Origin of the sequence: Sediminimonas sp. (genome assembly GCF_024637375.1) — a bacterium.
Lineage (GTDB): Bacteria > Pseudomonadota > Alphaproteobacteria > Rhodobacterales > Rhodobacteraceae > Sediminimonas.
The window spans coordinates 1-50,537 of sequence record NZ_JAGXFK010000009.1 but is presented as its reverse complement, the minus strand read 5'-3'; the positions used below and the strand labels follow the sequence as shown (position 1 = coordinate 50,537).

At 68.2% G+C, this 50,537-nt stretch carries 54 protein-coding genes and 1 pseudogene; 20 read left to right on the top strand and 35 right to left on the bottom strand.

From position 1 onward, the window contains the following. From Q0L89_RS01295 to Q0L89_RS01265, 7 genes are all read right to left on the bottom strand, one after another. Positions 1-598: squalene/phytoene synthase family protein (locus Q0L89_RS01295; protein WP_296761894.1), on the bottom strand; the 598-nt coding region annotated here is incomplete at its 3' end. Then, positions 588-1,568, bottom strand: a complete 981-nt coding sequence (locus Q0L89_RS01290; protein ID WP_296761891.1) for an alpha/beta fold hydrolase — start codon at positions 1,566-1,568, stop codon at positions 588-590. The genes Q0L89_RS01295 and Q0L89_RS01290, both read right to left, overlap by 11 nt. A 67-nt stretch (positions 1,569-1,635) precedes the next feature. Beyond that, positions 1,636-3,279 carry a citramalate synthase gene (gene cimA / locus Q0L89_RS01285; RefSeq protein WP_296761889.1) on the bottom strand — a complete coding sequence of 548 codons (1,644 nt, stop codon included), beginning with the start codon at positions 3,277-3,279 and terminating at the stop codon, positions 1,636-1,638. A gap of 222 nt (positions 3,280-3,501) precedes the next feature. Continuing rightward, positions 3,502-4,998, bottom strand: coding sequence for a cysteine--tRNA ligase (cysS, locus tag Q0L89_RS01280; protein ID WP_296761898.1), 1,497 nt, complete (start codon positions 4,996-4,998; stop codon positions 3,502-3,504). A 252-nt stretch (positions 4,999-5,250) separates the two neighbouring features. Next, positions 5,251-6,264: a DUF3179 domain-containing protein gene (locus Q0L89_RS01275; RefSeq protein WP_296761888.1), complete on the bottom strand. Its 1,014-nt coding sequence runs from the start codon at positions 6,262-6,264 to the stop codon at positions 5,251-5,253. Positions 6,265-6,370: 106 nt separating this feature from the next. After that, on the bottom strand, positions 6,371-6,934 hold the full coding sequence (locus Q0L89_RS01270; protein WP_296761887.1) for a peptidylprolyl isomerase: 564 nt from the start codon (positions 6,932-6,934) through the stop codon (positions 6,371-6,373). Further along, on the bottom strand, positions 6,927-7,433 hold the full coding sequence (locus Q0L89_RS01265) for a peptidylprolyl isomerase (protein WP_296761885.1): 507 nt from the start codon (positions 7,431-7,433) through the stop codon (positions 6,927-6,929). Before Q0L89_RS01265 ends, Q0L89_RS01270 begins: the two co-directional genes overlap by 8 nt. Positions 7,434-7,598: 165 nt before the next feature. On the opposite strand from Q0L89_RS01265, the gene Q0L89_RS01260 reads away from it, so the two are divergent. Further along, positions 7,599-8,783, top strand: coding sequence for a phosphoglycerate kinase (locus Q0L89_RS01260; RefSeq protein WP_296761883.1), 1,185 nt, complete (start codon positions 7,599-7,601; stop codon positions 8,781-8,783). Positions 8,784-9,003: 220 nt separating this feature from the next. Continuing rightward, the gene (locus Q0L89_RS01255) at positions 9,004-9,933 is read left to right on the top strand and encodes a class I fructose-bisphosphate aldolase (protein WP_296761881.1); all 930 of its coding nucleotides are present in this window, start codon (positions 9,004-9,006) and stop codon (positions 9,931-9,933) included. A gap of 6 nt (positions 9,934-9,939) precedes the next feature. Here Q0L89_RS01255 and Q0L89_RS01250 read toward each other — a convergent pair whose 3' ends face one another. Both Q0L89_RS01250 and Q0L89_RS01245 read right to left on the bottom strand, forming a co-directional pair. Continuing rightward, the gene (locus Q0L89_RS01250; RefSeq protein WP_296761880.1) at positions 9,940-10,431 is read right to left on the bottom strand and encodes a bacterioferritin; all 492 of its coding nucleotides are present in this window, start codon (positions 10,429-10,431) and stop codon (positions 9,940-9,942) included. A gap of 56 nt (positions 10,432-10,487) precedes the next feature. Beyond that, positions 10,488-12,134 carry an acyl-CoA dehydrogenase family protein gene (locus tag Q0L89_RS01245; protein WP_296761878.1) on the bottom strand — a complete coding sequence of 549 codons (1,647 nt, stop codon included), beginning with the start codon at positions 12,132-12,134 and terminating at the stop codon, positions 10,488-10,490. A 172-nt stretch (positions 12,135-12,306) separates the two neighbouring features. On the opposite strand from Q0L89_RS01245, the gene Q0L89_RS01240 reads away from it, so the two are divergent. The 5 genes from Q0L89_RS01240 to Q0L89_RS01220 all read left to right on the top strand — a co-directional run bounded on the left by Q0L89_RS01240 (position 12,307) and on the right by Q0L89_RS01220 (position 17,094). Beyond that, entirely contained in the window at positions 12,307-12,606 is a 300-nt protein-coding gene (locus Q0L89_RS01240) for a septum formation initiator family protein (protein ID WP_296761876.1), read from the top strand. A 138-nt stretch (positions 12,607-12,744) separates the two neighbouring features. Continuing rightward, a complete protein-coding gene (gene pdhA / locus Q0L89_RS01235) occupies positions 12,745-13,755 on the top strand; it encodes a pyruvate dehydrogenase (acetyl-transferring) E1 component subunit alpha (RefSeq protein ID WP_296761874.1) in 1,011 nt (336 codons plus the stop codon). A 15-nt stretch (positions 13,756-13,770) separates the two neighbouring features. Next, a complete protein-coding gene (locus Q0L89_RS01230) occupies positions 13,771-15,216 on the top strand; it encodes a pyruvate dehydrogenase complex E1 component subunit beta (RefSeq protein ID WP_296761872.1) in 1,446 nt (481 codons plus the stop codon). 13 nt (positions 15,217-15,229) lie between these two features. Beyond that, positions 15,230-16,591: a pyruvate dehydrogenase complex dihydrolipoamide acetyltransferase gene (locus Q0L89_RS01225; RefSeq protein ID WP_296761870.1), complete on the top strand. Its 1,362-nt coding sequence runs from the start codon at positions 15,230-15,232 to the stop codon at positions 16,589-16,591. A 26-nt stretch (positions 16,592-16,617) separates the two neighbouring features. Continuing rightward, positions 16,618-17,094 carry a hypothetical protein gene (locus Q0L89_RS01220; protein WP_296761868.1) on the top strand — a complete coding sequence of 159 codons (477 nt, stop codon included), beginning with the start codon at positions 16,618-16,620 and terminating at the stop codon, positions 17,092-17,094. Between the two features lie 17 nt (positions 17,095-17,111). Here Q0L89_RS01220 and cysE read toward each other — a convergent pair whose 3' ends face one another. Beyond that, complete coding sequence (cysE, locus tag Q0L89_RS01215; protein ID WP_296761866.1) at positions 17,112-17,921, bottom strand: serine O-acetyltransferase; 810 nt, start codon at positions 17,919-17,921, stop codon at positions 17,112-17,114. Between the two features lie 93 nt (positions 17,922-18,014). Between cysE and Q0L89_RS01210 the strand changes: the two genes are divergently transcribed. Further along, the gene (locus tag Q0L89_RS01210) at positions 18,015-18,353 is read left to right on the top strand and encodes a TraR/DksA C4-type zinc finger protein (protein WP_296761864.1); all 339 of its coding nucleotides are present in this window, start codon (positions 18,015-18,017) and stop codon (positions 18,351-18,353) included. Positions 18,354-18,492: 139 nt separating this feature from the next. Here Q0L89_RS01210 and Q0L89_RS01205 read toward each other — a convergent pair whose 3' ends face one another. The 22 genes and pseudogenes from Q0L89_RS01205 to argS all read right to left on the bottom strand — a co-directional run bounded on the left by Q0L89_RS01205 (position 18,493) and on the right by argS (position 38,101). After that, entirely contained in the window at positions 18,493-22,416 is a 3,924-nt protein-coding gene (locus tag Q0L89_RS01205; protein ID WP_296761861.1) for a glycoside hydrolase/phage tail family protein, read from the bottom strand. After that, positions 22,416-22,916, bottom strand: coding sequence for a peptidase (locus Q0L89_RS01200; protein ID WP_296761859.1), 501 nt, complete (start codon positions 22,914-22,916; stop codon positions 22,416-22,418). The genes Q0L89_RS01205 and Q0L89_RS01200 overlap by 1 nt, the downstream gene beginning before the upstream one ends. Further along, positions 22,913-23,800, bottom strand: a complete 888-nt coding sequence (locus Q0L89_RS01195; RefSeq protein ID WP_296761857.1) for a DUF2163 domain-containing protein — start codon at positions 23,798-23,800, stop codon at positions 22,913-22,915. The genes Q0L89_RS01200 and Q0L89_RS01195 overlap by 4 nt, the downstream gene beginning before the upstream one ends. After that, positions 23,797-24,429: a DUF2460 domain-containing protein gene (locus tag Q0L89_RS01190; protein ID WP_296761855.1), complete on the bottom strand. Its 633-nt coding sequence runs from the start codon at positions 24,427-24,429 to the stop codon at positions 23,797-23,799. The genes Q0L89_RS01195 and Q0L89_RS01190 overlap by 4 nt, the downstream gene beginning before the upstream one ends. Positions 24,430-24,444: 15 nt before the next feature. Next, complete coding sequence (locus Q0L89_RS01185; RefSeq protein WP_296761854.1) at positions 24,445-25,113, bottom strand: phage tail tape measure protein; 669 nt, start codon at positions 25,111-25,113, stop codon at positions 24,445-24,447. After that, positions 25,100-25,333 carry a rcc01693 family protein gene (locus Q0L89_RS01180; protein ID WP_296761852.1) on the bottom strand — a complete coding sequence of 78 codons (234 nt, stop codon included), beginning with the start codon at positions 25,331-25,333 and terminating at the stop codon, positions 25,100-25,102. The genes Q0L89_RS01185 and Q0L89_RS01180 overlap by 14 nt, the downstream gene beginning before the upstream one ends. After that, positions 25,330-25,656, bottom strand: coding sequence for a gene transfer agent family protein (locus Q0L89_RS01175; RefSeq protein WP_296761851.1), 327 nt, complete (start codon positions 25,654-25,656; stop codon positions 25,330-25,332). The genes Q0L89_RS01180 and Q0L89_RS01175 overlap by 4 nt, the downstream gene beginning before the upstream one ends. A 2-nt stretch (positions 25,657-25,658) precedes the next feature. Beyond that, a complete protein-coding gene (locus tag Q0L89_RS01170; protein ID WP_296761850.1) occupies positions 25,659-26,072 on the bottom strand; it encodes a phage major tail protein, TP901-1 family in 414 nt (137 codons plus the stop codon). Positions 26,073-26,089: 17 nt separating this feature from the next. Then, entirely contained in the window at positions 26,090-26,389 is a 300-nt protein-coding gene (locus Q0L89_RS01165; RefSeq protein WP_366937887.1) for a DUF3168 domain-containing protein, read from the bottom strand. 114 nt (positions 26,390-26,503) lie between these two features. Next, a complete protein-coding gene (locus Q0L89_RS01160; RefSeq protein ID WP_296761848.1) occupies positions 26,504-26,842 on the bottom strand; it encodes a head-tail adaptor protein in 339 nt (112 codons plus the stop codon). Beyond that, positions 26,839-27,438, bottom strand: a complete 600-nt coding sequence (locus Q0L89_RS01155) for a head-tail connector protein (protein ID WP_296761847.1) — start codon at positions 27,436-27,438, stop codon at positions 26,839-26,841. Before Q0L89_RS01155 ends, Q0L89_RS01160 begins: the two co-directional genes overlap by 4 nt. Positions 27,439-27,557: 119 nt before the next feature. Continuing rightward, the gene (locus Q0L89_RS01150; protein ID WP_296761845.1) at positions 27,558-28,748 is read right to left on the bottom strand and encodes a phage major capsid protein; all 1,191 of its coding nucleotides are present in this window, start codon (positions 28,746-28,748) and stop codon (positions 27,558-27,560) included. A gap of 40 nt (positions 28,749-28,788) precedes the next feature. Then, positions 28,789-29,343: an HK97 family phage prohead protease gene (locus tag Q0L89_RS01145; protein WP_296761844.1), complete on the bottom strand. Its 555-nt coding sequence runs from the start codon at positions 29,341-29,343 to the stop codon at positions 28,789-28,791. 21 nt (positions 29,344-29,364) lie between these two features. Further along, positions 29,365-29,604, bottom strand: a complete 240-nt coding sequence (locus Q0L89_RS01140) for a hypothetical protein (RefSeq protein ID WP_296761843.1) — start codon at positions 29,602-29,604, stop codon at positions 29,365-29,367. Continuing rightward, positions 29,597-30,848: pseudogene (locus Q0L89_RS01135) on the bottom strand (phage portal protein). The gene Q0L89_RS01140 and the pseudogene Q0L89_RS01135 overlap by 8 nt, the downstream one beginning before the upstream one ends. Before the next feature lie 99 nt (positions 30,849-30,947). After that, positions 30,948-32,222: a terminase family protein gene (locus Q0L89_RS01130; protein ID WP_296761896.1), complete on the bottom strand. Its 1,275-nt coding sequence runs from the start codon at positions 32,220-32,222 to the stop codon at positions 30,948-30,950. Positions 32,223-32,232: 10 nt separating this feature from the next. Then, entirely contained in the window at positions 32,233-32,583 is a 351-nt protein-coding gene (locus Q0L89_RS01125) for a hypothetical protein (RefSeq protein ID WP_296761841.1), read from the bottom strand. A gap of 280 nt (positions 32,584-32,863) precedes the next feature. After that, the gene (gene scpB, locus Q0L89_RS01120; RefSeq protein ID WP_296761839.1) at positions 32,864-33,535 is read right to left on the bottom strand and encodes an SMC-Scp complex subunit ScpB; all 672 of its coding nucleotides are present in this window, start codon (positions 33,533-33,535) and stop codon (positions 32,864-32,866) included. After that, a complete protein-coding gene (locus Q0L89_RS01115; protein ID WP_296761837.1) occupies positions 33,528-34,346 on the bottom strand; it encodes a ScpA family protein in 819 nt (272 codons plus the stop codon). Before Q0L89_RS01115 ends, scpB begins: the two co-directional genes overlap by 8 nt. Next, positions 34,336-35,346: a glycoside hydrolase family 3 N-terminal domain-containing protein gene (locus Q0L89_RS01110; RefSeq protein WP_296761836.1), complete on the bottom strand. Its 1,011-nt coding sequence runs from the start codon at positions 35,344-35,346 to the stop codon at positions 34,336-34,338. Before Q0L89_RS01110 ends, Q0L89_RS01115 begins: the two co-directional genes overlap by 11 nt. Further along, positions 35,343-36,278, bottom strand: a complete 936-nt coding sequence (locus Q0L89_RS01105) for an SPOR domain-containing protein (protein ID WP_296761834.1) — start codon at positions 36,276-36,278, stop codon at positions 35,343-35,345. The genes Q0L89_RS01110 and Q0L89_RS01105 overlap by 4 nt, the downstream gene beginning before the upstream one ends. A gap of 77 nt (positions 36,279-36,355) precedes the next feature. Further along, positions 36,356-38,101 carry an arginine--tRNA ligase gene (gene argS, locus Q0L89_RS01100; protein ID WP_296761832.1) on the bottom strand — a complete coding sequence of 582 codons (1,746 nt, stop codon included), beginning with the start codon at positions 38,099-38,101 and terminating at the stop codon, positions 36,356-36,358. Positions 38,102-38,246: 145 nt separating this feature from the next. Here argS and Q0L89_RS01095 point away from each other — a divergent pair, with 145 nt between their 5' ends. After that, a complete protein-coding gene (locus Q0L89_RS01095) occupies positions 38,247-38,678 on the top strand; it encodes a hypothetical protein (RefSeq protein ID WP_296761831.1) in 432 nt (143 codons plus the stop codon). A gap of 16 nt (positions 38,679-38,694) precedes the next feature. Here Q0L89_RS01095 and Q0L89_RS01090 read toward each other — a convergent pair whose 3' ends face one another. Beyond that, entirely contained in the window at positions 38,695-39,861 is a 1,167-nt protein-coding gene (locus Q0L89_RS01090) for a deoxyguanosinetriphosphate triphosphohydrolase (protein WP_296761829.1), read from the bottom strand. A gap of 79 nt (positions 39,862-39,940) precedes the next feature. On the opposite strand from Q0L89_RS01090, the gene Q0L89_RS01085 reads away from it, so the two are divergent. The 3 genes from Q0L89_RS01085 to Q0L89_RS01075 are packed head-to-tail and all read left to right on the top strand — an operon-like array spanning position 39,941 to position 41,634. Then, on the top strand, positions 39,941-40,264 hold the full coding sequence (locus Q0L89_RS01085) for an iron-sulfur cluster assembly accessory protein (protein ID WP_296761827.1): 324 nt from the start codon (positions 39,941-39,943) through the stop codon (positions 40,262-40,264). A 46-nt stretch (positions 40,265-40,310) separates the two neighbouring features. Then, positions 40,311-41,093: an exodeoxyribonuclease III gene (gene xth, locus Q0L89_RS01080; protein WP_296761825.1), complete on the top strand. Its 783-nt coding sequence runs from the start codon at positions 40,311-40,313 to the stop codon at positions 41,091-41,093. Positions 41,094-41,139: 46 nt separating this feature from the next. Continuing rightward, positions 41,140-41,634: a DUF2244 domain-containing protein gene (locus Q0L89_RS01075; protein ID WP_296761823.1), complete on the top strand. Its 495-nt coding sequence runs from the start codon at positions 41,140-41,142 to the stop codon at positions 41,632-41,634. A gap of 201 nt (positions 41,635-41,835) precedes the next feature. Here the strand turns inward: Q0L89_RS01075 and Q0L89_RS01070 are convergent, their stop codons facing one another. Continuing rightward, positions 41,836-42,300, bottom strand: coding sequence for a GatB/YqeY domain-containing protein (locus Q0L89_RS01070; protein WP_296761821.1), 465 nt, complete (start codon positions 42,298-42,300; stop codon positions 41,836-41,838). A gap of 166 nt (positions 42,301-42,466) precedes the next feature. On the opposite strand from Q0L89_RS01070, the gene carA reads away from it, so the two are divergent. The 3 genes from carA to Q0L89_RS01055 all read left to right on the top strand — a co-directional run bounded on the left by carA (position 42,467) and on the right by Q0L89_RS01055 (position 45,723). After that, positions 42,467-43,627 carry a glutamine-hydrolyzing carbamoyl-phosphate synthase small subunit gene (gene carA / locus Q0L89_RS01065; RefSeq protein WP_296761820.1) on the top strand — a complete coding sequence of 387 codons (1,161 nt, stop codon included), beginning with the start codon at positions 42,467-42,469 and terminating at the stop codon, positions 43,625-43,627. An 87-nt stretch (positions 43,628-43,714) separates the two neighbouring features. Beyond that, complete coding sequence (locus tag Q0L89_RS01060; RefSeq protein ID WP_296761818.1) at positions 43,715-44,320, top strand: hypothetical protein; 606 nt, start codon at positions 43,715-43,717, stop codon at positions 44,318-44,320. Further along, on the top strand, positions 44,284-45,723 hold the full coding sequence (locus tag Q0L89_RS01055) for a glycosyltransferase (protein ID WP_296761816.1): 1,440 nt from the start codon (positions 44,284-44,286) through the stop codon (positions 45,721-45,723). The genes Q0L89_RS01060 and Q0L89_RS01055 overlap by 37 nt, the downstream gene beginning before the upstream one ends. Here the strand turns inward: Q0L89_RS01055 and Q0L89_RS01050 are convergent. Then, entirely contained in the window at positions 45,697-46,350 is a 654-nt protein-coding gene (locus Q0L89_RS01050) for a GntR family transcriptional regulator (protein ID WP_296761815.1), read from the bottom strand. The genes Q0L89_RS01055 and Q0L89_RS01050 overlap by 27 nt on opposite strands. 101 nt (positions 46,351-46,451) lie before the next feature. Here Q0L89_RS01050 and Q0L89_RS01045 point away from each other — a divergent pair, with 101 nt between their 5' ends. From Q0L89_RS01045 to Q0L89_RS01025, 5 genes are all read left to right on the top strand, one after another. Next, entirely contained in the window at positions 46,452-47,096 is a 645-nt protein-coding gene (locus Q0L89_RS01045) for a pyrimidine 5'-nucleotidase (RefSeq protein ID WP_296761813.1), read from the top strand. A 121-nt stretch (positions 47,097-47,217) separates the two neighbouring features. Next, a complete protein-coding gene (locus Q0L89_RS01040; protein ID WP_296761812.1) occupies positions 47,218-47,463 on the top strand; it encodes a hypothetical protein in 246 nt (81 codons plus the stop codon). Positions 47,464-47,521: 58 nt separating this feature from the next. After that, positions 47,522-48,724: a UbiH/UbiF family hydroxylase gene (locus tag Q0L89_RS01035; RefSeq protein WP_296761811.1), complete on the top strand. Its 1,203-nt coding sequence runs from the start codon at positions 47,522-47,524 to the stop codon at positions 48,722-48,724. A gap of 194 nt (positions 48,725-48,918) precedes the next feature. Next, a complete protein-coding gene (gene ilvC, locus Q0L89_RS01030; RefSeq protein WP_296761810.1) occupies positions 48,919-49,938 on the top strand; it encodes a ketol-acid reductoisomerase in 1,020 nt (339 codons plus the stop codon). 156 nt (positions 49,939-50,094) lie between these two features. Next, complete coding sequence (locus Q0L89_RS01025) at positions 50,095-50,364, top strand: aspartate-semialdehyde dehydrogenase (protein WP_296761808.1); 270 nt, start codon at positions 50,095-50,097, stop codon at positions 50,362-50,364. The last annotated feature ends 173 nt before the right edge of the window (positions 50,365-50,537 follow it).

Sequence of the window (50,537 nt, the reverse complement as noted above, 5' to 3'; positions counted from 1 at the left end):
TAAGAGACAGCCGCAGCCCGTCGCGGGCCAGCTCGCGTACCGCCTCCGCGCGCCCGTCGGGCAGCGGCCTGCGCCCCGCGGCCTCCAGCGCCGGGATCGCCCGAAACCAGTTGGCCAGCCCCATGGCATGACCCGTCTCGCGCACCACCTGGGTTGCGTCCGCGTCCAGCGGCGCCACCGCCCGCGCCGCGACCAGCAACAGGTTGCCGGATGTGCGCGCGATGTACTCCTCGAACGCCGCCAAATCCGCGAACGGGTCGCGGTAGATATCCCAGCGACGCGCTGCGACCAGATCGTCCAGCAGCGCCGCGCCCTCGGCATCCAGCACGGCCGAAAGCGGCGTCGCCACCACGTGCCGGCGCACGGCACCGCCGGCGGCGATTTCGTCCAGCGCGTCGCGCCACCATTGCAGGCGCATCTCCGCGATCATCGGCTCGGACGTGACCCAGGGCGCGCGCGCCACCTCGATATTGAACCCATAGATCGCAAACAGCCGCCCGCGCAGCGCCGGCGGCGTCGCCATCACCGCCAGCAGGCGATCCGGGTCGCCGCGCGCCACCAGATCGGCGCAGGCGGTCAGGTCGTCGTCACAGGGCACCAAGGAACTCCCGTATCAACGCCTCGGTGCGGGGCGCATCGACCACATCGAGGTGCCCGACGCCCGGCAGCACATGGTAGCGCCCCTTGTCCGTGGCGCCGGACATCAGCGGCGCGTACCTTTCGGCGACGAAGCTCTCGTCCTGCGCCCCCGCGATCAGCACGAAGGGCGGCAGCGCCGCGACGTCGGCCAGGTAGTCGCGCCGCGGCGCGTAGGACAGGTTGAGCCGCCAGCTATAGCGAGTCGTCGCCGTGTGCCCAAGCGGGCCGTTCAGCACCGCCCGGGGCATGGCGAACCGTATCGCGGTCAGGTGATCCAGCGCATGGATCCCCACCATGTTGAGCATCGACAACCCGATGATCCGCCGCGTGAGCGGGTGCGCCCAGCCACCCGCGTTCGCGCGTGTCGTCGGCGCATCGTGACGCAAGAACGGCGCCAGCAGGATCGCGGCGTCGATCATGTCGCCGTGCCGCCCGCCGGCAAAGCGCACCACCAGCCCGCCGCCCGAGGAATGGCCCAGCATCACCACCTTGCGCCCCGGCGCGACGTCGCCGATGGCATGGGCAAGGTCGTCCTCCAGTTGCCCGACATGGTCCACGTCGCCGCGGCGCACCGGGTCAGCGCCGTGCCCGCGCAGGGTGACGGCGCGCAGTTCGGCCACGTCGCGCAACGCCCAGGCCAGCCGGTCGAACTGCTGCCCGTGCCAGCCCGAGCCATGGACCATCACCACCAGCGGCTTGTCGCGCACCGGCCCCTGGGCCACGACCGTCACCGGGTGCGTCACGCCGTCAGGCGTGGTGTAGCTGTCGCGCGTGAACGCCGCGTCCGAGACCGGCGCCTCGAAGCTGTCGGCAAGCAGGCCCGAGAAATCGGGCCCTTTCGCCTGTGGCACCGGCCCGGGGCGTTGCGACACGATCAGCCCAAGCGCGATACCAAGGTAGATGGTTGCCGATATGATAACTATTTTCAATATCTTGAACAGCATACCTAACCCGGTAATTGAAGGTGTTACCTGCCCCGAGGGCCGGGGCCCGTGGCTATTGCGCCGGTGTCGCCCGGGCCTGCGACGCGCCCTGTTCGCGCAGCAGCTTCCAGTTGATCGCGTCCAGCAGCGCCTCGAAACTGGCATCGACGATGTTGGGGCTGACCCCCACGGTGGACCAGCGCCGCCCCTGCCCGTCCTCGCTGTCGATGACGACGCGGGTGACGGCCTCGGTGCCGCCCTGGGTGATGCGTACCTTGAAATCCACCAGCCGCATGTCGTCGATCCCCGCCTGGTAGGGCCCAAGATCCTTGGCCAGCGCGCGGGCCAGGGCGTTGACCGGGCCGCGGTCGCGGCCCTCGGCATCCATGGATTCGCTCACCGACAGCTTCTTGACGCCGCCCACCTTGACCACCACGACCGCCTCGGACAGGCTCACCATCTCGTCGCGCTTGTTCTTGCGGCGCTCGACGGTGACCTTGTAGCGCTTGACCTCGAAGAAATCGGGCCCCCGGCCCAGTTCCTCGCGCGCCAGCAACTCGAAGCTGGCCTGCGCCGTGTCGTAGGAATAGCCGGCGTCCTCGCGCGTCTTGATCCGCTCCAGGATGCGGCCCAGGGCCGGGTCGCCGGGGGCGACCTCGATCCCGGCCTCGGCCAAACGGCGGCGCAGGTTCGACTGCCCGGCCTGGTTCGACATCGGGACGATGCGCGCGTTGCCCACGGATTCGGGCGGGACGTGTTCATAGGTGTCCGGCGCCTTGAGAATGGCGCTGGCGTGCAGGCCCGCCTTGTGGGCGAAGGCCGAGCCGCCGACATAGGCCGCCTGCCGCATCGGCACCCGGTTGAGAATATCGTCGAGCCGCCGGCTGATCCGGGTGAGCCCGGCAAGCGCATCGAGGCTCACGCCGGTGTCGTACCGCTCGGCATAGCGCGCCTTGAGCAGCAGCGTCGGGATCAGCGCCGTCAGGTTGGCGTTGCCGCAGCGCTCGCCCAGCCCCGCCAGCGTGCCCTGGACCTGCCGCGCGCCTGCGTCGATCGCGGCCAGCGACCCGGCGACGGCGGTCTCGGTGTCGTTGTGGGTGTGGATGCCCAGCCGGTCGCCGGGGATGCCGGCGGCGATCACCTCCGCCACCACGCGCCCCACCTGCGCGGGCAGGGTGCCGCCGTTGGTGTCGCACAGCACGATCCAGCGCGCCCCGGCGTCATGGGCAGCGCGCAGACACGCCAGCGCATAGTCGCGGTTGGCGGCCCAGCCGTCGAAGAAATGCTCGGCATCGAACAGCGCCTCGCGCCCCGAGGCGACCATGTGCGCCACCGATTGCGAGATCGATTCGAGGTTCTCGTCCAGCCCGATGCCCAGGGCGGCCTCGACATGGTAGTCGTGCGTCTTGCCCACCAGGCACACCGCATCGGTGCCGGCGTTCATCACCGCCGCCAGCACGTCGTCGTTGGCCGCCGACCGGCCCGCGCGCTTGGTCATGCCGAACGCGGTCAGGCGCGCGCGGGTGCGCGGCGCGGCGTCGAAAAAGGCGCTGTCGGTGGGGTTGGCGCCGGGCCAGCCGCCCTCGATGTAATCGACGCCCAGCTCGTCGAGCAGGCCCGCGATCTCGACCTTCTCGGCGGTCGAGAAACTCACCCCCTGCGTCTGCTGCCCGTCGCGCAGGGTGGTGTCGTAGATGTAGAGGCGTTCCTTATCCATGACGCGGCTCCCCTGGCCCCAGTTTCCCCCGCGCGGAATCAAGGCGTGCTTGCACGCCGCCGCGCGAGCGCCCGACCGCCCCCCGGGCGGGCGCTTTTGCAACGGTGCACCCCGCGCAATCGTCGCAGTAGTCGGCACCATAAAGTGCGCTCCACAAGCGTTGCAGCGCCCCCCCGCGGTCGGGCCCTCGCGCGGCAGGCAGGCGGTTAGCGAAAAGGCGCATCACTTCAATGCCTCCAGTTTAGCGGGATCAATATAAGTGGAAGCTAAAGAGGCTGTGCCGTTGTTTATGCCGTTCTTAGAGCGCGACGCACGCAACTCAATGCCCAACGCGGCTGCCTCAAGTTTCAACCGGTCAGCATCAGCCCAATTGCTCTCCCGTCGATAAGCCAGCCACCGATGCACTAAACCCAAGGAAGCATCACGTAATTCGTCCGAAACCTCTCCCCATCCAATAACACCAACTGTCGGCTGATAATCTATCCCTTCCTTCAAGAACACTTCATCATAAACTTCAAACTCGAACAGATGCGCCCATTCTTGTTGACCAATCTCAGTTAAGTTCAGTCCCAAGAGTTTTGCCGACGCGAGCAAAACATCTTTCTCACCATCCTTGTAAATTTCATTAAGTCGATACATCGCCTCAGCCGTATTCAAGTCATCCGCCAAAGCATCCAAAACATCGTCATCTACTTGCCCATCTGTTGCGCCCAAGGTGAGGTATGACCACTCACGCAGTGTCTTTATAGCGCTCCGCGCCTTCTCCGCAGTCCAGTCCATCGGCTTGCGGTAATGCGTTTGCAGGAACACGAAGCGGATCACCTCGCCCGGCACCTTCCAGCCGCCGCTCCAGTTGCCGTCCAGCAAATCCCGCACGGTGAAGAAGTTGCCCAGGGACTTGAACATCTTCCTGCCCTCGACCTGCAGCATCTCGTTGTGCAGCCAGTAGCGCGCGAACTGGCCCTCGGGGTGGGCGCAGCAGCTTTGCGCGATCTCGTTTTCGTGGTGGGGAAACATCAGGTCGCCGCCGCCGCCGTGGATGTCGAAGCTCTCGCCCAGCAACTCGTGGCTCATGGCCGAGCATTCGATATGCCAGCCCGGGCGCCCCCGGCCCCATGGGCTGTCCCATCCCGGCTCGCCCTCCTGCGCGGGTTTCCACAGCACGAAATCCATCGGGTTGCGCTTGTAGGGCGCCACTTCGACGCGGGCGCCGGCGATCATGTCGTCGACGCTGCGCCCCGACAGCGCGCCGTATTTCTCGCGCCAGCTATCGACCGCGAACAGGACGTGCCCCTCGGCCGCGTAGGCGTGGCCCTTCTCGATCAGGTCCGCGATCATCGCCACCATCTGCGGGATGTACTGCGTGGCGCGCGGCATGTGGTCGGGTTCCAGCGCGCCCAGTTCGCCCATGTCCTCGAGGAACCAGCCGGTGGTCTCCGAGGTGATCTTGTCGATCGGCTGTCCGGTCTCGTCGGCGCGCTTGATGATCTTGTCGTCCACGTCGGTGAAATTGCGCACGTAGGTCACGTGATCTGCCCCGTAGACGTGGCGCAACAGGCGGTAGAGCACGTCGAACACCACGACGGGACGCGCGTTGCCCAGGTGCGCGCGGTCATAGACCGTCGGCCCGCAGACATACATGCGCACGTCGGCGGGGTCGAGCGGGGTGAACACTTCCTTGGTCCGGGTGGCGGTGTTGGTCAGCTTGATCGTCGTCATGGTTTCCTCGCGCGACAAGGGTCCGGGCACCTGCGCGGCGGGCTTAGCAACTTCGATCAAGTCATGGAATACAAAAGAGCGGCCCGCCGGATATGTCTCAGCAGGTGCAAATGCAGCAGATAATGGCGGTGCGGCGGCTCATGCCGCGACGATAGGCCATGGCCGGCGCGCACGCAACGCGAAAACGCCCGGGCGGACGGGGCCGAGGGATGCCCTGCCCGCCCGCGCCCAGGCCCCGCCGGGCCGGGGCGGTCACTCCTGCGCGGTCTCGGTGTCCGGGCCCAGCATCCATTCGCCCTCTGGCCAAAAGGCGTGGAAGGCGAAGGCGAACAGCATGTCATGGGCCACGTCGCGGCCGCGTGCATCGCGCACCCGCACCGTTCCCACGTCGCGGCCCTCGCCGATGCTGGCCGTGTCCAGCGCCGAGGCCTGCCCCGATTCCCAGGTGATGGTCAGGCCGGCCTCCTCGATGCGGCCTTCCTTGCGCAGGCGGTTCATCGGCCAGGCCCGGCCGCCCACGCGCACCACGCGCACCAGCGGGTCGATGCCGTGCGGCGGGTCCTCGCCGTTGTAAAGGAACGGTTCGCGCGCGCTGTCGTAGTTGCGATACGGGTTCTGCCCGTAGGCGCGCGAATGGGATGGCTCGTCCATCACCAGCCCGTCGGGGTTGGCGGTGCGGAACTGTTCCCAGCTTTCCATCCATGTGGGCAGGCTTTTGAGTTCGACCCCGGTCATGCGGCCGACGATGCCGCGGCCCACGGCCTGTTGCCACCAGCTCTGGGTCTGGCGGTCGTACATGACCATGTCCGAATTGCGCAGCTTGCCCGAAACCCCGAACCACAGGACCTTGCCGTCAACGCGGCGGTCGAAGGTTATCCCCGAGTTGCACAGCGGGCAGAAGGTGACGGCGATCGGCACGCCGGCGACCTCGTCGTTGACGATCTCGTGCCACATCAGGTAGCGGATCGGGTAGGCGCGCGCGCGGGCGCCCTCGATGATGACGGTAATCACCGGCTCGCGCGGGGAAAGCCGGGTCTCGGTATCGGCGGGTACGAACCCGGGGTCGGACAGCGCCGGGATGCCGTCCTTGGGCGGGCCGCCCGAGATGATCTCGCTCCAGTCGTCGATAACGGTATTCTCGAAATCGGTCTCGGGCCACTCGTCCTCCCACAGCTTGGGATAGGCCTGGACGCCCGGCGCGGCGAGGCCGAGCGCCAGCACCGCGACCAGCGCGGCGAAAGGGGTGGCAAGGGCCATACGAGGCATGAGGCGCTCCTGTCGGTTGATCGACAAGAAGCATGCACGACGCACCACCCGGCACGATAGCCCCGCGCACGCGCTTGTGACACCCCGTGTGTGCCCCCCGCGCGGATCAGTCGGTGACGGTGACCGCGACCATGGCGTCGGGCCGGCCGACGACGGCACCGTTGCGCCCCTTCCCGCGCTTGATGGCGTCGATCACCTCCATGCCTTCGGTGACCTGCCCCACCACGGTATATTGCCCGTCGAGGAACGGCGCCGGCCTGAACGTGATGAAGAACTGCGAATTGGCCGAATCCGGGTCTTGCGAACGGGCCATGCCCACCACGCCGCGGTCAAACGGGATGTCCGAGAACTCGGCCTCGAGATCGGGCAAATCGCTGCCGCCCATGCCGGCGCGGGACATGTTGCCGCCCTCCATCCTGCCGAAGCGCACATCGCCGGTCTGGGCCATGAACCCGTCGATGACGCGGTGGAAGGCGACACCGTCATAGGCGCCCTGCCGGGCAAGCGTGGTGATCCGTTCGACATGGTGGGGCGCCACCTCCTCCAGCAGATCGACGGTGACGGTGCCGCCCCCGCCCTCGCCGGCGATCTCGATCTTCAACCCGGTGGCGGCGGCCGGCGCGGCCAACAGCGCCACGGCGGCAAGCGGGGCAAAGAAGCGTTCAAACATCTGCGGCCACCTTCATGCTGATCATCCTGTCGGGGTTGGCGGGCGGCTCGCCGCGGGTGATGGCATCGACATGCTCCATGCCGTCGATCACGCGCCCGTAGACGGTGTATTGCCCGTTGAGGAAATGATTGTCGGAAAAGCTGATGAAGAATTGCGAATTGGCCGAATCCGGGTTGGCCGAGCGTGCCGCGCCCAGGGTGCCGCGGTCATGCGGGATGCGGCTGAACTCGGCCTTCAGATCGGGCAGGTCCGACCCGCCGGTGCCCGCGCGGCCGGGGTTGTAGCCGGCTTCCATGTTGGCGTTTTGCACATCGCCGGTCTGGGCCATGAACCCGTCGATGACGCGGTGAAAGGCGACGTTGTCATAGGCGCCGGCGCGCGCCAGTTCCTTGATCCGCTCGCAATGGGCGGGCGCCACGTCGGGCATCAGCTCGATGGTGACGGTGCCGTCCTTGAGCTCGATCAGTATGGTGTTCTCGGGGTCTTTGATCTCGGCCATGCGGGGCTCCTGAGGTTTCGCTGCGTGGCCCTCACACCTAAAGCGGGCGGGCGGGCTTGCCAAGGCCCGCCCCCGCCCCCCGTTGCGGTTGCGGCATCGCGGCGGTTGACCTGCACGAAGCGACGCGCCAAGAGGTTGCCGACCACTGCCGAGAAGGAGAGCGGAATGCGCTGGAAGACCCTCGACGACATGGATCTGGCCGGAAAGCGGGTGCTGGTGCGCGTCGATATCAACGTGCCGGTCGAGAACGGCCGCGTCACCGACGCCACCCGGATCGAGCGCATCGTGCCCACGATCCGCGACATCCGCGCCGCCGGTGGCCACCCGATCCTGTGCGCGCATTTCGGCCGCCCCAAGGGCAAGGTCGTGGACGATCTCAGCCTGCGCGTTGTGGTGCCCGCGCTGGAGCACGCGCTTGGCACCCGCGTGGTGCTGATCGCCACCCTTGATGCCGCCGAAGCCCGCCCCGCCGAGGCCGAGGAAGCCGGCGTGATCCTGCTGGAAAACATCCGCTTTCACCCCGGCGAAGCGACCAACGACGAAACCCTGGCCAGGCGCCTGGCAGGGCTGGCCGACATCTATTGCAACGATGCCTTCTCGGCCGCGCACCGCGCCCATGCCAGCACCGAGGGCGTGGCCCACCACCTGCCGTCCTGCGCCGGGCGGCTGATGGCGGCCGAGTTGAAGGCGCTCGAAGCCGCCCTGGGTAATCCGCGCCGCCCGGTGGCCGCGGTGGTGGGCGGCGCCAAGGTGTCGACCAAGCTCGACCTGCTCGGCAACCTCGTGGGCCGGGTCGATCACCTGATCATCGGCGGCGGCATGGCCAATACCTTCCTCGCCGCGCAGGGCATCGACGTGGGCAAGTCGCTGTGCGAACACGAGATGGCCGACACCGCGCGCGAAATCATGGCCAAGGCGCAAACCGCGGGCTGCGAGATCATCCTGCCCATCGACGTGGTCGTGGCGCGCGACTTCGCGGCCGGCGCACCCCACGAGGCGGTCGCGGCCACCGAATGCCCCGACGACGCGATGATCCTGGACGCCGGGCCGCAAAGCGTGGCGCGGGTCAACACCACGCTCGACGGGGCGCGCACGCTGATCTGGAACGGCCCGCTTGGCGCGTTCGAAATCGCCCCCTTCGACGCCGCCACCAACGCCGCCGCGGCCCATGCCGCCAAGCTCAGCCGCGCCGGCAAGCTGGTCTCGGTCGCCGGCGGCGGCGACACCGTCGCAGCGCTCAACAAGGCCGGCGCGGCCGACGATTTCACCTATATCAGCACCGCCGGCGGCGCCTTCCTGGAGTGGATGGAAGGCAAGACCCTGCCCGGCGTCGCCGCCCTGGAAGGCTGAACCCGACAACGGCCCTTCACCTTGCCACAAATACTCTCGGGCCGAAGGCCCCGCTTGGGATTTTCCGCAAGGAAAAGCGCAAGCTTGCAAAGCGCGTTCGCGCAGCGGACGCTCCGCTGACGCGTGCATCGGCGGGGCACTGTTCGCGCAAACAATTTGCATGCCGTCCCACGCCCAAATACACCCGCCCTGAGTATTTCGAGCGAGAGGGATTTGAGCCATGAAAACGACACGCCGCGTACAGCGTATTCTGGCCGGCTTTGAGGGCGAAACACCGGGCGTCAAGGCACAGTTGAACCGGATGCTGATGACCGGCCGGCTGGCCGGGACGGGGCGCATGATCGTGCTGCCCGTCGACCAGGGGTTCGAGCACGGGCCGGCGCGCAGCTTTGCCCCCAACCCGGAAGGCTACGACCCGCATTACCACTACCGGCTGGCCATCGACGCCGGGCTCAACGCCTTTGCCGCGCCGCTTGGCCTGCTGGAGGCGGGGGCGGACAGCTTCGCCGGCCAGATCCCGCTGATCCTGAAATGCAACAGCGCCAATTCGCTGATGAGCCCGGGTTGCGGCAAGAACCAGGCGATCACCGCCAGCGTCGATGACGCGCTGCGACTGGGCGCCTCGGCGATCGGGTTCACCATCTACCCCGGCTCGGACTGCGCGCTGGAGATGTTCGAGGAAATCGCCGAGATGCGCCGCGCGGCCGCCGCCCGGGGCGTGGCCACGGTGATCTGGTCCTACCCGCGCGGCGAAGGCGTCAGCAAGGAGGGCGAAACCGCCGTCGACGTGGCCGCTTACGCCGCCCACATGGCGGCGCTGATCGGCGCGCATGTCATCAAGATCAAGCTCAGCACCGACCACGTCATGCTGCCCGAGGCACGCGACGTCTACGAGGCCCAGGGCATCGACATCGCCACCCGTGCGGCGCGCGTCGCCCACTGCATGCAGGCGGCGTTCGGCGGCCGGCGGATCGTTCTGTTCTCGGGCGGCGCGAAGAAGGACGAAGGCAGCGTCTACGACGATGCCCGCGCCATCCGCGACGGCGGCGGCAACGGCTCGATCATCGGGCGCAATACCTTCCAGCGCCCGCGCGGCGAGGCGCTGGAGATGCTCGCGCACCTGGTCGATATCTACAAGGGCCGCGCCTGATCCGCGTCAGCCCTCGGCGCCCGACCCGGTGCCGCTCATGTAGTTGGCCATGAACGCCGGCTCGCCCATTCTGCGCAGCAGGTCGAGCTGCAAGTCCAGCCATTCCCAGTGGCCTTCCTCGTCCTGCACGGTTTGTTCGAACAACGCGCGGGTGCCGATATCGTCGCTCTCGAACGCCTCGCGTGCGGCGCGGGTGTAGAAGGCGATGGCGCCTTTTTCCTCGTCCCGGTCGGCCTCGAACAATGCCTTCAGGCTTTCGGCCATCTCCGGGGCCCTGGTCGCCTCCAGCTTCGGCGTGCCGCCGAGGAATAGGATGCGGTCGATGAAGGCACCGGCATGACCCAGTTCCTCATGCATCTCGGCGCGCATCCTGGTGGCCAGCTTGTCGATACCCCAGTCTTCGAGCGTGTGGGCATGCAGCAGATACTGGTGCACCGCCGTCAGTTCCATCGACAGGGCGGTTTGCAGGTTGTCGATACTCGTTTTTCGATCGGTCATGAAAAATCCTTCACCTCTACAACGTCACCCCGGACCTATGCAGTCTTCGCCCCTGTTCAACCGCCGGTCACGCCGACCCGCGCCAGGATGGCGTCGAAATCCAGGCCCGCCACCGCACCGATGGTCGCACCGCGATGCCCGGCGACGCGGGTGGCGACATAGCCGTCGGCCACCGCCGCCGGCGCGCCCTCGATCAGGAAGGACGCGGCCAGCAGATGCGCCAGCGATTCGGCGTACCAGCGCGCCTCGGCCTCGGGCGGCAGGGCCGGCCAGCGGTCGAAATGCGCCGCGAGCGCCGCGTCATAGCGCGCATCAACGCCGCGCACCGCGTCCAGTTGCGCGCGCAGCGTCTCGACCGACAGCGGCGCCCGCGCCAGCGTGCGCAGGATATCCAGGCAGATCACGTTGCCCGAGCCCTCCCATATGCCGTTGAGCGGGGCCTCGCGGTAGAGCATCGGCATCGGTGTTTCCTCGACATAGCCCATGCCGCCCAGGGCTTCGAGCGCCTCGTAGATCATCGCCGGCGCGCGCTTGTTGTTGAGGTACTTGGCCAGAGCCACCGCGATGCGGGCGAATGCGCGGCCGCTCTCGCTGTCGTCGTCGAAGGCGCGCGCCGCCCCCATCGCCAGTGCCAGCGCGCTTTCCCATTCCAGCGCCAGGTCGGCCATCACCGCGCGCATCAGCGGCTGGTCGATCAGCCGGCGCTGAAAGGCGCTGCGCCCGGCGACCCACCAGGTGGCCTCGGACAGCGCCGCACGCATCAACCCCGCCGGCGCGACGGCGGTATCCAGGCGGGTGTGGTGGACCATCTCGATGATGGTCTTGACGCCGGCGCCCTCGTCGCCCAACCGAAAGGCCAGCGCGCCGTTGTATTCGATCTCGGTCGATGCGTTGGCGCGGTTTCCCAGCTTGTCCTTGAGCCGTTGCAGATGGATGCGGTTGCGCCCGCCCTCCAGCCAGCGCGGCACCAGGAAACAGCTCAGCCCGCCCTCGGCCTGCGCCAGGGTCAGGAACGCATCCGACATCGGGGCCGAGCAGAACCACTTGTGACCGGTCAGCCGGTAGGCGTCGCCGTCGCGCACAGCGCGGGTGGTGTTGGCGCGCACGTCCGACCCGCCCTGTTTCTCGGTCATCGCCATGCCGATGGTGGCGCCGCTCTTGGCAGCGACGGGCGCCACCGCCGGGTCGTAGCTGCGCGACAGCAGCGGCGCGCGCCATTGCGCCGCCAGCCCGGCATCGGCGGCCAGCGCCGGCACCCCGGCATAGGTCATCGTCATCGGGCAGCAGGCGCCCGGCTCGACCTGGCTGAGCATGTAGGACAGCGCCGCATGGGTGGCGTGCCCGCCGGGGCGGGCGTTGCCGCCTTCGTCCCAGGCGGCGGCGGCGTAGCCGTGACCCAGCCCCAGCGCCATGATCGCGTGGTAGCCGGGGTTGTAATGCACCTCGTCGATGCGCCGGCCGGCGCGGTCGAACGGCACCAGCCGCGGCGGATCGCGGCGCGCCTCCTCGGCATCGAAACGGGCCTGCGCGGTGCCGAAGGCGGCACCCGCGGCGCCCAGAGCGGACGCATCGGCGCCGGCGCGCGCAACCTCGGCGTGCAGCACCGCATCCCCGTCCCACAGCGAGATGTCGCCGCTGCGCGGCTCGGGCTGGTTTTCAACCTCGTGCGTGGCAAGCTCCGATATCGGTACAGTACGTGTCATCTGCGAACCCTCCCCTGGCTGGGGCCAATGATGCCAGCGCCATGCCTGCCGATCCAGTGTGACGCGACGACACCCCGCCGCGCCATGAAAAAACGGGGATTCACAATATCGGCGCGCTGTGCCATTGTGTCGCGAGACCGGGGCGAACCCGGCCTATCGGCGAGGCAGAGACATGGGATCGCGCAGACGTCCGGCCATTGGCATGCTGGTGATCGTGGCGCTGGCCACGATGATGGGCAGCTACTTCACCTTCGCCGCCGTGCGCGGCGATCACGGCCTGTTCCGCCGCGCCGAGATCGCGGCGCAGGCCGAAACCCTGCGCGCCGAGCTCGACCGCCTGCAGGCCGACGTGGCGCGGATGGAAAACCTCACCCGGCGGCTGTCGGACGAGTATCTCGACCTCGACCTGCTGGACGAACAGGCGCGCGACGTGCTGGGCGTGATCCGCGCCGACGAGATCGTCGTGCGCTGAATGCGCGCCATCTTTCGCGCCCGTGCCCCGGCGCCTGCGCGCCGGCCCTGCCATACACTTTGCTCTCGCCCCGATGCACATGCTAGGGTATCGATGGTTTAACGCTAAACTATTCACACCCATGGGAGGTGAGGCCGTATGGCAGCCAGAAAAACCCAAAAGAAACCAAATGTTTCTGCCGAGGAATTGAAACGCTATTACCGCGACATGCTGCTGATCCGGCGATTCGAGGAAAAGGCCGGCCAGCTATACGGCATGGGGCTGATCGGCGGGTTCTGTCACCTCTACATCGGGCAGGAAGCCGTCGTCGTGGGGCTGGAAGCCGCCGCGGAAGAGGGCGACAAGCGCATCACTACCTACCGCGACCACGGCCACATGCTGGCCTGCGGGATGAAACCCGAGGGCGTGATGGCCGAGCTGACCGGCCGCGAGGGCGGGTATTCGCACGGCAAGGGCGGCTCGATGCACATGTTTTCCAAGGAAAAGGATTTCTACGGCGGCCACGGCATCGTCGGCGCCAACGTGCCGCTCGGCGCGGGGCTGGCCTTCGCCGACAAGTACCGCGGTACCGACCGGGTGACTTTCACCTATTTCGGCGATGGCGCCGCCAACCAGGGCCAGGTCTACGAGACCTTCAACATGGCCGCGCTGTGGGATTTGCCCGTGGTCTTCGTGATCGAGAACAACCAGTACGCCATGGGCACATCGCAGGAGCGCTCGACCTCCTCCCCCGAGATCCACACCCGCGGCGGGGCGTTCGGCATCCCCGGCGAGGCGGTCGACGGCATGGACGTGCTGGCGGTCAAGGCCGCCGGCGACAAGGCCGTGGCGCACTGCCGGTCCGGCAAGGGGCCGTATATCCTCGAGGTCAAGACTTACCGCTATCGCGGCCATTCGATGAGCGACCCGGCGAAATACCGCACCCGCGAGGAAGTCCAGAAGATGCGCGACGAGAAGGACGCCATCGAACATGTGCGCGAATTGCTGCTTTCGGGCAAGCACGCGACCGAGGATGATCTCAAGGCCATCGACAAGGAAATCAAGGGCATCGTCAATGATGCGGCCGAGTTCGCGAAGGACAGCTCTGAACCGGACGAGGCCGAGTTGTGGACGGATATCTACGCCGCCGAAGTGCCGCAGGACGCGTAAGGGAGAGATCGAACAATGCCAACAGAAATTCTCATGCCCGCGCTGTCGCCCACCATGGAAGAAGGCACGCTTGCCAAATGGCTGGTGAAAGAGGGCGATACCGTGTCCGCGGGCGACCTGCTGGCCGAGATCGAGACCGACAAGGCCACGATGGAATTCGAGGCCGCCGACGAGGGCACCATCGGCAAGATCCTGATCGAGGCGGGCACCGAAGGCGTCAAGGTCAACACCCCAATCGCGGTGTTGCTGGAGGAGGGCGAGGATGCCTCCGACATCGACAGCGCCAAGCCTGCGCCGAAAGCCGATGGCGATGGCGATGGCGATGGCGATGGCGATGGCGATGATGATGATGATGATGATGATGATGATGATGATACAGTCGAATCCGAACAAGACGGTGAGGCACAAAAGGCCCCGGCCCGCGCCGCCGCGCCCGAACCCGCCCCGGAACAGGAACCGGATTGGCCCGAAGACACGCCGATGAAGTCGACGACGGTGCGCGAAGCCCTCAACGCCGCCATCGCCGAGGAAATGGAGCGCGACGACGACGTGTTCCTGATGGGCGAGGAAGTCGCCGAATACGAGGGCGCCTACAAGATCACCCAGGGGCTGCTGGACCGTTTCGGCGCCAGGCGCGTGATCGACACGCCGATCACCGAACACGGCTTCGCCGGCATCGGCGTCGGCGCGGCCTTCGGCGGGCTCAAGCCGATTGTCGAGTTCATGACCTTCAACTTCGCCATGCAGGCAATCGACCAGATCATCAATTCGGCCGCCAAGACGCTGTACATGTCGGGCGGCCAGATGGGCGCACCGATGGTATTCCGCGGCCCCAACGGTGCCGCCGCCCGCGTCGGCGCCCAGCACAGCCAGTGCTACGCCGCGTGGTATGCGCACATCCCCGGCCTCAAGGTCGCCGTGCCCTACTCGGCCAGTGATGCCAAGGGGTTGTTGAAATCGGCGGTGCGCGACCCCAACCCGGTGATCTTTCTCGAAAACGAAATCCTCTATGGCAAGAGCTTCGACGTGCCCGATATCGACGATTTCACCCTGCCCTTCGGCAAGGCGCGGATCGAACGTGCCGGCGACGACGTGACCATCGTTTCCTTCGGCATCGGCATGACCTACGCGATGGAAGCGGCCGAAAAGCTGGCCGAGGACGGCATTTCAGCCGAGGTCATCAACCTGCGCACCCTGCGCCCGATGGACACCGACACGGTGCTGGCCTCGGTGCGCAAGACCAACCGCTGCGTGACGGTCGAGGAAGGCTGGCCCGTCGCCTCGATCGGCAACCACATCTCGGCGGTGATCATGGAGCAGGCTTTCGACCACCTCGATGCGCCGGTGATCAACTGCACCGGCAAGGACGTGCCGATGCCCTATGCCGCCAACCTCGAAAAGCTGGCGCTGACCTCGGTCGACGAGGTGCTGGATGCCGTGCGCCAAGTGACCTACCGGTAAGGAGACAGACGCGATGCCGACCGAAATTCTCATGCCCGCGCTGTCGCCCACCATGGAAGAAGGCACGCTTGCCAAATGGCTGGTCAAGGAAGGCGACGAGGTCGCCTCGGGCGATCTGCTGGCCGAGATCGAGACCGACAAGGCCACGATGGAATTCGAGGCCGCCGACGAGGGCACCATCGGCAAGATCCTGATCGAGGCGGGCACCGAAGGCGTCAAGGTCAACACCCCCATCGCGGTGTTGCTGGAGGAGGGCGAGGATGCCTCCGACATCGACAGCGCCAAGCCTGCGCCCAAGACCAGGACGGATGAAAAGGCCAAGGAAAAGACCCCCGATGACGGGGCCAAACCGGCCGCGCCCAAGGCCGAGAAGGGCGGCGATGCCTCGGCTGACGCCCCCGCCAAGGCCCCCGCCGCGCCGACCGACGAGAAGGGAGAGCGGGTTTTCGCCTCGCCGCTGGCGCGCCGGATCGCGGCGCAAAAGGGGCTGGACCTGACGCAGGTGACCGGCTCGGGTCCGCGTGGTCGGATCGTCAAGGCGGATGTGGTGGATGCCAAGGCAGCCGCCACATCCGTCCCGGCCCCCGAGCCGGGACCTCGTGCCGAAAAGGCGCCCGCACCGGCAGCGGGTGCCGCCCCCGCGGGGCCCGATGCGGAAACCGTCAAGGCGCTTTACGCGGACCGCGAAACCGAGGAAATCAAGCTCGACGGTATGCGCAAGATCGTTGCCGCCCGCCTGACCGAGGCCAAGCAGACGATCCCGCATTTCTACCTGCGCCGCGATATCCGCATGGACGCGCTGATGTCGTTCCGCGCCGATCTCAACAAGCAGCTCCAGGCGCGCGGCGTGAAGCTCAGCGTCAATGACTTCATCATCAAGGCCTGCGCGCTGGCGCTTCAGGCCGTGCCCGACGCCAACGCCGTCTGGGCCGGCGACCGTATCCTGCGGCTGAAGCCGTCCGACGTGGCGGTGGCCGTAGCCGTCGAGGGCGGGCTGTTCACGCCCGTTCTCAAGGATGCCGAGATGAAATCGCTCTCGGCATTGTCGGCCGAGATGAAAGACCTCGCCACCCGCGCCCGCGACCGCAAGCTGGCGCCGGGCGAATACCAGGGCGGCAGTTTCGCCATTTCCAACCTCGGGATGTACGGGATCGACAATTTCGACGCCGTCATCAACCCCCCGCACGGCGCCATCCTGGCCGTGGGCGCGGGCGTCAGGAAACCGGTGGTCGGGAAGGATGGCGAAGTGACAACCGCCACGGTAATGAGCGTGACGCTGAGCGTCGATCACCGCGTCATCGACGGCGCGCTCGGCGCCAAACTGCTCCAGCAGATCGTGAAGAACCTGGAAAACCCGATGCTGATGCTGGCCTGATGGCATCCGCGCATTCCCGGCATTCGGTGCTTCGGGAAATCATACTGGAGCATCTCTTCGTCGGGCGCCTGTTGCAACGATGCTGGCAAGCGGGCGCATACGACGTCGAGGTGCTGCGCAGCGAGTTCGACAGCGGCGGCTATGACCTGGTTGTCACGCGCGGCGCAATTACCCGGCATATCCAGTTCAAGGCGCTGCGCGTCGGGGGCAAGCGGCGGCATTTCGACATTGGCCTGCGCCTTGCCGCGCGCCCGGCGGGCTGTGTCATTGCCATCGTGGTGGACGACGACCTGGAGGCGCGCCACTATCTCTGGTTCGGGGGAACGTCCCCGGATTCGGCATTGCCGCCCATAGATGATTGTCCGGCGGCGCGGCACACCAAGGCGGACAGCACGGGCGCCAAGGCCGCGCGCAACGCCCTGCGCCGTGTGCCTACAAGCCGGTTCGAGAAGCTGGACAGCCTCGACGCCGTGATTGGTCGCCTGATCGGCAAACTGCCGTGACCACGCCGCGCCGGCGTTCAGCCCTTGGTGCCCAATAGCTGATCCATGGTGACCGAGGGCTGCGCGCAGCCGGCCTCGCCCACCACCTTGGCCGGCACGCCGGCGACGGTGGATTTCTCGGGCACGTCATGCAGCACCACCGACCCGGCAGCGATGCGCGAGCAGCGGCCGATGCTGATATTGCCCAGCACCTTGGCCCCGGCACCGATCAGCACGCCGTCGCCGATCTTGGGGTGGCGATCCTCTTCATCCTTGCCGGTACCGCCCAGGGTAACCGAGTGCAGCATCGAGACGTTGTCGCCGACCACCGCCGTTTCGCCGATGACGATCGAATGGGCGTGATCAATCATGATCCCCTGCCCGATCCGGGCGGCGGGATGGATATCGACGCCAAACGTCTCGGACACTCGCATCTGGAAAAAGTAGGCCATGTCGCGGCGGCCCTGCCGCCACAGCCAATGCGCGACACGATACGCCTGCACGGCCTGGAACCCCTTGAAGAACAAGAGCGGCTGAAGGAACCGGTGGCAGGCCGGGTCACGCTCGTAAACCGCCACGATATCGGCACGCGCCGCCATCGCCAGCGCCGGTTCGCTGGCATAGGCCGCATCGCAGATCTCGCGAATCAACTGCTCGCTCATCTCGCCCGAGGCCAGCTTCATCGCGTTGCGGTAAGCCAGGGCGCGATCGATTGCGCCGTGATGCAGGATGCACGAATGGATCATGCCGCCCAGCAGGGGTTCGTCGGCGACGGCCGCCTCGGCTTCGGTCAGGATACGGTCCCAGACCGGGTCGATTTCCGACAGGTTCGCGTGTGTTTTGGCCATGGCGGTGCTTGATCCCCTGCTGCAACTGCGACAAGTCTAGCAGATAGACCCGCGCGACGAAAATGCAAAGCCCGTCACGAAGAGGTGTGCGCCATGGACAACGAATCAGCCGACCGGTTCCGCGCCCTGATCGAGGCGCGCCTGGCCGCGTTGCAGGAGGGCGACGACCTCGGTGCCCAGGGCCAGCAGGTGGTCACCCTCGATCAGCAGGCCACCGGCCGGCTCAGCCGTATGGACGCTTTGCAGATGCAGGCGATGTCCAAGGCTGCGCAGACTCGCCGCGACGGCGAGACGCGCCGCCTGCGCGCCGCGCTGGTACGCCTGGACGAGGGCGAGTATGGCCATTGCATGGATTGCGGCGAGCCGATCGCGCCGAGGCGGCTTGAGCTCGACCCGGCCGCCCCGCGCTGCATAAGCTGCGCCGCGGGGTGAGCACCCCGCCGTGGCGCGAACCGCGCCGACGGGAGCCTCCGGCGGGAGTATTTTGGGAAAGATGAAGCAACGTGCGTTGGGTTTCGTGGCTGCGTGCATCTTCCGGTCGGACATGCCCCGGGGCGTTTGCAGCGCAGGCCTACCCCGGGATATCGCGCACGGCGAAGTAACCCGGCCCAACCCGCGCCGAGACCTGCGCGACCGCGATGCGGAACGGCGCGCTGCCGGCCTGGGTGCCATCGTCGGCGCGCGTTGAGGCGTCGTAGACCCAGCCCGGCGCCTCCAGCGAAACCTCGCGCAGCAGCTTGCCATCGCGCAGCACCCGCAGCAGGTAGCGCTCGCTCTCCTCGCCCAGCGGCACGTCGGGGCCGTCCCAGCTGTCACCGTCCACGCGGGTACGCCGCACCCAGCTAAGCGCCAGCGCCGCGCCGTCGTCGACCGCCCGCAGGTGCGCCGGCCGGTAGGGACGCAGGCCGATACCTTCGAACGCCAACACCTGGTGGTCATAGCTGGGGTCGTCGACGCCCCGCCGTGCGGGCCCGATGCGGTAGTGGCGCGCCAAACCGCGTTCTGCCGCAGCGAGTCCGATCTGTTCCGGCGCCCCGTCGAGCAGTACAAACTGCGCGCCGGGTAGCCAGATTGGCGGCATCACACCGTCGCTGCCCGCCTGCCCGCGCAACAGCCCACGAAGGATATAGGTGTCGGCGGCGATCAGCTCGGCCTCGGCGAACTGTATCACCTCCCAGCCATCGGCGCTGCCGTCGCCGATCGCGGCGAGGTTACCGCCGGCCAGAAGCGCGCCGCCGGCGACATTGTCGAGCGTTCCGCCGTGCATGCGCACCTGCACCGCCGCGCCACGATCCATCAGGCCGGGGCGCGCCGCCGCAAGCCCCGATTGTGTCACCCCGAAGCTGGCGGAACGTTCCAGCACCGTGTCGAGCGCATAGTCGGCATCCGTCGGCGCAGCGTAGACCGACACCGCGCCGGGCCAAGGGCGCGCCACGGCGGCGACATGCGGGGCGTGGGGCACTTCGTCGCCGGTGATCAGTGGCAGATCCATGAACACCGGCAGAACCGGTACCGGCGCGGCGAATGCCGCCAGTTGCACCGGCACGTCATCGGCAGGCGCGGCGTCATGAACCGACGGGTCGATGCGCACCGCGTCGATGAGTTGCGCCGCGCCCTGTTCGACCCGGTCCACCCGGTAGAGCCCCTGCTGCCCCTCGGGCGCGATCACATCGCCGGCGCCCACTGCAAGCCGCGACGGCGGCAGCGCCAGGCGCAGCCCTTCACGCGCCACCCGCGCCTCCGCAAGCCAGCGTTCGGCGACCACGCGCGCCTCGGCCCGTGTCAGCGCCATCGGTATTTCCGAGGCAGCCACGGCATGGGTGGCATCCTCGGGCAGGATCGCCTCTTCGGCCGCCACGGCGTGATCGCCGCCCGCCTCGACGAATGTCAGCCGCACACGACCTGCCGTTTCGGCCTCGGGGGCGCGGGTCTGTTCCACCAGGCCGCCGATTTCATCGCTGCGCACCAGATCTTCTTCGCCCAATTGCCGGTCGCGGTGCCCGCCACGGCTGACAAAGCGCAGCACGCCTTCGCGCTCGACCGCGTCGAACCCGTGCACCGTCATCAGGGGCTGCAAGGCCGCACGCGCCGCATCGACGCTATCCACTGTGTAGCCGCGCACCAGCCCGTAGAGCGCCGACACATCGACCGCGCCAAGCCCCGCGCCGCGGCAGATTTCGGCCACCACGCCCGACAGCGCACGATGCGACAGCCGCCCCGTCACCCAGTGTCCGCGCGCGTGGTTGTCGGCGTCGCCCCAGGTGTCGGCGCGGGCGGGAAATTCGGGCCAGGGGCGCGCGTCCCACGCCCAGACGAAAGCGCGGTCCATATCCACCATCGGCCCGCCGTATTCGTCCGACAGCGGGTTGTTTTCGGACGCCTGCCAATAGCTGAGCATGGCGCGCAGATACTGCATCTGGATGAGTTCGTCGCGGCGCCCGTCCGAATGATGCGGCAGCGCGGACTCGGAGGATTTCGGATCGAAGAACTTGTTGGGCTGGTTGGTGCCCTTGTCCACGGCGGCACAACCCAGTTCGGTGAACCAGACCGGTTTCGAGCCCGGCACCCACGGCGTTGGCGCCGGCTGGCGAGCGCCGCCGACACGGTCGTGATGAGGGCGCGACCACCAGTTGCGGATATCCTTGGCGCGCCAGATCCAGGGCTCATCATGGGCACCGTCGGTGATCGGGGTGCGAATCTGCGCCGCGCGCGCCTCGGGCGAGTGGTAGAACCAGTCATGGCCCTCGCCGCCCTCGATATTGGCGCGCAGGTAGTCAAGATCATGGATTGCCGGCCAGTCACGCGCATCCAGGTGATCGTCGCAGTCGCGCCAATCGCTGAGCGGCATGTAATTGTCGATGCCGACGAAATCCACGTTGGCATTGGCCCATAGCGCGTCGAGGTGGAAATAGCGGTCGCCGGGGGCCTCTCGCGGGCTGAAGCCCGCGTATTCGCTCCAGTCGGCGGCATAGCCGATGCGCACATGGGGGCCAAGGATGGCGCGCACCTCGGCGGCCAGCGCGATCAGCGCCTCGACCGCCGGAAAGCGTCCGTTGGCACCGCGCAACCGCGTCAATGCCTTCATTTCCGACCCGATACAGAACGCATCGACGCCGCCGGCAGCCGCGCACAACGCCGCCTGGTGCAGGATGAACCGGTTGTAGCGCCATTCGTCGGGGCCGTGATAGCCGACCGCGCCATCGGTGACTGTGAAATCCGATGCCTGCGCGGTGCCGAAGAAGGCCGCCACCTGCGCGTCCAAGGCGGCGGTGCCATCGGAGCTGCCGTCGCGGCCGGGCGCGATGTCGGCGGTAATCCGGCCGCGCCAGGGCAGGTGCGGCTGGTCCGGCGCGTCGCTCCACGGGTCGGGCAGGCCGTTTCCCGGCATCTGATCCATCAGGATGAAGGGATACACCATTACCGCCTTGCCCTGCGCGGCCAGGTGGCGCAGGGCCTCGATTGTAGCGGCATCGGCCGGCGTGCCGCCATAGACCGGGCGGCCGTCTTCATCGCGCGGCACGCGCGCCGCGCCGGCACGGGTCAACCCGGCCACGCGCCAGGGCATCTCGGCACCGTCCGCGTCGTGGTGTTCGACCTTGGGGCGCAGCGTGCATTGGTCGCAGCGCAAATCGTCGCCGAACCAGCCCAGCACCAGCGACACCGCCGCGCAGCCCGGCGCCTCGGACTCCAGTCGCGCCACCGAGGTGGCGAAATCGGTCTGCCCCGAGGGGGTATGCACGTTGGCGCTTACCCGCGCGCCGGGGCCGTGATCGTAGCTCACCGGCGTCGTCGCCAGCGCGTATTCGCCGGTACCCGGGATCATCGCCACTCCGCGCACCAGTTGCCCCGCCTCGGGCACCGCCCCGGCAGCGGTGGCGCCGTGGCGCACCACCTCGAAGGAAAACTGCGGCACCCGGTTGCCGAAGCGTTCCAGCGCCATCGCCTCCATCACCACGTAGGCCGTGCCACGGTAGGCGGGCACGGCGCCCGCGCCCTCGACCGCCTCGATCAGGGGGTCGGGTGCCTGGTCGCGCGTGCCGGTATAGATGCGCATGTTCAGATCCTCGGGCGCCAGTTCGGTACCATCGGCCCAGATGCGCGTGACGCCGCCGACCGGACCCGCGCACAGCGCCACGGCCAGGCTGACGGTATAGCTGTAGCTGCGCGTCCCGGGGCGCGGGGCGGTCCCCTTGCCACCGCCGCTTGTGCGCACGGCTTCGGTGAACCGGCTGGCCCAGATCACCTGCCCGCCCAGCCGCATCCGCCCGTGAAGCTGCGCCACCGCATCGCCCTCGCCCGCGCCGGTGAGGCGGAATCGCTCCACCCGGCCGGTCTCGACCGGCTCGGCGCCCGCCCCCAGCAGCCGCTGGTCGAGCGCCCGGCCCAGCGTCGCGCCGGCAAAGCGGCCCACGGCCGTCATCGACAGGCCCAGCGCAGTGCCGCCGACGCTGCCGCCCAGTGCCGCACCGGCGGCAGAGAATACGATCGTCGCCATCAGCGAACCTCCTGTGGGGTTGTATCGGGAAAGGCAAATCGCGCTACCACGCGGCGCCGCCAGGGCGCGCTCAGCGGGCTTTCCACCACGCCGTGCCCGCTATAGGCATGGATGAATGTCGCCGCGGCGCCGGCCACGCCCGCGATACCCAGGTGCTTGGCCACCGCCCCGGCACGCATCCGAAACAAGAGCACGTCACCGGGCTGCCAGGGCGCGCCCGGCTCCACCGCAACCAGCACTTCGGTCGCGGCGCGCCACAGCCGCTCGTCGCCCTGCGGCTCGGACCAGTCGCGGCTGTAGGCGGGTACCGGCAGTGGCTCGGGCCCGAAAAGCTCGCGCCAGATACCGCGCAGCAGCCCCAGGCAATCGGCCCCCGCGCCGCGGCACGAGGCCTGGTGCCGGTAGGGCGTGCCGATCCAGCCGCGCGCCGCGCACACCACCTGCGCGCCGCTCACATGCCCGCACACCTCCTGCGCGCCGGGGGTTGCAGCCCGGCTCATCGGCGACTCCCGCCGCCGGTCTCGCCGATGGTCGCGGGCACGGCCGTCAACCAGTCGGTGCCGGGAATGTCGGGAAACCCCTGGTAGTTCGCCGCATTGCCGAACTTGAAACGGCAGGTGTCGAACCGCTTGTCGCACCCCGCCTGCACGCCCACCCGGTCGCCCGGCGCCGGCACCGCCCCCAGCGGCGCCCACAGCGTGATCTCGCGCGCGCCATCCGCATCGCGGATGCGGTCGCGCTTGACCATCGCACGCAATCCCTGCGCAGCGCCGTCCAGTATCGTCAGCACCCCGCGATTGAACCACCCCGGCGAAAACCCCGACAGCGGTGGCAGGTGCAACACCCGCGCCTGCGCGACCGCGACCAGCACCGCCTCGGCCGCATAACCCGGCGCCGACAGCTCGACCCCGCAGGCCGCGTCGCCCAGCACAGCGGTGCAGGGTTTCTGGTAGATCCGTCCCAGCGGCCGGTTCAGTGCCTCGGTCAGGCCGCGCAGCTCGGCGGTAAAGGCCCCGCCCGACCGGCGCAATTCGCCCAAGCGGCCGCGAAACTGCATCACCCGCTGTTCGGGCACTGCCCAGTTGACCAGCCATGCGCGCAGCTCGGCACCGTCGTAGCGGCCCGCCTCGATATCGGCGGCCGTGACGCCCGCGTCGCTTAGCGCGCCCGCGGCCTCGGCGTTGTCCACCGCCAGGCCGGTGCCCTGAACGGTATGCGACGTACTCAGCCCGGCCGACGCGCTGAAAGTGATGCCTTCGAAAAAGAGCGGCAGGTCGTGATCGGTAAAGCCCAGCGTCACCCCGTCATTGCGCGTGATCGCCCAAGCCCGGCACAGCGTCGTCGCGCCGCTGTCCAGGTGGGCCTGCAATTGTTCCCCGATCATACCCGCACCTCCACCACCGGCACGTCCGGCACCTCGCCGGCCTGGAAACTGGCCACCGACGTGGCGATTCGGTCAGTATCGAACCGCACCGGCACGTCGAATTCGTACCCCGCCGTCACCTGCCGGCCCGGGCCCGGCACATCGGATAAGCTGACCATACCGCGCGCGGTATCGACGCTGTAATGCACGCCCTCGTGCATCTCGTCGCCCTCGATACCCACCCGCACGGTGCCGCGCACCGGCTTGGTAATCGGGCGCGCATAGCTCTGGTCGCCGGAGATATAGCTCTTGATCAGCGCGAACTCGCGCCGCGTCCCGTCGCCCTGCCCGATCACCTGGTCGTCATGGGCGGGCGTGGCCGAGGGCGCGCATGATTTGTAGTCGGCCCAGTCCTTCCAGCGAAAGCCGAACATCTGCCCGCGGCGCGCTTCGAAAAAGGCGATCAGCGCCGCCACATCGTCCAGAGATCGCATCCCCAGCCCGGCATCATAGCGTCGGCGCGAATGCGCCCAAGGGGTGTTGCGCTCTTCGAACCCGTTGGCCAGCGTCACCACGTCGGTGCGCCGCTCAGGCCCGCCCAGCGAGCCGAAGCTCAGGTTGGCGGGAAACCGGACTTCGTGAAAGCTCATCGCTCGCCCTCCTGCTTAGCGGTTGCGTTGTCCGCGCGCGATGGCACGGCCCATCTGCGCGGCAATCTGGCTTTGCGAGCGGCGAAAGCCCTCGACGTCGGGGGTCGAGATATTCATGACCACCTGCACCGGGCGGCCGCCACTGCCACTGCCCGCGCGCACGCCCAGCTTGCCGTCGGGGCCGCGTGCCAGCGGCATGATCGCCTCGGCGCCCGCCTCGCCCATCAGCCCGGTGCCGCCGCGCATCGGAAACGCCACCGGCCCGCTGACCACGCCGCCGGTGGCAAAGGGCATGACGCGGCCCTGCGCGAACCCCGCACCGTCGCCGAAGGGCAGGATGCCGCTGACCGCGCGGCCCACGCCCTCGGCCAGCAGGCCGCCCAGATGCCGCGACACCGGACGCACCGCCGCCGAATAGGCAGTGTCAGCCATGGTGCGCGCCAGACCGCTCAGCGCGTCCGACAGCTTCACCCCGTCAAAAGCCACGCCGTCGAAGGCGCGTCGCAGCCCACGGCTGAACCCGCGCTCGACCGTCGCCAGGTCGCGGCCGGTATCGGCCAACGCGCCGCGCATCCGCCGAAGCTCGTCGTCGAACACCCCGGCCACATCCGCCGCCGCGCTCATCGTGCCTTCCAGCGCGTCGATCTGTTCGTCCAGCGCGCCCATCTGTTCATCCGCCGCCATGATCGCCCTCTTGCTTTTCAACCTCTGCACCCGCGCCGCCCGGATCGGGCCAGTCGCGCATCATTTCCGCCAGCCGCACGCGCCCCAATGGCGCCGCTGCCCCGCCGTGGCCGAGCATCAGCATCAGCTCGGCCGGGGTCAGCGCCCAGAACTGCGCCGGCGCAAGGCCCAACCGACGCAACCCCGCGCGCATCAGCACCGGCCAGTCGATGCGGCTCACCCGGCGGCCTCGTCGGGCAACGCGAAGGCCCGCGCCAGAAGCTGCGCCGCCGCGCGCGCCGCCGCCATCGGGCCGCCGTCGACCTCGGCACAGGTCAGGTCTGCCACCTGCCCCGCCCAGCCGCCGCCGCGCAGCCCCGCGACCAGCACCGCGATGATGTCGCGGCTGCAAAAGCGGCCCGCTTCGAACCGTTCGGCCAGCGCCATCAGGGTGTCGGCCCCCAGCACCGTTTCCAGCTCGGCCAGCGCGCCGAGGGTCAGCTTCAGCACATGGCGCTCGCCGTCGATGACCAGCGCCACCTCGCCTGCATAGGGGTTGGCCATGCTCACACCGCCGTAAAGCTAAGCGCCCCGGCCGAAGCCAGCGACAGCTCGTAGGTGGCCTCGCCGTTGTGACTGCCGGCGTATTCGATCGCCCCGATCTGGAACGGCCCGGCAATGATGCCGAAATCGGGGATCACCACCTGGAAATCCGGCACTTCACCATCGAAGAATATCTGCCGCGCGCGTTCGTCGGTGGCAGCGTCGCGAAACACGCCCGAGCCGGTGATCTCGGCCGATTTCACGCCCGCCCCGGCCAGCAACTCGCGCCAGCCGCCCGCGGATTCCAGGCTGGTGACGTCGACGCGCTCGGCGTTGAAGCTCAGGCGCGTGGCGCGCAGACCCGCCACCGTCTGGAACTGGCCGTCGCCGGTCAGATCCACCTTGATCAACAGATCCCTGCCATTCTGTGTTGCCATGTCGCTTACTCCGCTTGTCACAATTGGTTGTCGTCCACTCGCGCGCGAAAGCGCAGGTCGATCCGCCTGAGCCGCCCGCGCGCGGCACGCTCGGCCTTGGTTTGAAGGAAATCGAGCCCCACCAGCCGTCCGCGTGCCAGCACCATGTCGGCCTCCAGCAACGCGTCGCTCACCGCGCCGGCCAGCGCCTTGGCCACCTCGAACCCGGCCGCGGCCGTCACCACCGAGACGGTGAAATCATGCGCCGCACCGCGCCCGATCTTGTCGGATCGGTCGCGAACCTGCTCGGGGCCGAGGCTGACATAGGTCTCGGGCAACGGCCCCTCGGGGGGGCGCGTCGAATACTGCGCCGGGCGCGGCCGCCGACACCGCCGGGTCGGCCGTCAGCCGTTGGTAAACCGCCCGTTGCAGGGCCGCCGACATGCCATAGCTCATGTCGCCTCCTCCTCTTGAGCGAAGCATTCCAGGTAACGCGCACGCGCGTCGAATTCGGCCACCGCCTGGATGCGAAACCGCCGTGCGCCGAGGCGTAGCCGCTGGCCGGCGCGCGGGCGCATGCTGCTGCCATCGGGGGCAGCGCGCAGCACGATGCGGTAGCGCATCAGCGACAGCGCCGCGCCCTCGCCGACGGCATCGCGCCCGGTGCGCGGGCGCAGCTCGGCCCACAGCGTGCCCAGCGCCTGCCAGCCACCCGCATGGCCGCCTGCCCCGTCGGGGATGGTGACCGGCGTCTCCAGAACCATCTCGCGGTTCAGCACCGGGGCGCTCATCGTGAATGCCCCGCCAGCAGCCGCACCGTGCGGTAGCGTTCGATCAACGAGGAAACCCCGAAAGGCATGCAGCCGCGGCCCAGCGATGTCTCGTCTCGGTATTCGTAGTAATGCGCCGCCAGCAACAGCACCGCCTGCGCCAGGTCGGCCGGGATGTCGCCCCAGGCAGCCCCGAACCCGGCCCGGAACGTCAGCCGCGCGGTTCCGCCGCGCGGCACCGTCGGCAGGCAGGCCTCGGTGGCCACCAGGCGCGGGCGGTGCATGTCGGGTTCTAACCGCCAGGCATCGGGCGAAACCGGGGCCTCGATACCCAGCCGGTCGGTGATCACCATCTCCAGCACCTGCGTGACCGGCGCCACCGGCAGGGCCTGCGCGACCGGATCGCGCCACGCGGCCAACACCCACGAGAAGTCCCGCTCCAACAGGATCTTGCCGGTGCGCGCCTCGATCGCCGACAGCGCCGCGCGCAGAAAGCTCTGCAATAGCGCGTCCTGCACCTGATCCTCGGAAAACCCGGTTCCCAGCCGCAGGTGGGCCTTGAATTCCCCCACCGGCAGTCCCGCGTCGGACGTGGTGGTCTCTTCGACTAACATCATGGGTCAAACTCCGAAATCTTCGCCCCCCTTCAACCGCGGGAACGCTCTTGGCCGGGTGTGCGCGTCCCGCCCCCACCCGCACGCGAATGCGCAAGGGGGGCGGGAAACGGCCCCGCCGCTCAGGAAACGGCGAATTTCAGCAGCTTGATCGCGGCGAAGTCGCTCACGTCGCCGCCCACGCGCTTGGTGGCGTAGAACAGAACGTGCGGTTTGGCGCTGAACGGATCGCGCAGCACCCGCAGGTCGGGGCGCTCGGCCACCGTGTACCCAGCGGAGAAATCACCAAAGGCCACCGCGACCGAGCCGCTGGCGACGTCGGGCATGTCCTCGGCGATCAGCACCTTGTAGCCCATCAGCCGCGCCGGCTCGCCCGCCGCCATGCCATCGGTCCAAAGGAACCGGCCCTCGGCATCCTTCATCTTGCGGATCTGCCCGGCGGTTTTCGAGTTCATCACGAACACCGCGCCGGCCCGGTACTGCGCACCCAGCGCATAGATCAGGTCGATGATCGCATCGGGGCCGCCAAAGGCACCGTCAACGCCGGTGGGCACGTATCCAAGATTGCCCCAACTCCAGACGTCGTTGTCGACCTGTGCATGGGTCAGAAAGCCGGTCGGCTTGTCAACGCCGTCGCCGCTCACGAAAGCCGCCGCCTCGGCGCGGGTGAACTTGTCGGCGATGCGGCTGGCCAGCCAGCCCTCAACGTCGAAGGCGCTGTCATCCAGCAGCCGCTGACTGGCCTTGGGCATGGCGCTGAGTTCGTGCAGCGGGATGCCGATCCGGTCGATCACCGGCGTCGCACTCTCGGTCACCGCGCCGCTTTCGGTGCTCCAGCCATGGCCCACGTCGGAATGGTCCACCAGCACGTCATACGAAGTCGCCTCGACCTCGACGACATTGGCCACCGCGCGCAGCGAGGCGGTCGAGTTCAGCACCCCGCGGATCGTCTCGGACGTCTGCGGGTCCACCAGGTAGCCGCCGTCGCCGGCCACCGCGGTGGACATCGCCTTGCCTTCCGGGGCCAGGCCGCGCAGCGCGTCGTCGTCGCCGCTGCGCAGATAGGCGTCGAACGCCTTTTGGTGCGGCAGCTCGGTTTCGGCATTTACTGACAGCGCCGGGCGCATCGGGGCGGGGGTGCAGGATTTCTTGTTCAGCATGGTCAGTCGCTCTTCGGTTTGTTGCAGCCTGGTGTCGAAGTCATCCCGGAAGCCTTTGAAGTCACTTACGAAACCCGTCACCGCGGATCTCAGTTCGGACAGCGCGGAGGGGTCTCCGCCGCCCCGGGCTCGTGTCGGTTCGGTCTTGCTCATGGTCTACCCTTTCCAGAGGTTTCGGATGCCCGTGGCCGCGTCAGCCGCGCCCCAGGTCACGGCGGGCGTCGCCAAAGATCGCCGCCAGTTCGCGCAGGCCATCGATCGCCAGCGCATCGCCTTTGGCCGCCACCCGCGCACTGGACAGCATCGGGAAGGTCACCAGCGACACTTCCCAAAGCTCCAGTTCCTTGAGCAGCCGACGCCCGTCGTCACCGCGCGCCGCCCGCAGCGTGCGATACCCGATCGACAGCCCCTCGATGGCACCCGCGGCGATCAGCGCCGCCGCCTCGCGGCCCTTCTCGACGCTGTCGAGAATGCGGCCCCTGACATACAGGCCGCGGGCGTCCTCGCGCACCTCGTCCCAGATGCCGATGGGTTGCGTCGGGTCGTGCTGCCACAGCATCTTGACCCGCCGCCCGTCGCCCGCCAGTCGCTTGAGCGAGGCACCATATGCGCCCGGCGCCACCACGTCGCCGCCTTGGTCGGGGGCGCCGAACAGGCTGGCATAGCCCGCGATGCCGGCGGTGTCGCTCACTGTCAGATCCTTGTCGAAGCGGCAGAACTTGCGCTCCAGACCGGTGTCGTCTTGCATCTCGTTTTCCTTTCGTCCTGCTCAGGGCGTCGCGTTCAGCAACGATTGCAACGCCTGCGCCAGGATCATCCCCAGCACGCCGTAAACCGTCAGCCACAAGCGCCGCTCCAGCTTTTCCATCGCCTCTTCCAGCTTGCGGGCGCGCTCTTGCAGCGCCTCGACCTGGAGTTTCGAAACCCTCTCGTGCGCCTCCAGCCGCAGCGCCGGCGCGCAGTCGAACGCCTCGAAGCCGTATGGCCTCGGCGGGCGCGTCTCACGCATCCCGGCCACCGCCCTCCAAATCCGGTGTGCCGGCCGGCGCGGCAGCGTCTTCGGGGGCCGGGCGTGCCGGCAGTCCCAGCAGGCGCCGCTTTTCCGCCTCGGTCAGGAAATCGGCCGCCGCCACCCGGCGCCATTGCGACTCGCGCTCGGACGCCAGCGCCGGCACCTGGTCTAGGTCGGGAAACATCCGCAGCTCGGGCGCGCCGGCCAGTCGCGTCAGCCAGTCGGCCAGCCCCGCCACCACCCGCGCCGCCATCGGCAGCACCGTCTGACGATAGAAGGCGCGGTTGGCCTCCTGGTAATTGGCATAGGTGGCGTCGCCCGGAATCCCCAGCAGCATCGGCGGCACCCCGAAGGTCAGCGCGATCTCGCGCGCCGCCGAGTCCTTGGTTTTCTGGAATTCCATGTCGGCAGGCGAAAACCCCATCGGTTTCCAGTCCAGCCCGCCCTCCAGCAACATCGGCCGCCCGGCGTTGCGCGCGCCCTGGTGATAGCTTTCCGTCTCGGCGGTCAGGCGGTCGTACTGATCGGCGCTCAGCGTGCCCTGCCCCTCGGCGCCCTTGTAAATGATCGCGCCCGAAGGCCGCGCGGCGTTGTCCAGCAATGCCTTCGACCAGCGGCTGGCCGAGTTGTGCACGTCCAGCGCCTGCGCCGCCGCCTGCATCGGCGAAAGCCCATAGTGGTCGTCCTGCGGGTGGAAATTGCGGATATGGCAGACCGGCGGCACCGGGCCGCGCACGTCGAAGCGGTGCTTGCGCGCGCCCACCGTGTAGTCATACGCCATCGGCCCCGGGCACCAGGCTCATCCGGTCCGAACGCAGCACATGCAACTCGTCCGGCAGACCGCTGCCGACCTCGTCGCCGGTTCCCACCGCCTCGACATAGCCGTCGCCGGTCAGCAGGATCTGACCGTAGAGCGCCTCCAGCAGGTCGGCCTTGCCCTGCGCGGGGTTGGGCCGGTCGATCAGCGCCAGCAGCGGATGACGTTCATAGCGCGCCTCGCCGTCCTGCACGCCCAGCGGCAGCGCCGCCGCCGCCTCGCTGATCATCTTGACGCAGCGATAGGCCACGGGGTTGCCCAGGTAGCCGGTGCGCGTCAGCGAGCGGCTGTCGCGCGCGCTCCACGCCACGCGGCCGCCGCCCTGCCACGCCACCACGCGGGCGGTGGCGCTGGCCTTGCGCTCCTGGGGGGCGCCGGCGCTGTCATCGGCCCCGGTGCTGCGCCGAAAGATGTCCAATACCATTGGCTTGTCGCTCCTCGTCGGTTGCCTTGCCTGGGTGCCACGGATCGCGGCGTGGCGGCTTGCCGGGAACATTGCCGGCAAACCGTTAACGCCGCCCGATCACAGCGCGCGCAGCTTCGGGTCGCGCCATTTCGCCGCCGGCACGATCAGCAGATCGTGCAGCGCCCAGACCAGCGCATCCACCCGGTCGGGGCTGCCGCGGCCCTCGAACCCGCGCGTCGTCATCGCGCACATCTGCTCTTCCAGCGCCGACAGCTCGGCGCCGGCGGCGTGAAACACCCGCCCCTGGTCGTATAGCGCGGCCACCGGCTCGGCGCGGGCCGCCTTGCCCTGGCGGGCGTGCACCTTCGTCACCGGCGCCAATGGGGCCACCTGGCGGATCACCTCCTCGACGAGGTTGCCGCCCTGGTTGACCTCGGCCACCAGCCGCGAAGCGCCCCAGCGTTCCATCGCCGCAACCGCGGCTTCGGCCCATTGCGCGGGGCTGGCACCGCGCAGGCTGGCATCCTCCAGCACCCAGGCGCGCCAGTCCTGCACCGGGCCGCGGGTGCGCGCACCGGCCACCACGATGCCGCAGGCGTCCGAGCCGGCATGCCTGCTCATCGGTGGGTCGATCGCCACCACGATCCGGTCCATGCCGTCCTCGCCCGAGGGCAGCGCCCGGCGGGCCGCCTCCAGCATCGCACCACGCCACAGGGCATCCTCGGCCTCGTCCACCAGCACGCCGTCCAGTTCATGCCGGCCCAAGCGGGTGCCGGCATAGCGCGCGCGCACCTCTTCGAGAAAGCTGTCCGCAAGGTAGGCGCGGTTGGCTTCGGTAGGGGCCTGGGTAATGACCGTGCTGTCGCGGCCCAGAAGCTCCTTGAGCACGCCGACGTTGCGCGGCGTGGTGGTCACGCACACGCGCGGATGCCGGCCCAGTCGCAGGGCGAATTGCAGCATGTCCCATGTCGCGCGGGCGCGTTTCCACTTGGCCAGCTCATCCACCCAGGCGGCATCGAACTGCGGCCCGCGCAGCGATTCCGGCTCATGCGCCGAAAACACCTGCGCCGTGGCACCGTTGGGCCAGATCAGCCGCTTGCGCGTGGCCTGCCACTCGGGGCGCCGGTGGGGCGGCGAACAGGCCAGGATGCCGCTTTCGCCAAAGATCATCACGTCGCGCACCTGGTCCATGGTCTCGCCCACCAGGGCGACGCGGCTGCACGCACCGGGGTCCAGCGGGCGCGCGCCCTCGACCTGGGCGCGCACCCATTCGGCGCCGGCGCGGGTCTTGCCGGCGCCGCGCCCGCCCATCACTACCCAGCTGCACCAGTCGCCCTCGGGGGGCAACTGGTGATCCATGGCCCAGAACTCGAACAGGTAGCGCAGCGCCAGGATCTCGCCGCTACTCAGGCTGTCGAGGAACTCCGACTGCACCCCGGGCGTCGCGGAGACGATCCAGCCGGCCCCCGATCTGCCGGCGGGCCTCGTCGAAGTCGATGGCGTAGTGATTGACGATTCCGTCATGTTGTTTGCGGCGTTCTTCAAGTCTGATCTCCGTTTCCAATGCAAGCTTGAGCCATTGGCGAATTTCGCCGACAAGCCTGGTGCCGTCCTTGAGCGCGTCGAAATCTCCCGACGCGATCCTGCGTTGCAGGGCCACAAGGTCGGCCTTCATGTCGGCGAGCTGCTGCTCGACCGTCTCGATGGCCAGACCCAGCGACGAATTTCCCGTTTCGGGGGTGGTCAAGATCATCAGGTGCTCTGCCTCATGCGCTGGTTGCTGTGCTCCCCTCCGCATGCCCGTGCGCGCACAAGGGCTGCGGGCACACCGGCATGGCGGGCGAAACTACCCGGCCCGGCGCTGCACGGTCAAATCAGGACACCCGCCAAGCGCCCGTAATCATTACGATTTATTAGGAATGACTGAGCACAAGCGCAGCGCCGAGGACGCGCAGACAAGCGTAACGCACACCCCGCGTGGTGCGCGTCATCGCATTTCAAACATGTCTGGAATACCCCGCGGGGCCGCCGCGTCAGTCCTCGAACAGCTCGCTTTGCCCTTCGGGCGTGGCGCCGTCCTCGTCGTCATCCTCGCCCTCGCCCATCTGCGGCAAGCTGCCCGGCGGCGGGCGGTTGTCCAGCAACCCCGCCGACCGCAATTCGCCCAGACCCGGCAGATCGCGGGCGCTTTCCAGCCCGAAATGGTCCAGAAACCCTTGCGTTACGACAAAAGTCACCGGCCGCCCCGGCGTCATCTTGCGGCGGCCAAAACGGATCCACTCCATCTCGATCAATTGGTCCACGGTGCCGCGGCTGACCGACACGCCGCGGATCTCCTCGATCTCGGCGCGGGTGACGGGCTGGTGATAGGCGATGATCGCCAGCGTCTCGATCGCCGCGCGGCTCAGCTTGCGCGTCTCCACCGTTTCGCGGTGCATCAGGTATCCGAGATCGGGCGCAGTGCGCATTGCCCAGGCATCGCCCACCTTCACGACATGCACGCCGCGCCCCTCGTAGCGGCGGCGCAGATGCGCCAGCGCCTCGGCCGGGTCACAGCCATGCGGCATGCGCGTGGCCAACTCGGCGACGGTAACGGGCTCGGCAGTGGCAAACAGCATCGCCTCGACCATGCGTTCCTGCTCGGCCATGGGCGGCGTCTCGAACAGGCTCTCGCCGCTCTCCGTCTCCTGTCTTTCGTCAGCCATGGTCCTGTTCCTTCGGGCGCAACTCGATCGGGGCGAACGTTTCGCTCTGTCGCAGTTCGGCGCGGCCTTCCTTGACCAGCTCCAGCGCCGCCGCGAAGGTCGCCGCCGTGGCCGAGCGCCGCCGCCCCGGCTCCTGCGTCCAGCCCTCGGGCAAATAGCCCGAAATGTCGGTCCACCCGCCGGAATAGCCGATCAGCCCACGCATCCTCTCCAGCGCCTCCTCCATGGTGTAGACGGCGTCGCGATCCATCATGTAGGGGCGAAACTCGTCGCGCGTGCGCAGCCGCGCATAGGCCTGCATCAGGTCCAGAAGCGTCGCGGTGTAGCGAACGCGGCGCACGCGGGTCACGTCCTCGGGCAGGCCGCGTGCGAAAAAATCGCGCCCCAGCCTGTCGCGCGCCATCAACCTGGCCGCCGCGTCGCGCATCGCCTGCAACCGTTCCAGTTGAAAAGCCAGGTGCGCGGCCATTTCCTCGCCCGTGGGGCCGTCCTCGGCCGGGTCGGGCGGCAGCAGCAGCCGCGACTTGAGAAACGCCAGCCACGCCGCCATCACCAGGTAGTCGGCCGCCAGTTCCAGGCGCAGTTGCTTGGCGCGCTCGACAAAGCCCAGATACTGGCGCGCCAGGTCAAGAATCGAGATGCGGCGCAAATCCACCTTTTGCGTGCGCGACAGCGACAGCAACAGGTCAAGAGGCCCCTCGAAGCCATCCACATCGACGATCAGCGCCTCGGCGGCCATCCGCGCCGCCACGTCGCCACCATGCGCGCCGCCCTGGTCGAAACCGTCTGCCTGAGCTGCCTCATCCACCATGATCGCGCCCGTTTTCAAGCGCCTCAAGCTGCGCGCCAAGCGCCGCGATGTCAACATCGTCGGGCGTTCGGCGCGCCGCCAGCGCCGCGTTGGCGCGGGCCAGCGCCGCCCCCGAGAGCCGGCCGGCGGCATCCGCGACGGCACGCTTGTCCTCCAGCGTGCCGTTGCAATGCAGCACCACGTCGCAGCCCGCCGCGATGGCGGCGTGCGCCAGCCTGGCGGGCGTGCCGCTCAGTGCCTTCATCGCGATGTCGTCGGTCATGATCAGCCCACCAAATCCGATGCTGCGGCGGATCGCGTCGATGACCACCGGCGACAAGGTGGCCGGCAGATCGTCGAGCGCGCGGTAGACCACATGCGCGGTCATCGCCATGGGCAGGTCCGACAGCGCCGCGAAGGGCGCGAAATCGTGCCCCTCCAGCGCCTCGCGCGGCGCCGTGACCAGCGGCAGTTCGCGGTGGCTGTCGACGCGCGCGCGCCCGTGACCGGGGATGTGCTTGAGCACCGGTAGCACGCCACCGGCCAGCAGCCCGTCGGCCACCGCCCGCGCCAGCAGCGCCACCGCCCCGGGCGCATCGCCATAACAGCGATCGCGCAGGAAAGGGTGGGTCTCGGGGCCGATCACATCGGCCAGCGGGGCGCAGTTGCAGTCGATCCCGTAGCGCCGCAGATCGTCGGCGATGAGCCGCGCGCGCAGATACATGGCCACGCCCGAGTCGCGCCCCGTGCGCACCACCTCCGCCAGCGCCGGCGGCCAATCGCGCGCCAGCGGCGGGCGCAGGCGCTGCACGCGACCGCCTTCCTGGTCGATGGCGATGGGGGCCTCGCGCCCGACCGCGTCACGCAACTCGGCGCAAAGCGCGCGCAATTGTTCGCCATCCTCGATATTGCGCGCGAACAGGATAAACCCGAACGGGTCCGCCCGGCGGAAAAACGCGCGTTCCTCGGCCCCCAACCGCGGGCCCAGCGGGTCCAGGATGACGGCGCCGGGCGTGTTCAACGGGTCACGACCGGGATGCAGTCGGCGTTCTCGGCCACCAGCGCCGAACAGAACCGCCGCGCATCGGCCAGATCGGCAAAGCCCATGGCGCGCAACCGGTAGAAGACGCGCCCGCCGCTTTCGGCACGCTGGATCACCCGCTTCTTGCCGGCCAGATAGTCGTTGAAGCGGCTCGACAGGCGCCCCCATTCGCTGCGCGCCACCTCGTCGCTGTCAAAAGCGCCAAGCTGCACCAGCCGGGTGCCCGGCGCGATGGAGGCCGGATCGACGTCGACAGGCGTGGCATCCGCTGTCGCGTTCGCGGTAGGCGCCCCGTCGGCGGCCGCAAGGCGCGCCACGACCTGCTCGGGCCGCACTTGCGGGCGCAGCGAGCGCCCAAGCCCCGCCACGGGCTCGGGGCTGTCCGCCGGCGGCTCGGCCTCGGCCGTATCGACCACCTCCGCGGCACTGGCCGCGGTGACCTCCGCCTCGTCGTCCTGTCCGCCCGGGCTCAGCGGGGTTGCCTCGGCGACCAACTCGTCGATCAGCGCCCCCATGTCGCCGGGAACGTCCGTTGCCGCGGTGTCTTTCTCCGCCGCGCTCAAGGCGGCGGCGGGCACATCCTCCTCGCTCAGATTCAGCGGCGGCGGCGCCAGGACCAGGCGATCGGCGGGCGCCTCCGCGGCGCCCTTGGCAGCCACGTTGTTCACCGCCAGTCCCATGTAATCGGCCGGCTTTCCGCCCGGGTCGTCGGGTTGCACGCGCATCGGCCCTTCGGTCGCGCGCACCACCGGCACGCCGTGCACGTCGCGCACCAGCAACTGATAGCCCCAGTTGACCACGCCAACCAACAGCACCAGCGAAATCGCCGCGCCGATCCAGTTCGCCCAGCTTGTCAGGGTCTGCCCGCCCTCGGTCGCCTCCATGCGCCCCGTTGCCTGCATGTCCGCCATGATCGCCTTTCTGTCGCCGATGCCTGCATCGGCGACGTCCTGCTCTGCCTCTCTGCCGGCGGCGGGCGCAGTTTTTGTCAGCGCATCTCTTCCGCCGGCTTCACCCCAAGAATACCAAGGCCGGCGGAAATGACAACGGCCGTGGCCCGGGCCAGCGCAATTTTCGCTTGACTTGTGGCCGTGTCGCCCTCTTGCAGCAGGCGCAATGCCGGTTCGTCATGGCCCAGGTTCCACAGGCTGTGGAAGTCACCGGCCAGATCGTAAAGGTAGAACGCCACCCTGTGCGGCTCGCCGGTGCGCGCCGCGACCTCGACAAGGCGCGGCCATTCGGCCAGCTTGCGCGCCAGCGCCAGTTCGGCGGAATGCCCCAACCCGCTCATATCGGCCGCGGCCAGCGCAGCGTCATCCACGTCGACCCCCGCCTCGCGCGCCTTGCGCATGACGCTGCACACCCGCGCATGGGCGTATTGCACGTAAAAGACCGGGTTTTCGCGCGATTGCTCCAGCACCTTGGCGAAATCGAAATCCAGCGCCGCGTCATTCTTGCGGGTCAGCATGTGAAACCGTGTGACGTCCGGCCCGACCTGGTCGACCACGTCGCGCAGGGTGACGAAATTGCCCGCGCGCTTCGACATCTTGAACGGCTCGCCGTTCCTCCACAGCTTGACCAGTTGGCACAGCTTGACCTCGAGCGGCACGCGCCCCCCCGACAGCGCCGACACCGCCGCCTTGAGCCGCTTGACATACCCGCCGTGATCGGCGCCCAGCACGTCGATCAGCAAATCAAAGCCACGGCTGAGCTTGTCGTGGTGATAGGCGATGTCGGGCGCGAAATAGGTCCAGGCGCCATCGGATTTCATGATCGGGCGGTCCACGTCGTCGCCATGCGCGGTCGAGCGGAACAGGGTCTGCTCGCGCGGCTCCCAGTCCTCGGGGCGCTTGCCCTTGGGCGGCTCCAGAACCCCGCGATAGATCAGGTCTTTCTCGCGCAGGCTTTCGATCGCCGCCTCGATGCGGCCGGTGCCATATAGCGACTTCTCGCTGAAGAACACGTCCATCTCGACGCCCAGCGCGGCGAGGTCGTCGCGGATCATGTGCATCATCGCATCGGTGGCAAAGTCGCGCAGATCGTCCAGCCACTCCGCTTCGGGCTTGCCAACCAGCGCGTCGCCGTATTGCGCCGCCAGCGCCTGGCCCACCGGGATCAGGTAGTCGCCCGGATAGGTCCCGTCCTCGAAGGCCACGTCCTGGCCGTTGGCCTCAAGGTAGCGCAGGTAGACCGAGCGCGCCAGCACGTCCACCTGGGCACCGCCGTCGTTGATGTAGTATTCGCGGGTGACCTCGTAGCCCGCGAAATCAAGCACGCTGGCCAGCGCATCGCCGAACACCGCCCCGCGCGTGTGGCCCACATGCAGCGGCCCGGTGGGGTTGGCGCTGACGAATTCGACGTTCACCCGGCTCCCCTCCCCGATCGTCGAGCGGCCGAAATCGGTGCCTGCCTCTATCACCCGGCGCAGCACCGCGTGCCAGACGCCATCGGCCAGCGTCATGTTGATGAACCCCGGCCCGGCGACATCGACCCGCGCGATGCGCGCGTCCCCCTCCAGCCGCGCGGCCAGCACCGCGGCGATGTCGCGCGGTTTCATCCCGGCGGGCTTGGCCAGCACCATCGCCGCGTTGGTGGCCATGTCGCCATGGGCGGCGTCGCGCGGCGGCTCGACCGCCACGTTGGCGGTGTCCAGCCCGGCAGGCAGTGCCCCGGCATCGGTCATCGCCGCGAGACTGTCGAGCACCAGTGCGCGAATGTCGGTAAAGAGGTTCATCAGGGTGTCCTTTCCGCTTGCGCGCGGGTTTACCACGCGGGCGGGCAAGGTCAACGGCCCGCGCCGCGTACCGGCACCAACCATGGATTGACGCGTCATCATCGCGCCACATAGGCTGGAGCGATTCAACTTTGGAGTAATTCACATGCGCACCTTCGTCCCGACCCTTGCCATGGCTGTCTGCCTTGCTGCCACCACCGCCTTTTCGGCCATGACTGCGCATGCCGCGCCCCTATCGCCGCCGCGGCTCGCGCCGGCGCAGGGCTTGCTTCACCGCGCCGGGCTCGAACAGAAATACGATTGCTATACGCGCTTCTACACCGACGCCCACCCCGACGTGTCGATCTTTACCTGCAACCGCAAAAGCGGCAGCAGCGGCGTATACGTGCTCAGCAACCTGACGGGCCGCGACCTGCACCTGTGCTGGACGCTGGTCTTCAACGATGGCCGCGAAAGCAAGGGCTGCAACTCGCGTCTGCGCGCCGGCGAGGAAAGCACCTCGGCCTGTTATGCCTGCAATACCGGAAACAACGGCGTCAAGCGCGTGATCTGGCGCCGGATCGACCCGGCCGACTGACCCCGGTGACGCGGCCTCAAACCCCGGCGCGGCGCGGCAGCGCCGGCTTGCCGGTCAGACGCGCGTGCTCGTCCAGCGCGAAACGGTCGGTCATGCCGGCGATGTAATCGCTGACGGTGCGCGCCAGGCGTTGCGCATCCGCCCCGCCGCCGGCCTGCGCGCGCCATTCCTCGGGCAACAGGCGCGCGTCATCCATGAACAGGGTAAAGAGGTCGTTCACCACCGCAGTGACGCGGGTGCGCACCTCCATCACCGAGGGGGCGCGATACATGCGGGTGAACAGGAAATCGCGCACCACCTTCAGATCGGCCCAGACACCGGGCGAGAACCGCGCCACCATGGTGTCGGCGGCGCGAATGTCGGCGGCGCTTTGGGGGTCCAGCCGTGCCAGCGCCGCGCGCGTGCACTCGATCACGTCGCCCACCAGGATGCCGAAGAACCTGCGCAGCACCTCGTGCTGGCGCCGCGGCGGCGCCAGGCCGGGGTAGGCGCTATCGACCTCGGCGAAACAATCGCGCAGCAGCGGCAGTTCGGCGATGTCGTCCATGGTGAACAGCCCCGCGCGCAGCCCGTCATGCAGGTCGTGGTTGTTGTAGGCGATATCGTCGGACTGCGCCGCCACCTGGGCCTCGGCATTGGCGTTGGTGGCAAGTTCCAGGTCGTGGCGCGCGGTGTATTCGGCCAGCGCCCAGGGCACGGGGGCGGCAACCGGGCCATTATGCTTGGCGATGCCCTCCAGCGTTTCCCATGTCAGGTTCAGCCCGTCCCAGTTGGCGTAGTGACGCTCCAGCGCGGTAACGATGCGGATCGCCTGCGCGTTGTGATCGAAGCCCCCATAGGGCGCCATATGCACCGCCAGCGCATCCTCGCCGGTGTGGCCGAAAGGCGTGTGGCCCAGATCGTGGGCCAGCGCCACGGCCTCGGTCAGTTCCGGGTTCAGCCCCAGCGCCCCCGAGATCGTCCGCGCCACCTGCGCCACCTCGATCGAATGCGTCAGCCGGGTGCGGAAATAGTCGCCCTCGTGTTCGACGAAAACCTGCGTCTTGTGCTTGAGCCGGCGAAAGGCGCTGGAATGGATGATGCGGTCGCGATCGCGCTGGAACGCGGTGCGAAAGGTGCTTTCCTCCTCGGGATACAGCCGGCCGCGGCTGCGGGCGGGGTCGGCGGCATACGGCGCGGTCATCGGTGGTGATCCTTGTCCCTGTTGCCCGGGGGTCATATATTCCATCGTGACGCCAAGCGAAACCGTCAGGAGAGCGACCATGCAACTACCCCCCAAGGTGACCGACCGCGCCTATGCCCGCCTCGACGAGATCGGCGCCGCCGATCAGGGCCAGGCGTTGCGCGTCGCGGTCGAAGGCGGCGGTTGCTCGGGGTTTCAATACGACATCCGTCTCGACGCACCCGCCGACGACGATACCGTGCTGGAAAAGGATGGCCAGCGGGTGGTGGTCGATTCCGTCTCGCTGCCGTTCCTGTCAGGCGCCACGATCGATTTCACCGAAGAACTGATCGGCGCGCGCTTTACCATCGACAACCCCAACGCCACCAGTTCCTGCGGCTGTGGCACGTCGTTTTCGATCTGAGCGGCATCGCCGGTAACAAGGCGCACGCGACAACAGGATGCCGTCCATGAAGATCGCCACATTCAACATCAACGGAATCAAGGCCCGCATCGCCGCGCTCAGCGACTGGTTGGCCGAAGCGCAACCCGATGTCGCGCTGTTGCAGGAAATCAAGACCGTCGACGAAGGCTTCCCCGCCGCCCATTTCGAAGACATGGGCTATAACGTGGCGACCCACGGGCAGAAAGGCTTCAACGGCGTGGCGATCCTGTCGAAGCTGCCGCTGGAGGATGTCACCCGCGGCCTGCCCGGCGACGAGGCCGACGAACAGGCGCGCTATATCGAGGCCACGGTCACCGGCGCGCACGCGGCGCTGCGCATCTGCGGGCTCTACCTGCCCAACGGCAACCCGGCGCCGGGACCCAAGTTCGATTACAAGCTGGCATGGATGGCGCGGCTGCGCGACCGCGCGCACGCGTTGCTGCAAAGCGAGGAACCGGTGGTGATGGCGGGCGACTACAACGTGATCCCCGCCGACGAGGACGCCAGCCGCCCCGAAGCGTGGGCCGACGACGCGCTGGCCCGTCCCCAAAGCCGCGACGCCTTCCGGCGCATCCTCAACCTCGGGTTCACCGACGCCTTTCGCGCCCGCACCCGCGGGCCGGGTCACTACACCTTCTGGGACTACCAGGCCGGCGCCTGGCGGCGCAACGACGGCATCCGCATCGACCACGTCCTGCTCAGCCCGCAGGCCGCCGACCTGCTGAGCGACTGCCGGATCGACAGCGAAATTCGCGGCCGCGAGAAACCCTCCGACCACGTTCCGGTCTGGGTGGAGCTGGACGCCTGAGCCACACCAACACTTTCCCGACACCCTCTTTGCGCTGGTCTCCCCCATGCCCTACGAATGGACAGGTCACCCCGACGGCTCGACCCGGCGCCTGAGGCTCTGGCCGCACCGGTCGCTGCCGCGGCGCGGGTTCGCCGCCTTCATCCTCGGCACTTTCGCGCTGATCACCGTGCCGCTCTACCCGCTTCTGGGAACGGCGCTGTTGTGGGGGCTGCTGCCGTTCGTGCTGTTGGCGGTGGCCGGGCTGTGGTGGGGGCTGGAACGCTCTTATCGCGATGCCGAAATGCACGAGGAACTGACCCTGGGGCCGGGCGACATCCACGTGTTGCATGTCGACAAGCGCGGCGCGCGCAAGGAATGGGACTGCAACAGCTACTGGGCGCGGGTCACCCTCTACCCGACCGGCGGGCCGGTCGAGAACTACCTCACGCTCAAGGGCAAGGGCCGCGAGGTCGAGATCGGCGCTTTCCTGTCGGAGGACGAGCGCAAGGCGCTGTACGGCGAGTTGTCGGACGCGCTGCGCACCGCGCGCGGCGCCTGACAGCGCCCCGATGCATCCCGCCGCGCCCACCGCCACTCGCCGGGCCGCCCCTGGCGGAATATCCGGGGCAAGATGAAGGGACGGGAAGAGACCGATCCGGGTTTCTTCTGGCTACAAATATCCCGGGGGAGTCGCGCGTGAAACGCGCGGCGGGGGCAGCGCCCCCGATCCCCGCAGCGGGCCGGGCAGCGCGGGGCGCAATCAGCTCGCGCTCAGACGCTCCTTGACCATCGGACCGACAGCGCCGAAATCCATCTGGCCGGTATATCGGGCCTTGAGCGCCGCCATCACCTTGTCCATGTCGCGGATCGAGCTTGCGTTGCTCGCCGAAATCGCTTCCTCGATGGCCGCCTCGATCTCCTTGCCGGTCAGTTGCCGGGGCAGGAATTCCTCGATCACCCCGATCTCGGCGCGCTCGGATTCGGCCAGGTCAAGCCGTCCGGCCTCTTCGTAGGCGCGGGCGCTTTCCTGGCGCTGCTTGACCATCTTGCCGAGGATGGCGAGAATTTCGCTATCGCCGATGGTGCCGTCGCGGTCGCCGCCGCGTGCAGCGATCTCGCGATCCTTGATCGCCGCGTTGATGAGGCGCAGCGTTGCCAGCCTTTCGACCGCCTTGTCGCGCATGGCCTGCTTGAGTGCCGCGCCGATCCGGTCCCGTATATTCATCGTGATCCCATCCCAGAAAGCCCGTCGCGGGCGGTATCGAGACCGAGCACGCTACCCAATCCGGGCGGCGGTTTCAATACATCGCGCCGGCGCGCCGCCCCTTGACCGTGCCGGCCCGCGCGACTAGGAGACAAGCGCAGCCCAGCCAGCCTCCGGAGACCCGATAATGGCCACGTCCGCGACCGCCCACCCGACCGCCTGCCTGGCCCTGGCCGATGGCACCATCTTTTACGGGCATGGCTTCGGCGCCACGGGGCAGGCGCAGGCCGAACTGTGTTTCAACACCGCGATGACCGGCTACCAGGAGATCATGACCGACCCGTCCTATGCCGGGCAGATCGTGACCTTCACCTTCCCGCATGTCGGCAATGTCGGGGTCAACCCGGACGACGACGAAACCGCCGCCCCGTTCGCCGCCGGGATGGTGGTCAAGTGGAACCCGACGGAGCCCAGCAGCTGGCGCGCGACCGAGACCCTGTCGGCCTGGCTGTCGCGGCACGGACGCATCGCCATCGGCGGCATCGACACACGCCGCCTGACCCGCGCGATCCGCCAGCAGGGCGCGCCCCACGTGGCGCTGGCCCATGACCCCGAAGGTGATTTCGACGTGCCCGCGCTGATCGCCGCGGCGCGCGGATTTGCCGGGCTCGAAGGCATGGACCTGGCGCGCGAGGTCACCTGCGCGCAAAGCTACCGCTGGGACAGCACACGCTGGGCCTGGCCCGACGGTTTCGGCCGCCAGGAGGCGCCGCGCCACCGTGTCGTGGCCATCGACTACGGCGCCAAGCGCAACATCCTGCGCTGCCTTGCCTCGGCCGGATGCGAGGTGATCGTGATGCCCGCCACCGCCACCGCCGACGAGGTGATGGCGCACGCCCCCGACGGCGTGTTCCTGTCCAACGGGCCGGGCGATCCGGCGGCAACGGGGGCCTACGCGGTGCCGATGATCCGCGAGGTGCTGGCGCGCGAGGTGCCGGTGTTCGGCATCTGCCTGGGTCACCAGATGCTGGCATTGGCACTGGGGGCGCAGACGGTCAAGATGAACCACGGCCACCACGGCGCCAACCACCCGGTGAAGGACATGGAAACCGGCAAGGTCGAGATCACCAGCATGAACCACGGCTTCGCGGTGGACAGCCAAAGCCTGCCCGATGGCGTGATCGAGACGCATGTATCGCTCTTCGACGGATCGAATTGCGGGCTGCGCATGGCCGACAGGCCGGTTTTCTCGGTTCAGTACCACCCCGAGGCCAGCCCCGGCCCGCAGGACAGTTTCTACCTGTTCGAACGCTTCGTTGCGGCGATGGCCGCGCGTGTGCCCGCTTAAGGCATTGTTAATCCCGCATTAACCGTTCTGCCCCAAGTTGCCCGGCGACGCGTTTCCCAATGAAACGCGCGCAACCGGGCATGCAGGATGACAAGCGCGCACCGTTCCGAGACCTCGATCGAGCGCCGCGCGCCCTGCGCCGCGGCGCGCCAGGCGCCGCCGCAGCCACGATGGCGCAGCAGCACCTCGCTGGCACGGGTGTTGGTGGCACACGGGTTGCTGGGTGCGGCGCAGGCGATGGCGGCGCAGGCCGAGGCTGCGCATCTGGGCTGCCCGCTGTCGGACGTGCTGCGCGCGCGCGGCTACGTCACCCCCGAAGATCTGCGCCACGGGCAGGCGCTATGGCTGGACACCCGCGTAAGCGATCTGCGCGACACGGTTCCGGCGCTGGCGCTGATGCGGCTGACCACCCCGCGCGCCTGGCTGCGCGCCGGCATGGTGCCGCTGGCCCAGCGCCCCGATGGGCGCGTCGAGATGGCCACCGACGACCCCGAAAATTTTGCCGCGCGGCTGGCCGAACTGCCGGCAGTGTTCCACACCGCTCACCCGGTAATCGCGCCGCTTACGCGGATCGACGCGCTGCTGGCGCAGATAAATCGCCCGGCGCTGACCTGTGCCGCCGCCGCGCGCACGCCGGAGGCCGAAAGCTGCCGGGGATGGGGGCGCACAACCAGCGCCTGCGGATTGCACTGACCGGCGTGGCCTTGACGGCGCTGACGGCACTTGTCGTGGTGTTTCCCGTCGCCGCGATCACGGTGTTGATGCTGTGGGCCTGTCTCACGCTGATCGTGGGGGCGGCGATGAAAACCGCCGCGTTCGTGTCCTGGGCCAGTGCCCCGCGTGACACGCCGGCCGATGCCGGCCCGCAGCCGGGGGTGGTGCCGCTGCCGCGCGTATCGGTCCTGGTGCCGCTATACCGCGAACCCGAAGTGGCCAGCGCGCTGGTCACGCGGCTGTCACGGCTGCGCTACCCAAAGGCATTGCTCGAGGTGATCCTGGTCCTCGAAGAGACCGACACACTGACCCGCGGCGCGCTGGCCGGGGCGCGGCTGCCGCCGTGGATGCGGGTGATCGTGGTGCCCGACGGCCAGCCGCGCACCAAGCCGCGGGCGATGAACTATGCGCTGGATTTCTGCCGCGGCGAGATCATCGGCATTTTCGATGCCGAGGACGCCCCCGACCCGGACCAGATCGACCGCGTCGCGCGCCGCTTCATGGCCGCGCCGCCCGATCTGGCGTGCGTGCAGGGCATCCTGGATTACTACAACCCGCGCCAGACATGGCTGGCGCGTTGCTTCACCATCGAATACGCCACCTGGTTCCGGGTGATGCTGCCGGGCATGGTGCGGCTGGGTTTCGCCATCCCGCTGGGGGGCACGACGTGCTATTTTCGCCGCGACGTGCTGGAGCGGCTGGGCGGTTGGGATGCGCACAACGTAACCGAGGATGCCGACCTGGGATTTCGCATGGCGCGGCACGGCTATCGCAGCGAGATGATCGTCACCGCCACCCACGAGGAAGCCGCCTGCCACCCGCGGCCCTGGGTCAAGCAGCGCTCGCGCTGGCTCAAGGGCTACATGGCCACCTACCTGGTGCACATGCGCCGCCCGCTGCGACTGCTGCGCGGCCTCGGGCCGTGGCAGTTCCTGGGCTTCCAGACGCATTTCATCACGGCGCTGTCGCAGTTCTTCCTGGCGCCGCTGTTGTGGACCTTCTGGCTGATCTTCCTCGGGGTGCCGCACCCGTTCGCCGGGGTGCTGCCAGCGGCGCTGACGGGCACGCTCCCGCACCTCTTTCTGGGGATCGAGGCGATCACCATCATCGCGGGGCTGGCGGCGGTGCGCGGCGCAGACCACCGCCACCTGCTGGCATGGGTTCCCAGCCTGCACCTGTATTACCCGCTCGGGGTGCTGGCCGCCTACAAGGCGCTCTATGAACTTGTCACCACGCCGTTCTACTGGGACAAGACGCGACATGGCCATTCGCTGCCCGGGGTCGTGCCGGTGCCCGGCACGCAGCCGTCGGCGCGCCCGCGGCCCCAACCGGCCACCACTACGCCGGGCGGCACCTCAGTCCAACGCGCCCAAGGCGCCTGAATCGAGCTTGAGCCGGGTCACGAACGCCTTGGAAATATGCGCCTTGAGCGCGGCATGGGCGCCGTCTTCGTCGCGCGCTTCCATCGCCGCGACGATCGCGTCATGCTCGGCCAGCGCCTTCTCGCCGCGCCCCTCGGCAGCCAGCGAGGTGGTCGCCATCAGCGCCATCGAGCGATGCACCAGGTCAAGCTGTTGCACCAGGTAGCGGTTGTGCGAGGCCAGATGAATCTGCTTGTGAAAGCGCCGGTTGGCGCGCGCCAGCGCGTCGGGGTCATCCAGCAGCGCGCAATCCTCCTCGACCATGTCGCGCAGCACGCGCAGTTCTTCCTCGGTGGCGTGGCGCGCCGCCAGCCGCGCCGCCAGACCTTCCAACTCGGCACGAACCACGTAGAGTTCGCTGAGCTGGTTGTGATCGAGCGACGCCACGATCAGGCTGCGCCCGTCGCGGGTCAGCAGCGACTGCGTTTCAAGCCGCTGCAACGCCTCGCGCACCGGGGTGCGCGAGACGCCGAACCGATCCGCCAGTTCGCTTTCCACCAACCGGTCGCCGGGGCGGTAGGTGCCGGTATCTATGGCTTCGAGGATCAGGGTATAGGCGTCTTTGTGCACCGGCTTGAAATCTTTCATGACGGGGGCTCCGCTTTGCGGCGCCACCCTAGCGCCGGTTCGCACTGGCAATCAAGCCGCGCGGTGTTGCGCCGGACATCCTGCCGCAGTAGCGTCGCGCCATGCCGCACACGGATTTCAGCCACATCACCGCATGGGTGTTCGACCTGGACAATACCCTTTACCCGCCGCGGGCGCGGCTTTTCGACCAGATCGAGCGGAGGATGACAGCCTTCGTGATGCGCACGCTCGGCGTGTCGCGCGCCCGGGCCGACCGGTTGCGCCGGGACTATTGGCACAAATATGGCACCACGCTGGCCGGCCTGATGCACGAACACGCGCTGGACCCGGCCGATTACCTGGTCGAGGTGCATGACATCGACCTCGGCGCGCTTGCCCCCGATCCCGACCTGGGCGCGCGCATCCGCGCCTTGCCCGGGCGCAAGATCGTCTACACGAACGGCAGCGCACCCTATGCCGAGCGCGTCGTCGCGGCGCGCGGGCTGGCGGGTGCGTTCGACGCGCTCTACGGGGTCGAGCACGCAGATTTCCACCCCAAGCCCGATGCCCGCGCCTTTCGCACTGTGTTCGACCGCGCGCGGCTCTCACCTGTCACCGCCGCCATGTTCGAGGACGACCCTCGCAACCTGGCGGCGCCGCACGCAATGGGCATGCGCTGCGTCCACGTGGCCGAAGCGCCGATCGCCGCGGCGCATGTACACCACCACACCGACGACCTGACCGCGTTCCTGGGTCGGCTGGTCTGAGGGCACCACCGTTTTGGCACAGGGCGCACCGGGCGCATTGTCGCACTGCGTCAAGATGCGCCTTCTCTCGTCCTCTTAACTTGTTATGTGACTCTGCGCACCAACCCGAGAGGACCCCACCATGAGCAAGATCGACCCGACGCTGGCCCACCAGGCCCCTGTCGAGAAAACCGAGCACCCCGATGAAACCGGGCAAGACCGCAAGTCCGAAAACCGCCGCGACGCGATGATCATCCTCGCCACGGTGGCCGGGCTGGCGCTGTGGGGCGGCGCCGTCGCGCTGTGGGGCATTCCCGGCCTTTACATTCCGGCGCTGGCACTGGTGCCGGTGATCTGGATACTGCTTCTGATGGTGACGCGAGGCTGAGCCGGCACCTTGGCGCGGGCCGCGGCCCGCGCTATGTCTTGTGCAGGAGGGCCGGGGCATGCCGCAATTCGACCATGACATCGTGATCTCGGGCGGCGGCGTCGCCGGATTGACCGCCGCCGCACTGTTCGGAAGCGCCGGGTTCTCGGTGCTCTGCGTCGACCCGGCGCCGCCCGTCATCGAACGCGACGCCGACGGGTCCGGCATGCGTACCACCGCCTTTCTGCAGCCCGCGCAGGCGCTGCTGGAACGCGCGGGCCTGTGGCCCCGGCTGGCCCCGCACGCCGCCGAGTTGCGCGTGATGCGCATCGTCGATGCCGGCGGTGAAGCGCCCGAGCCCCGCCTGACCCGCGATTTCGACGCCGCCGACATCTCGGAGCGGCCGTTCGGGTGGAACCTGCCGAACTGGCTTCTGAGGCGCGAAATGGTCGCCCGGCTTGGTGAATTGCCCAACGTCACCTTCCGCCCCGGCACCGGCACCGCAAGGCTTTTCACCCGCGAGGCGGAAGCGCGCGTGACGCTGAGCGACGGCGAGAGGGTCACCGCGCCGCTGGTCATCGCCGCCGACGGGCGCAACTCGCCCATGCGCCGCGCGGCCGGGATCGACGTGCGCACCACCCGCTACGGGCAAAAGGCGCTGGCCTTCGCGGTCACTCACCCGATCCCGCATGACAACGTCTCGACCGAGATCCACCGCGCCGGCGGGCCGTTCACGCTGGTGCCGCTGCCCGATCACGACGGCATGCCGTCCTCGGCGGTGGTGTGGATGGAGGACGGACCCGAGGCGGTGCGCCTGTCGCAATCGCCCGTGCCCGCCTTCGAGGCCGAGATGACCGAGCGATCGGCGCACCTGTTCGGGCCGCTTTCGCTGGCATCCAGGCGCACCATCTGGCCGATCATCACGCAGGTGGCCGCGCGCATGGCCGGCGAACGGCTGGCGCTGGTGGCCGAGGCCGCCCATGTGGTGCCGCCAATCGGCGCGCAGGGCCTCAACATGAGCCTGGCAGACATGCGCGTGCTGCTGGAACTGGCCGAGGCCGCGCCCGACCGGCTGGGCGACGTGGCGATGCTGGACGCCTACCACCGCCGGCGTCACACGGAGGTGCGCATTCGCGCCGCCGGGATCGACGCGCTCAACCGGGCCTCGCAAATGCACGCCCGGCCGCTGCGCGACGCGCGCGCCGCCGGGCTGGGCGCGATCTATGCGCTGGCCCCGGTGCGCCGCGCGATGATGCAGATGGGGCTGGGCGCGCGGCTTTGATGGCGCGAGCCACCGGCAGGGGATATTTGTAGCCACAAGAAGCGCGCCGCGCATGTTTTTTTCGCCGCAAGCCCGGGCGGCGACGGATAATTGCCATTTTCCACCTCGATCGCGCGGATCGAAAAACGCAATTGACTTGCACCGGCGTGGCCTTTGCGCGATCAAGTCACGCGAAACAGACCGGAGGACAACAGATGCGCGTGTATTATGACCGCGATTGCGACATCAACCTGATCAAGGACAAGAAGGTGGCCATCCTGGGCTATGGCAGCCAGGGCCACGCGCATGCGCTGAACCTGCGCGACAGCGGCGCCAGGAACGTCGTGGTGGCGTTGCGCGAAGGCTCGGCCAGCGCCGCCAAGGCCGAGGCCGAGGGCCTGAGCGTGATGGGCATCAGTGAGGCCGCCGCGTGGTGCGACCTGATCATGTTCACCATGCCCGACGAATTGCAGGCCGAGACCTACCGCAAATACGTGCATGACAACCTGCGCGAGGGCGCGGCGATCGCCTTTGCCCACGGGCTCAACGTGCATTTCGGCCTGATCGAGCCGAAGCCGGGCGTCGACGTGATCATGATGGCCCCCAAGGGCCCCGGCCACACGGTGCGCGGCGAATACGTCAAGGGCGGCGGCGTGCCGTGCCTGGTGGCGGTGGAAAACGATGCCACCGGCAAGGCGCTGGAACTGGGGCTCAGCTACTGCTCCGCCATCGGCGGCGGCCGCTCGGGCATCATCGAGACGTCCTTCCGGCAGGAATGCGAAACCGACCTGTTCGGCGAGCAGGCGGTGCTGTGCGGCGGTCTTGTCGAGTTGATCCGCATGGGCTTCGAGACGCTGGTCGAAGCCGGGTACGAGCCGGAGATGGCCTATTTCGAGTGCCTGCACGAGGTCAAGCTGATCGTCGACCTGATCTACGAGGGCGGCATCGCCAACATGAACTACTCGATCTCCAACACCGCGGAGTTCGGCGAATACGCCACCGGCCCGCGCATCATCACCGACGAGACGCGCCAGGAGATGCGCCGGGTGCTCAAGGACATCCAGACCGGCCAGTTCACCAGCCAGTGGATCCAGGAGTGCAAGGCCGGCCAGCCGCGCTTCAAGGCGACGCGGCGCTTCAACGATTCCCATCCGATCGAGGAGGTGGGCGAGCGCCTGCGCGCCATGATGCCGTGGATCGCCCAGAACAAGCTCGTCGACAAGGGCAAGAACTGAGATTGGCAGCACTCCACGGAGAAAGCTGCCAATCCCCTGAAATTCCTTCATTAATCCTTCGTTCAGGAACTTGACGTCAGACTTGCATCTTTATTGAATGCAGATGCTGACGAAAGTGAGTTGAACCAGACGAAGGACGTCGAAGGAACAAGAGCCATGGACACGACACAGTTGCAGCGGCAGTTGCAGGGCTGGAGCCTCACCACGGCGGAAATCATGTACCATATGCCGGACCATCGCGAGCTCCTGCAGACCTTCATCTGGCAAGACTACGACGTGGCGCCGCGCTTCCCGCGCCTGATCAAGTTCCTCGATTTCTGGACCCACAACCTCGACGGCCCGCTGGCCTCGGTGCGCGTGGCGCATCACGACATCGTCGGGCCGGCCGAAATCTGCCTGTTCGGCGAGGAATGGCGGATGCACTGACGCCGGCCTGATTTATTTGCTGCGACGGAAATTCCGCGCCCCTGCGTCTGGAACCATGACGCCGGCCGACCGTTTCTGGGTCAGGCCCGAGTGGCGCTTGTCTTTGAAAGGATTTCCGCATGTTTGGCAAGATTTCTCTATGGACGGTGGGAGCCGTCGTTGCAGGGCTGATG

Bases quoted from the DNA above. Each gene is read 5' to 3' on its own strand.
- Q0L89_RS01245 (WP_296761878.1), bottom strand. From the start codon at position 12,134: ATGACACGTACTGTACCGATATCGGAGCTTGCCACGCACGAGGTTGAA.
- Q0L89_RS01025 (WP_296761808.1), top strand. From the start codon at position 50,095: ATGGACACGACACAGTTGCAGCGGCAGTTGCAGGGCTGGAGCCTCACC.
- Q0L89_RS01210 (WP_296761864.1), top strand. From the start codon at position 18,015: ATGGACAACGAATCAGCCGACCGGTTCCGCGCCCTGATCGAGGCGCGC.
- argS (WP_296761832.1), bottom strand. From the start codon at position 38,101: ATGAACCTCTTTACCGACATTCGCGCACTGGTGCTCGACAGTCTCGCG.
- Q0L89_RS01260 (WP_296761883.1), top strand. From the start codon at position 7,599: ATGCGCTGGAAGACCCTCGACGACATGGATCTGGCCGGAAAGCGGGTG.
- Q0L89_RS01085 (WP_296761827.1), top strand. From the start codon at position 39,941: ATGCAACTACCCCCCAAGGTGACCGACCGCGCCTATGCCCGCCTCGAC.
- Q0L89_RS01195 (WP_296761857.1), bottom strand. From the start codon at position 23,800: ATGATCGGGGAACAATTGCAGGCCCACCTGGACAGCGGCGCGACGACG.
- Q0L89_RS01160 (WP_296761848.1), bottom strand. From the start codon at position 26,842: ATGAGCGCCCCGGTGCTGAACCGCGAGATGGTTCTGGAGACGCCGGTC.
- Q0L89_RS01190 (WP_296761855.1), bottom strand. From the start codon at position 24,429: ATGAGCTTTCACGAAGTCCGGTTTCCCGCCAACCTGAGCTTCGGCTCG.
- Q0L89_RS01255 (WP_296761881.1), top strand. From the start codon at position 9,004: ATGAAAACGACACGCCGCGTACAGCGTATTCTGGCCGGCTTTGAGGGC.
- Q0L89_RS01070 (WP_296761821.1), bottom strand. From the start codon at position 42,300: ATGAATATACGGGACCGGATCGGCGCGGCACTCAAGCAGGCCATGCGC.
- Q0L89_RS01060 (WP_296761818.1), top strand. From the start codon at position 43,715: ATGACAAGCGCGCACCGTTCCGAGACCTCGATCGAGCGCCGCGCGCCC.
- Q0L89_RS01150 (WP_296761845.1), bottom strand. From the start codon at position 28,748: ATGAGCAAGACCGAACCGACACGAGCCCGGGGCGGCGGAGACCCCTCC.
- pdhA (WP_296761874.1), top strand. From the start codon at position 12,745: ATGGCAGCCAGAAAAACCCAAAAGAAACCAAATGTTTCTGCCGAGGAA.
- Q0L89_RS01050 (WP_296761815.1), bottom strand. From the start codon at position 46,350: ATGAAAGATTTCAAGCCGGTGCACAAAGACGCCTATACCCTGATCCTC.
- Q0L89_RS01155 (WP_296761847.1), bottom strand. From the start codon at position 27,438: ATGATGTTAGTCGAAGAGACCACCACGTCCGACGCGGGACTGCCGGTG.
- Q0L89_RS01145 (WP_296761844.1), bottom strand. From the start codon at position 29,343: ATGCAAGACGACACCGGTCTGGAGCGCAAGTTCTGCCGCTTCGACAAG.
- Q0L89_RS01270 (WP_296761887.1), bottom strand. From the start codon at position 6,934: ATGTTTGAACGCTTCTTTGCCCCGCTTGCCGCCGTGGCGCTGTTGGCC.
- Q0L89_RS01105 (WP_296761834.1), bottom strand. From the start codon at position 36,278: ATGGCGGACATGCAGGCAACGGGGCGCATGGAGGCGACCGAGGGCGGG.
- Q0L89_RS01095 (WP_296761831.1), top strand. From the start codon at position 38,247: ATGCGCACCTTCGTCCCGACCCTTGCCATGGCTGTCTGCCTTGCTGCC.
- Q0L89_RS01090 (WP_296761829.1), bottom strand. From the start codon at position 39,861: ATGACCGCGCCGTATGCCGCCGACCCCGCCCGCAGCCGCGGCCGGCTG.
- Q0L89_RS01115 (WP_296761837.1), bottom strand. From the start codon at position 34,346: ATGGTGGATGAGGCAGCTCAGGCAGACGGTTTCGACCAGGGCGGCGCG.
- Q0L89_RS01250 (WP_296761880.1), bottom strand. From the start codon at position 10,431: ATGACCGATCGAAAAACGAGTATCGACAACCTGCAAACCGCCCTGTCG.
- cysS (WP_296761898.1), bottom strand. From the start codon at position 4,998: ATGACGACGATCAAGCTGACCAACACCGCCACCCGGACCAAGGAAGTG.
- Q0L89_RS01045 (WP_296761813.1), top strand. From the start codon at position 46,452: ATGCCGCACACGGATTTCAGCCACATCACCGCATGGGTGTTCGACCTG.
- Q0L89_RS01140 (WP_296761843.1), bottom strand. From the start codon at position 29,604: ATGCGTGAGACGCGCCCGCCGAGGCCATACGGCTTCGAGGCGTTCGAC.
- ilvC (WP_296761810.1), top strand. From the start codon at position 48,919: ATGCGCGTGTATTATGACCGCGATTGCGACATCAACCTGATCAAGGAC.
- Q0L89_RS01040 (WP_296761812.1), top strand. From the start codon at position 47,218: ATGAGCAAGATCGACCCGACGCTGGCCCACCAGGCCCCTGTCGAGAAA.
- xth (WP_296761825.1), top strand. From the start codon at position 40,311: ATGAAGATCGCCACATTCAACATCAACGGAATCAAGGCCCGCATCGCC.
- Q0L89_RS01205 (WP_296761861.1), bottom strand. From the start codon at position 22,416: ATGGCGACGATCGTATTCTCTGCCGCCGGTGCGGCACTGGGCGGCAGC.
- Q0L89_RS01200 (WP_296761859.1), bottom strand. From the start codon at position 22,916: ATGAGCCGGGCTGCAACCCCCGGCGCGCAGGAGGTGTGCGGGCATGTG.
- carA (WP_296761820.1), top strand. From the start codon at position 42,467: ATGGCCACGTCCGCGACCGCCCACCCGACCGCCTGCCTGGCCCTGGCC.
- Q0L89_RS01265 (WP_296761885.1), bottom strand. From the start codon at position 7,433: ATGGCCGAGATCAAAGACCCCGAGAACACCATACTGATCGAGCTCAAG.
- Q0L89_RS01055 (WP_296761816.1), top strand. From the start codon at position 44,284: ATGGGGGCGCACAACCAGCGCCTGCGGATTGCACTGACCGGCGTGGCC.
- Q0L89_RS01170 (WP_296761850.1), bottom strand. From the start codon at position 26,072: ATGGCAACACAGAATGGCAGGGATCTGTTGATCAAGGTGGATCTGACC.
- Q0L89_RS01075 (WP_296761823.1), top strand. From the start codon at position 41,140: ATGCCCTACGAATGGACAGGTCACCCCGACGGCTCGACCCGGCGCCTG.
- scpB (WP_296761839.1), bottom strand. From the start codon at position 33,535: ATGGCTGACGAAAGACAGGAGACGGAGAGCGGCGAGAGCCTGTTCGAG.
- Q0L89_RS01240 (WP_296761876.1), top strand. From the start codon at position 12,307: ATGGGATCGCGCAGACGTCCGGCCATTGGCATGCTGGTGATCGTGGCG.
- cimA (WP_296761889.1), bottom strand. From the start codon at position 3,279: ATGGATAAGGAACGCCTCTACATCTACGACACCACCCTGCGCGACGGG.
- Q0L89_RS01230 (WP_296761872.1), top strand. From the start codon at position 13,771: ATGCCAACAGAAATTCTCATGCCCGCGCTGTCGCCCACCATGGAAGAA.
- Q0L89_RS01035 (WP_296761811.1), top strand. From the start codon at position 47,522: ATGCCGCAATTCGACCATGACATCGTGATCTCGGGCGGCGGCGTCGCC.
- cysE (WP_296761866.1), bottom strand. From the start codon at position 17,921: ATGGCCAAAACACACGCGAACCTGTCGGAAATCGACCCGGTCTGGGAC.
- Q0L89_RS01225 (WP_296761870.1), top strand. From the start codon at position 15,230: ATGCCGACCGAAATTCTCATGCCCGCGCTGTCGCCCACCATGGAAGAA.
- Q0L89_RS01185 (WP_296761854.1), bottom strand. From the start codon at position 25,113: ATGGCGGCGGATGAACAGATGGGCGCGCTGGACGAACAGATCGACGCG.
- Q0L89_RS01275 (WP_296761888.1), bottom strand. From the start codon at position 6,264: ATGCCTCGTATGGCCCTTGCCACCCCTTTCGCCGCGCTGGTCGCGGTG.
- Q0L89_RS01125 (WP_296761841.1), bottom strand. From the start codon at position 32,583: ATGATCTTGACCACCCCCGAAACGGGAAATTCGTCGCTGGGTCTGGCC.
- Q0L89_RS01175 (WP_296761851.1), bottom strand. From the start codon at position 25,656: ATGGCCAACCCCTATGCAGGCGAGGTGGCGCTGGTCATCGACGGCGAG.